This window comes from Geodermatophilus normandii, assembly GCF_003182485.1.
Classification (GTDB): Bacteria; Actinomycetota; Actinomycetes; order Mycobacteriales; family Geodermatophilaceae; genus Geodermatophilus; species Geodermatophilus normandii.
Genome location: NZ_QGTX01000001.1, coordinates 1,982,734 through 2,039,792 on the forward strand (window position 1 = coordinate 1,982,734; position 57,059 = coordinate 2,039,792).

General features: G+C 75.3%; 54 protein-coding genes and 2 pseudogenes (2 of these 56 only partly in view). 38 read left to right on the forward strand and 18 right to left on the reverse strand.

Annotated features, from left to right (window positions below; genetic code table 11):
- A protein-coding gene (locus JD79_RS09870) for a PspC domain-containing protein (protein ID WP_110005366.1) crosses the window boundary here: on the reverse strand, nt 1-323 show its beginning. It extends 562 nt beyond the left edge of the window; the window shows 323 of its 885 coding nt (coding positions 1-323); its start codon is at nt 321-323; the stop codon falls past the left edge of the window.
- A gap of 125 nt (nt 324-448) precedes the next feature.
- Here JD79_RS09870 and JD79_RS09875 point away from each other — a divergent pair, with 125 nt between their 5' ends.
- Both JD79_RS09875 and JD79_RS09880 read left to right on the forward strand, forming a co-directional pair.
- A complete protein-coding gene (locus JD79_RS09875; RefSeq protein WP_245899980.1) occupies nt 449-1,753 on the forward strand; it encodes an ATP-binding protein in 1,305 nt (434 codons plus the stop codon).
- On the forward strand, nt 1,750-2,403 hold the full coding sequence (locus JD79_RS09880; RefSeq protein WP_110005367.1) for a response regulator: 654 nt from the start codon (nt 1,750-1,752) through the stop codon (nt 2,401-2,403). The genes JD79_RS09875 and JD79_RS09880 overlap by 4 nt, the downstream gene beginning before the upstream one ends.
- Here JD79_RS09880 and JD79_RS09885 read toward each other — a convergent pair whose 3' ends face one another.
- The 5 genes from JD79_RS09885 to JD79_RS09905 all read right to left on the reverse strand — a co-directional run bounded on the left by JD79_RS09885 (nt 2,404) and on the right by JD79_RS09905 (nt 6,397).
- Nucleotides 2,404-3,771, reverse strand: coding sequence for an acetamidase/formamidase family protein (locus JD79_RS09885; protein WP_110005368.1), 1,368 nt, complete (start codon nt 3,769-3,771; stop codon nt 2,404-2,406).
- Nucleotides 3,772-3,880: 109 nt separating this feature from the next.
- Entirely contained in the window at nt 3,881-4,615 is a 735-nt protein-coding gene (locus JD79_RS09890; protein WP_110005369.1) for a PIG-L deacetylase family protein, read from the reverse strand.
- Between the two features lie 9 nt (nt 4,616-4,624).
- Complete coding sequence (locus JD79_RS09895; protein ID WP_245899981.1) at nt 4,625-5,521, reverse strand: RNA polymerase sigma-70 factor; 897 nt, start codon at nt 5,519-5,521, stop codon at nt 4,625-4,627.
- A complete protein-coding gene (locus JD79_RS09900; protein WP_110005370.1) occupies nt 5,518-6,090 on the reverse strand; it encodes a carboxymuconolactone decarboxylase family protein in 573 nt (190 codons plus the stop codon). The genes JD79_RS09895 and JD79_RS09900 overlap by 4 nt, the downstream gene beginning before the upstream one ends.
- A gap of 43 nt (nt 6,091-6,133) precedes the next feature.
- Nucleotides 6,134-6,397, reverse strand: a complete 264-nt coding sequence (locus JD79_RS09905; RefSeq protein WP_110005371.1) for a chorismate mutase — start codon at nt 6,395-6,397, stop codon at nt 6,134-6,136.
- Nucleotides 6,398-6,647: 250 nt separating this feature from the next.
- Between JD79_RS09905 and pcrA the strand changes: the two genes are divergently transcribed.
- Nucleotides 6,648-8,945, forward strand: coding sequence for a DNA helicase PcrA (gene pcrA / locus JD79_RS09910; RefSeq protein WP_110005372.1), 2,298 nt, complete (start codon nt 6,648-6,650; stop codon nt 8,943-8,945).
- A 231-nt stretch (nt 8,946-9,176) separates the two neighbouring features.
- On the opposite strand, the gene JD79_RS09915 is transcribed toward pcrA, so the two are convergent.
- A complete protein-coding gene (locus JD79_RS09915) occupies nt 9,177-10,100 on the reverse strand; it encodes a M23 family metallopeptidase (protein WP_110005373.1) in 924 nt (307 codons plus the stop codon).
- A 173-nt stretch (nt 10,101-10,273) separates the two neighbouring features.
- Nucleotides 10,274-11,164, reverse strand: coding sequence for an esterase/lipase family protein (locus tag JD79_RS09920; protein WP_110005374.1), 891 nt, complete (start codon nt 11,162-11,164; stop codon nt 10,274-10,276).
- Between the two features lie 375 nt (nt 11,165-11,539).
- Between JD79_RS09920 and JD79_RS09925 the strand changes: the two genes are divergently transcribed.
- From JD79_RS09925 to JD79_RS09965, 10 genes and pseudogenes are all read left to right on the forward strand, one after another.
- Nucleotides 11,540-12,472 (forward strand): hypothetical protein, encoded by a 933-nt coding sequence (locus tag JD79_RS09925; RefSeq protein ID WP_245899982.1) that lies wholly within the window; start codon nt 11,540-11,542, stop codon nt 12,470-12,472.
- Nucleotides 12,469-12,840 carry a cobalamin B12-binding domain-containing protein gene (locus JD79_RS09930; RefSeq protein ID WP_110005375.1) on the forward strand — a complete coding sequence of 124 codons (372 nt, stop codon included), beginning with the start codon at nt 12,469-12,471 and terminating at the stop codon, nt 12,838-12,840. The genes JD79_RS09925 and JD79_RS09930 overlap by 4 nt, the downstream gene beginning before the upstream one ends.
- A 64-nt stretch (nt 12,841-12,904) precedes the next feature.
- Nucleotides 12,905-14,065 (forward strand): ADP-forming succinate--CoA ligase subunit beta, encoded by a 1,161-nt coding sequence (gene sucC, locus JD79_RS09935; RefSeq protein WP_110005376.1) that lies wholly within the window; start codon nt 12,905-12,907, stop codon nt 14,063-14,065.
- 30 nt (nt 14,066-14,095) lie between these two features.
- Complete coding sequence (gene sucD / locus JD79_RS09940) at nt 14,096-14,974, forward strand: succinate--CoA ligase subunit alpha (protein WP_110005377.1); 879 nt, start codon at nt 14,096-14,098, stop codon at nt 14,972-14,974.
- Between the two features lie 181 nt (nt 14,975-15,155).
- Nucleotides 15,156-16,319, forward strand: coding sequence for a hypothetical protein (locus JD79_RS23025; RefSeq protein WP_110005378.1), 1,164 nt, complete (start codon nt 15,156-15,158; stop codon nt 16,317-16,319).
- 290 nt (nt 16,320-16,609) lie between these two features.
- Nucleotides 16,610-17,128 (forward strand): annotated as a pseudogene (locus JD79_RS24240) (cell division protein PerM); the annotation flags it as partial.
- A 65-nt stretch (nt 17,129-17,193) separates the two neighbouring features.
- On the forward strand, nt 17,194-17,979 hold the full coding sequence (locus JD79_RS24245; RefSeq protein WP_281270293.1) for a cell division protein PerM: 786 nt from the start codon (nt 17,194-17,196) through the stop codon (nt 17,977-17,979).
- Complete coding sequence (gene purN / locus JD79_RS09955; RefSeq protein ID WP_245900328.1) at nt 17,883-18,296, forward strand: phosphoribosylglycinamide formyltransferase; 414 nt, start codon at nt 17,883-17,885, stop codon at nt 18,294-18,296. The genes JD79_RS24245 and purN overlap by 97 nt, the downstream gene beginning before the upstream one ends.
- Entirely contained in the window at nt 18,293-19,843 is a 1,551-nt protein-coding gene (purH, locus tag JD79_RS09960; protein WP_110005379.1) for a bifunctional phosphoribosylaminoimidazolecarboxamide formyltransferase/IMP cyclohydrolase, read from the forward strand. The genes purN and purH overlap by 4 nt, the downstream gene beginning before the upstream one ends.
- Before the next feature lie 12 nt (nt 19,844-19,855).
- The gene (locus JD79_RS09965) at nt 19,856-20,524 is read left to right on the forward strand and encodes a pentapeptide repeat-containing protein (protein WP_110007595.1); all 669 of its coding nucleotides are present in this window, start codon (nt 19,856-19,858) and stop codon (nt 20,522-20,524) included.
- Nucleotide 20,525: 1 nt separating this feature from the next.
- On the opposite strand, the gene JD79_RS09970 is transcribed toward JD79_RS09965, so the two are convergent.
- On the reverse strand, nt 20,526-21,110 hold the full coding sequence (locus tag JD79_RS09970; RefSeq protein ID WP_245899983.1) for a hypothetical protein: 585 nt from the start codon (nt 21,108-21,110) through the stop codon (nt 20,526-20,528).
- A gap of 91 nt (nt 21,111-21,201) precedes the next feature.
- Between JD79_RS09970 and JD79_RS09975 the strand changes: the two genes are divergently transcribed.
- The 5 genes from JD79_RS09975 (at nt 21,202) to JD79_RS09995 (ending at nt 25,725) form a co-directional block, all read left to right on the forward strand.
- Nucleotides 21,202-22,071 (forward strand): bifunctional methylenetetrahydrofolate dehydrogenase/methenyltetrahydrofolate cyclohydrolase, encoded by an 870-nt coding sequence (locus tag JD79_RS09975; RefSeq protein WP_110005380.1) that lies wholly within the window; start codon nt 21,202-21,204, stop codon nt 22,069-22,071.
- Entirely contained in the window at nt 22,071-22,370 is a 300-nt protein-coding gene (locus tag JD79_RS09980) for a DUF3017 domain-containing protein (protein ID WP_110005381.1), read from the forward strand. The genes JD79_RS09975 and JD79_RS09980 overlap by 1 nt, the downstream gene beginning before the upstream one ends.
- A 51-nt stretch (nt 22,371-22,421) precedes the next feature.
- A complete protein-coding gene (gene mdh / locus JD79_RS09985; RefSeq protein WP_110005382.1) occupies nt 22,422-23,375 on the forward strand; it encodes a malate dehydrogenase in 954 nt (317 codons plus the stop codon).
- A 58-nt stretch (nt 23,376-23,433) separates the two neighbouring features.
- Nucleotides 23,434-24,657, forward strand: coding sequence for an NADP-dependent isocitrate dehydrogenase (locus JD79_RS09990; protein ID WP_245899984.1), 1,224 nt, complete (start codon nt 23,434-23,436; stop codon nt 24,655-24,657).
- Between the two features lie 189 nt (nt 24,658-24,846).
- Nucleotides 24,847-25,725 (forward strand): hypothetical protein, encoded by an 879-nt coding sequence (locus JD79_RS09995; RefSeq protein ID WP_110005384.1) that lies wholly within the window; start codon nt 24,847-24,849, stop codon nt 25,723-25,725.
- Between the two features lie 4 nt (nt 25,726-25,729).
- Here the strand turns inward: JD79_RS09995 and JD79_RS23695 are convergent, their stop codons facing one another.
- Complete coding sequence (locus JD79_RS23695) at nt 25,730-26,833, reverse strand: CAP domain-containing protein (RefSeq protein WP_245899985.1); 1,104 nt, start codon at nt 26,831-26,833, stop codon at nt 25,730-25,732.
- Nucleotides 26,834-27,026: 193 nt separating this feature from the next.
- Here JD79_RS23695 and JD79_RS10005 point away from each other — a divergent pair, with 193 nt between their 5' ends.
- Nucleotides 27,027-28,346, forward strand: a complete 1,320-nt coding sequence (locus JD79_RS10005) for a hemolysin family protein (protein ID WP_110005385.1) — start codon at nt 27,027-27,029, stop codon at nt 28,344-28,346.
- 21 nt (nt 28,347-28,367) lie between these two features.
- Here JD79_RS10005 and galE read toward each other — a convergent pair whose 3' ends face one another.
- Entirely contained in the window at nt 28,368-29,324 is a 957-nt protein-coding gene (gene galE, locus JD79_RS10010; protein ID WP_110005386.1) for a UDP-glucose 4-epimerase GalE, read from the reverse strand.
- Between the two features lie 39 nt (nt 29,325-29,363).
- On the opposite strand from galE, the gene hisC reads away from it, so the two are divergent.
- From hisC to JD79_RS10030, 4 genes and pseudogenes are all read left to right on the forward strand, one after another.
- Nucleotides 29,364-30,512: a histidinol-phosphate transaminase gene (hisC, locus tag JD79_RS10015; protein ID WP_110005387.1), complete on the forward strand. Its 1,149-nt coding sequence runs from the start codon at nt 29,364-29,366 to the stop codon at nt 30,510-30,512.
- 15 nt (nt 30,513-30,527) lie between these two features.
- The gene (gene trpS / locus JD79_RS10020) at nt 30,528-31,547 is read left to right on the forward strand and encodes a tryptophan--tRNA ligase (protein ID WP_110005388.1); all 1,020 of its coding nucleotides are present in this window, start codon (nt 30,528-30,530) and stop codon (nt 31,545-31,547) included.
- Entirely contained in the window at nt 31,544-32,116 is a 573-nt protein-coding gene (locus tag JD79_RS10025; protein ID WP_110005389.1) for a 2'-5' RNA ligase family protein, read from the forward strand. Before trpS ends, JD79_RS10025 begins: the two co-directional genes overlap by 4 nt.
- 196 nt (nt 32,117-32,312) lie before the next feature.
- Nucleotides 32,313-32,999, forward strand: a pseudogene (locus JD79_RS10030) (YihY/virulence factor BrkB family protein); the annotation flags it as partial.
- Between the two features lie 34 nt (nt 33,000-33,033).
- Here JD79_RS10030 and JD79_RS10035 read toward each other — a convergent pair.
- Nucleotides 33,034-34,338: a D-alanyl-D-alanine carboxypeptidase family protein gene (locus tag JD79_RS10035; protein WP_110005390.1), complete on the reverse strand. Its 1,305-nt coding sequence runs from the start codon at nt 34,336-34,338 to the stop codon at nt 33,034-33,036.
- 248 nt (nt 34,339-34,586) lie between these two features.
- Here JD79_RS10035 and JD79_RS10040 point away from each other — a divergent pair, with 248 nt between their 5' ends.
- The 10 genes from JD79_RS10040 (at nt 34,587) to JD79_RS10085 (ending at nt 46,249) form a co-directional block, all read left to right on the forward strand.
- Nucleotides 34,587-35,654, forward strand: coding sequence for a BMP family lipoprotein (locus JD79_RS10040; RefSeq protein WP_245899986.1), 1,068 nt, complete (start codon nt 34,587-34,589; stop codon nt 35,652-35,654).
- A gap of 234 nt (nt 35,655-35,888) precedes the next feature.
- Nucleotides 35,889-37,457: an ABC transporter ATP-binding protein gene (locus JD79_RS10045; RefSeq protein WP_110005392.1), complete on the forward strand. Its 1,569-nt coding sequence runs from the start codon at nt 35,889-35,891 to the stop codon at nt 37,455-37,457.
- Nucleotides 37,458-37,474: 17 nt separating this feature from the next.
- Entirely contained in the window at nt 37,475-38,665 is a 1,191-nt protein-coding gene (locus JD79_RS10050; RefSeq protein WP_245899987.1) for an ABC transporter permease, read from the forward strand.
- Nucleotides 38,662-39,939, forward strand: a complete 1,278-nt coding sequence (locus JD79_RS10055; protein WP_110005394.1) for an ABC transporter permease — start codon at nt 38,662-38,664, stop codon at nt 39,937-39,939. Before JD79_RS10050 ends, JD79_RS10055 begins: the two co-directional genes overlap by 4 nt.
- Entirely contained in the window at nt 39,940-40,356 is a 417-nt protein-coding gene (locus JD79_RS10060; RefSeq protein ID WP_110005395.1) for a cytidine deaminase, read from the forward strand.
- Entirely contained in the window at nt 40,356-41,636 is a 1,281-nt protein-coding gene (locus JD79_RS10065) for a thymidine phosphorylase (protein ID WP_110005396.1), read from the forward strand. Before JD79_RS10060 ends, JD79_RS10065 begins: the two co-directional genes overlap by 1 nt.
- 48 nt (nt 41,637-41,684) lie before the next feature.
- A complete protein-coding gene (locus JD79_RS10070) occupies nt 41,685-42,596 on the forward strand; it encodes an ABC transporter ATP-binding protein (RefSeq protein WP_110005397.1) in 912 nt (303 codons plus the stop codon).
- The gene (locus JD79_RS10075) at nt 42,593-43,429 is read left to right on the forward strand and encodes an ABC transporter permease (RefSeq protein WP_110005398.1); all 837 of its coding nucleotides are present in this window, start codon (nt 42,593-42,595) and stop codon (nt 43,427-43,429) included. The genes JD79_RS10070 and JD79_RS10075 overlap by 4 nt, the downstream gene beginning before the upstream one ends.
- 25 nt (nt 43,430-43,454) lie before the next feature.
- Nucleotides 43,455-44,534, forward strand: a complete 1,080-nt coding sequence (locus tag JD79_RS10080; protein ID WP_110005399.1) for an adenosine deaminase — start codon at nt 43,455-43,457, stop codon at nt 44,532-44,534.
- A gap of 233 nt (nt 44,535-44,767) precedes the next feature.
- Nucleotides 44,768-46,249 carry a DEAD/DEAH box helicase gene (locus JD79_RS10085; protein WP_110005400.1) on the forward strand — a complete coding sequence of 494 codons (1,482 nt, stop codon included), beginning with the start codon at nt 44,768-44,770 and terminating at the stop codon, nt 46,247-46,249.
- 159 nt (nt 46,250-46,408) lie between these two features.
- Here the strand turns inward: JD79_RS10085 and JD79_RS10090 are convergent, their stop codons facing one another.
- From JD79_RS10090 to deoC, 4 genes are read right to left on the reverse strand one after another with little or no spacing between them, the layout of a single operon-like run.
- A complete protein-coding gene (locus JD79_RS10090; protein ID WP_110005401.1) occupies nt 46,409-47,962 on the reverse strand; it encodes a hypothetical protein in 1,554 nt (517 codons plus the stop codon).
- Nucleotides 47,963-48,017: 55 nt separating this feature from the next.
- Nucleotides 48,018-48,884: an aldehyde dehydrogenase family protein gene (locus JD79_RS10095; protein ID WP_110005402.1), complete on the reverse strand. Its 867-nt coding sequence runs from the start codon at nt 48,882-48,884 to the stop codon at nt 48,018-48,020.
- Nucleotides 48,884-50,326: an aldehyde dehydrogenase family protein gene (locus JD79_RS10100; RefSeq protein WP_110005403.1), complete on the reverse strand. Its 1,443-nt coding sequence runs from the start codon at nt 50,324-50,326 to the stop codon at nt 48,884-48,886. The genes JD79_RS10095 and JD79_RS10100 overlap by 1 nt, the downstream gene beginning before the upstream one ends.
- A gap of 1 nt (nt 50,327) precedes the next feature.
- Nucleotides 50,328-51,323 (reverse strand): deoxyribose-phosphate aldolase, encoded by a 996-nt coding sequence (deoC, locus tag JD79_RS10105; RefSeq protein ID WP_110005404.1) that lies wholly within the window; start codon nt 51,321-51,323, stop codon nt 50,328-50,330.
- A gap of 79 nt (nt 51,324-51,402) precedes the next feature.
- Here deoC and JD79_RS10110 point away from each other — a divergent pair, with 79 nt between their 5' ends.
- The 5 genes from JD79_RS10110 to JD79_RS10130 all read left to right on the forward strand — a co-directional run bounded on the left by JD79_RS10110 (nt 51,403) and on the right by JD79_RS10130 (nt 55,077).
- Nucleotides 51,403-52,506 (forward strand): calcium:cation antiporter, encoded by a 1,104-nt coding sequence (locus JD79_RS10110; protein ID WP_211307921.1) that lies wholly within the window; start codon nt 51,403-51,405, stop codon nt 52,504-52,506.
- A 31-nt stretch (nt 52,507-52,537) separates the two neighbouring features.
- Nucleotides 52,538-53,161, forward strand: coding sequence for a uracil phosphoribosyltransferase (gene upp, locus JD79_RS10115; RefSeq protein WP_110007598.1), 624 nt, complete (start codon nt 52,538-52,540; stop codon nt 53,159-53,161).
- Between the two features lies 1 nt (nt 53,162).
- A complete protein-coding gene (locus JD79_RS10120; protein ID WP_110005406.1) occupies nt 53,163-54,053 on the forward strand; it encodes a Gfo/Idh/MocA family protein in 891 nt (296 codons plus the stop codon).
- A 115-nt stretch (nt 54,054-54,168) separates the two neighbouring features.
- Nucleotides 54,169-54,669, forward strand: coding sequence for a DUF805 domain-containing protein (locus JD79_RS10125; RefSeq protein ID WP_146220419.1), 501 nt, complete (start codon nt 54,169-54,171; stop codon nt 54,667-54,669).
- 144 nt (nt 54,670-54,813) lie between these two features.
- Nucleotides 54,814-55,077 (forward strand): hypothetical protein, encoded by a 264-nt coding sequence (locus JD79_RS10130; protein ID WP_110005407.1) that lies wholly within the window; start codon nt 54,814-54,816, stop codon nt 55,075-55,077.
- Nucleotides 55,078-55,175: 98 nt separating this feature from the next.
- Here JD79_RS10130 and JD79_RS10135 read toward each other — a convergent pair whose 3' ends face one another.
- Nucleotides 55,176-56,813 carry a phospho-sugar mutase gene (locus JD79_RS10135; RefSeq protein WP_245899988.1) on the reverse strand — a complete coding sequence of 546 codons (1,638 nt, stop codon included), beginning with the start codon at nt 56,811-56,813 and terminating at the stop codon, nt 55,176-55,178.
- Nucleotides 56,810-57,059: the 3' end of a purine-nucleoside phosphorylase gene (locus tag JD79_RS10140; protein ID WP_110005408.1), read on the reverse strand. The gene runs 551 nt beyond the window's last position; 250 of the gene's 801 nt are visible here — the last part of the coding sequence; the start codon falls outside the window, past its right edge — the gene reads right to left on this strand; its stop codon occupies nt 56,810-56,812. Before JD79_RS10140 ends, JD79_RS10135 begins: the two co-directional genes overlap by 4 nt.

A 57,059-nucleotide genomic window follows, 5' to 3' on the forward strand; every position in this document is an offset into this window, starting at 1 on the left:
GCGATGAGCAGGCCCGCGACGGTCAGCCCGGCGACGGGGGAGCGCGGTCCGGCCGGCTCGGCGGGCGTGCCGTCGACGGTGGTGCGGCGCGGGGCCCTCGGCATGAGCAGGAGGAGCAGCACGTAGACGAGGACGCCGGTGCCGCCGGCGAGGGTCAGCGCGACGAAGCCGACACGCCACAGCAGCGGGTCGACGCCGCTGTACTCGGCCAGCCCGCCGGCGACGCCGCCGACCATCCTGTCGCTGCGGCTGCGCCGGAGCGTGGGCCGGACGGGTGGCGGGGGCTCGAGGGACGGTGCGGGGGGAGGGAACGGGGCGGTCATGGCACAGAGCGTCCCCATCCGGCGTCGTCCGCGACATCGGGGAAGGCCCCCATCCGACCCTGGTCCTGCCCGTCCGGGGTCTTCCCGGTACCGGGCGGGGGCGCTGCGGTGCGACGATCGGTGCCGTGACGAGGACGGCGCCCATCCCGGGCGGGACGCCGGCCGGTGCTGCGCCGCCGGCCGGTCCCGTCGTCGTGCCCACGACGGCCCCGGGGCTCCCCGGGGCCGCCCCCGCGGCGCCCCTCGCGTCCACGGGGGCGACGTCGGTGGTGACGGCGGTGCCGGACGGCCGCCCGCCGCTGGTGCGCCCGCGGTCGGGGCGGCTGCTGGCCGGCGTGGCGGCGGGGACGGCGGCGCACCTGCGCACCGACCCGCTCGTCGTCCGCGCGGCGTTCGTCGTCCTCGCGGTGACCGGCATCGGCGTCGTCGCCTACGCGGTGCTGTGGTTCTTCGTGCCGCTGGGCGAGGTCGCCCCCGACGCCACGCGCCGGCCCAGCCGCCGGCAGGCCGTCGGGCTGGCCTTCTTCGGCCTCGGCGCGCTCGTGCTGGTCACCAACCTGGCCACCTGGGGCAACAACGACCTCATCGCCCCGCTGCTGCTGGTCGGCGGTGGGCTCGCCGTCATCTGGCGGCAGCTGGACACCGACAGCACCCTCGCCCGCCCCGGGGTCCGGTGGGTGCTCGCCGGCGGCGCGGTGCTCGCCGCACTCGGCCTGGTGCTGCTGCTGGCCACCACGGGGCAGCTGGCCGCCGCCCGCAACGGCTTCGTCGCCACGATCGTCATCCTGGTCGGCGTCGTGCTGGCCACGGCGCCGTTCTGGCGGCGGCTGCTCGACTCGCGCGAGGCCGAGCGCACCGCGCGCGTCCGCTCGGAGGAGCGGGCCGCGGTCGCCGCGCACCTGCACGACTCGGTGCTGCAGACGCTCGCGCTCATCCAGCGGCACTCCGGTGACCAGCAGGCGGTCGCGCGGCTGGCCCGCAGCCAGGAGCGCGAGCTGCGCAGCTGGCTCTACGAGCCGGCGTCGTCGGCCGGCGGCGGCACCTGGGCGGCACTGGTCTCGCAGATGGTCGCCGAGGTGGAGGGCGACCACGCGCTCACCGTCGACCCGGTCGTCGTCGGCGACGCCCCGGTCGACGACGCGCTGGCCGCCCTCGGCGCGGCCACCCGCGAGGCGCTGCTCAACGCCGCCAAGCACTCCGGCGTGACCTCGGCCGACCTCTACACCGAGGTGGGCGCGCAGTCGGTGTCGGTGTACGTCCGCGACCGCGGCGCCGGGTTCGACCCGGGCACCGTCCCCGCCGACCGCCGCGGCCTGCGCGACTCGGTGACCGGCCGGCTGGCCCGCCTGGGCGGGACGGCGACGGTGCGCTCGGCACCCGGTGAGGGCACCGAGGTCGAGCTGGTGCTGCCGCGCGAGGCGGCCGCGTGAGCACCCGCGTCTTCCTCGTCGACGACCACGCCATGGTCCGCGCCGGCGTCCGCGCCGAGCTCGGCGACTCGGTCACCGTGGTGGGGGAGGCCGCCGACGCCGACGCCGCGATCGCCGGCATCCGCGCCGCCCGTCCCGACGTCGTGCTGCTCGACGTCCACCTGCCCGGCGGCGGGGGACGGGCGGTGCTCGAGGCGCTGCGCGCGGAGCTGCCGGAGGTGCGCTGGCTGGCGCTGTCGGTGTCCGACGCCGCCGAGGACGTCATCGCGGTCATCCGCGCCGGCGCCCGCGGCTACGTCACCAAGACGATCTCCGGGCCGGACCTGCGGTCGGCGGTCCAGCGCGTGGCCGAGGGCGACGTCGTGTTCAGCCCCCGGCTGGCCGGCTTCGTGCTCGACGCCTTCGCCGCGAGCGCGCCGTCCGCGCCGGCCGAGGACCCCGCCACCGACCCCGGCCTGGACCTGCTCAGCGCCCGCGAGCGCGAGGTCATGCAGCTGCTGGCCCGCGGCTACACCTACCGGGAGATCGGCTCGCGGCTGTTCATCTCGGTGAAGACCGTGGAGTCGCACGCGTCGAACGTGCTGCGCAAGCTGCAGCTGTCCAACCGCAACGAGCTCACCCGCTGGGCGGCGACCAACCGCCTGCTGTGATCACCGGCCGAAGTGGTCCTTGTAGATGACGCCGTGCACGCCGACGGTGCGGTCGACGACCTGCGACACCTCGAAGTCCGCCGCCGCCGACAGGTAGGCGTAGGCCACCGTCCGGTCCATCCCGAGGTCGGTCTCGAGGAAGTCCAGCGCGTTGACGACGGCGCGGCGGGCGGCCACGTCGAGGTCGACGAACTGCCCGTCGCGGTAGCCGTCCGGGTCGGACAGGCCGATGGGCACCCAGGCGTCGGGCGTCTCGCCGAACGGGTACCGGAAGGCCACCGACGGCGCGTCGCCGGAGCCCGCGCGGCACACGGTGAGCCGGAAGGTCAGCCGCAGCGACCCCTCCAGCGCGGTGAGCGCCACCTCGCCGTTGCCCATGGACATGTGCGGGTCGCCCACGGAGAACAGCGCCCCGTCGGCCACCACCGGCACGTAGAACGCCGAGCCGACGGTGAGCCGGCGGATGTCGATGTTGCCGCCGCCGACCGTGGGCGGGATCGAGTTGACCAGCGGGTCGTCGAGGACCGGCGCATCCCCGACCGTGGCCACCGCCATCAGGCCCGCGAAGCAGTCGACCGGCCAGGAGACCCGGCTGCCGCCGGCGCCCACGGGCAGCGACGCGTACGCCCGGCCGCCGCGGCCGCGGGCGACCGGGGTGAACACCGAGACGTTGCCGTAGCGGGTGGGGTCCCCGGTGGCGCGGCCGTCGGTGGACACCGGGGGCATGACCTCGGCCTCGGTGATCCCGCCGGCGGGGATGGCCAGCTGCCGGGCGAGCGCGCCCTTGCCGTGCCGGCTGGAGACGACGCCGTAGGGCACCCGCGGCAGCGCCGTCAGCGGCTCGATCTTGAGGACGTCGCCCGGCCGGGCGCCCTCGACGTACACCGGCCCGGTGACCACGTGCGGCCCGTCGGCGTCGAAGTCGCGCTCGTGCCGGGAGTAGGTCGCGGCGACGGCGACGGCGTCGTCGAGCACCTGCTCCCGCGGGACGCCGTGCGCGCCGAACCACGCGACGGGATCCCGGCCCTGGTCCTCGAGGACGCCCTCGTGGCTGACCGTGTCCACGGTGAGCGTGCCGCCGGAGCGGACGCGGGCCACCGGGGCGTCGGTGGTGCGCGGCAGGTAGCCCCAGATGACCTCCTCCGGGCGGGAGGGCAGGTACACCTCGCCGTCGATCGGGCCCTGCCCGGGCTGCAGCACCTCACCCGGCAGCCGGGTCCGCGGGTGCGCCCGCGCCGGCGCCGCCGTCGCGACGCCCGCGCCGAGCAGCGCCCCGGTGGCGAGCGCGGCCCGGACGAAGGAGCGCCGGCCGATGCCGCGCTCGACGAGCTCGGCTGCGGCTGCGGGATCGGGGTGGCTCTGCGTCATCGGGACCTCCGGGTGCCGGGTGGGTGGCAGCCGGTCTACGGACCCGGTGTTGCGGTTCCGCGACGCGCGTGTCGGCCCGGTTACCCGCGCGTGCGCCGGATGCGGAGCGTCACGCGGTGTGCACGACGTGGAAGGCCTCGGCGAGGCGCCCGTCGGGGAGGCCGAAGCGGCGGGCGGTCTGCGCCATCCACCCCGTGACGAAGGCCTCGAGGTCCTCGACGTGGCTCACCTGGGTCACGTGGCTCTTCAGCGCGGCGAACTTCAGCTCGACGACGTCGGTGACGTCGACGGCGTGGTCGGCCCGCGGGCTGGCGCCGAGCCACACCTCGTCCACCGTCCACGCCTCCAGGCCCTCGTCGGCCAGCAGCTCGGGGAAGGCGAACGGGTTGCGGGCGTCGGGGTAGACCGCGCGCAGGGTCGACTCGCCCACGGTCATGTGGTCGGGGTGGCTGGCCCCGACCCGCTCGTACCAGCGCTCCGGTGAGCTGGTCAGCACCCGCTGCGGCCGCACCTGCCGGATGACCCGGCTGATGTCCCGGCGCAGGTCCAGCGTCAGCTCCAGCCGCCCGTCGGGGTAGCCGAGGAAGCGCACGTCGGTGACGCCGACGGCGGCCGCCGCGGCGCGCTGCTCGTCGCGCCGCAGCGGGCCCATCCGCTCCCGCGGCGTCTCGTCGAAGCCGCCGGCGTCGCCGTCGGTGACGATGCAGTAGGTGACCTCGGTGCCGGCCGCCGTCCAGGTCGCCACCGTCCCGGCGCTGCCGAAGTCGACGTCGTCGGGGTGGGCGAGCACGCAGAGGACGCGCTCGACGTGCTCGGCGGGCTCGCGGGGCGCAGGGGCGGTCACCGGCGGAGCCTATGCGGACCCCCCGCCGGTCCCCAGCCCGGAGAGCTTGTCCGGGTTGAGCACGACGAGGACCTGGTGCACCAGCCCGTCGGCCACGCCGAGCGACATCGCGACGAAGGGCCCGGCGTCGGTCCAGGCCGCGACGCCGGGCACGCCGTTGACCTCGGCCAGCTCCAGCCGCAGCCCCGGTAGCGAAGCGCCCTCGCTGCCCACGGCGGCCAGGAAACGGGCCACCTTGTCCGCGCCGGTGATCGGACGCAGTGCCGCCTTGGTCCGCCCACCGCCGTCGGTGACCAGCACCGCGCCCGGCGCCAACGCTGCCAGCAGCGCGTCGAGGTCGCCGCCGACGCACGCCGCCAGGAAGCGCTCGGTCACCTCGCGGTGCGCCTGCCGGTCGGCGTCGAACCGCGGACGGCGCGCCGCCACGTGCTCCCGGGCGCGGTGCCCCAGCTGGCGGACGGCGGCCTCGGACCGCCCGAGCGCACGGGCCACCTCGGAGGCAGGCAGCCCGAACACCTCGCGCAGCACGAACACCGCCCGCTCGGCGGGGGAGAGGCTCTCCAGGACGACGAGCAGCGCCAGGGACACCTGCTCGCCGAGCACCGCCTCCTCGGCCGGGTCGGGCACACCGGCTCCCGCCGTGGTGAGCAGCGGCTCGGGCAGCCAGGGCCCGACGTAGCTCTCGCGGCGGGCGCGGGCGGAGGTCAGCCGGTCGAGTGCCAGCCGGGTGGTCGTCCGGACGAGCCAGGCGCGCGGGTCGGCGACGTCGTCGCGGTCGGCCGCCGACCACCGCAGCCAGGCCTCCTGCACGGCGTCCTCGGCGTCGGCGACGCTGCCCAGCATCTGGTAGGCGACGCCGAACAGCAGCCGCCGGTGCGCGTCGAAGACCGGCAGCAGGTCGGTCACGTGCGGAGCGGGAGCTCGCAGCGGTCGCGGAAGCCCTGGCTGGACAGACCCAGGGCACCGTTCGTGCGCGACCGCGCGTTCTCCACGGACACCATCATCGTGAGCTCGACCAGGGCGGCGTCGTCGAGGTCGCGCCGCAGGCCGGCGACCATCTCGTCGGTCACGCCCATCGGGGTGGTGCTCATCGCCTCGGCGTACTCGACCACCCGCCGCTCCAGCCCGGTGAGGGCGTCGCTGTCCCGCCACGAGGGGACGGCCCGCAGCTTCGCCGGGTCGATGCCCTGGTGCGCGGTGCCGGTCCAGTAGCCGAAGTCCACGCACCAGGAGCAGCCGACGGTCGCCGCCGCGGACATGACGGCGAGGTGCTTCAGCGTGGGGTCGAGCCGGTTCCACCTGCTGAGGGACCGCTCGTGGCGGAACTCGGTCAGGAGGACGCGGGGGTGGTGGCCCATCGCGGCGGCGGGGTCGAGCGTCGAGCCGTAGGTGCGGCGCGAGTACCAGTCGGCGACCCGGGTGAGCAGGGTGCGCGGCGGGTCGAGCGGGATGCGGGCGGCGCGGGTGGACGTCATGCCCCTGGAGACGACGCAGCCGCCCGCGGCGTGACATCCCGGCTCACAGGTGGCCGCGGCCCTGGCGCAGCAGCACCATCCCGAGCGCGGCGCCGTCGGGCCCCAGGGCGTCCTGGAAGCGGGCGATCACCTGCTGCTCCCGGGACAGCGACAGGCGGGTGCCGCCGGCGGTGCGGCGCAGCTCCCCGATCTCCTGGGACACGGCCAGCCGGCGTCGCACGAGGCGGATCAGCTCGGCGTCGCAGACGTCGATCTCCCCGCGCAGCTCGGCGATGCGCTCGTCGGCGGGGGTGCTGGTGGCGCTCATCTCGATCTCCTGGTCGGGACGGGAGCCTCCGTGCCCAGGAACGACAAACGCCCCGGGCTCTCGGGCCCGGGGCGTTCGTTGCGGCGGCTGCTCAGCCAGCGGCGACGGACACCGGGACCCGGTGCCCGTAGGAAAAGACGGAGCTGGTGAGCAGCACGGCGCAGAGTGTGCCACAGCACGCCGGGACCCCTCCACGGACGTCCCGGCGAGGGGCGGTCCTGTCGCTGCGCCGAACTACAGTGGTGTGTCTATGAGCAGCGTGCAGCAGGCCCTCCCTGGAACCGCCGCGCTCCAGCGTTCCGCTCCCGGCTCGGCCGGCCGGGAACTGGACCGCATGCTGGCCGGGCTCAACGGTCCCCAGCGTCAGGCCGTCGTCCACGAGGGCGGCCCGCTGCTCATCGTCGCCGGCGCCGGGTCGGGCAAGACCCGCGTGCTCGCCCACCGCATCGCCTACCTGCTCGGCGCCCGCGGGGTGCAGCCGGGCGAGGTCCTCGCGATCACCTTCACCAACAAGGCGGCCGGCGAGATGAAGGAGCGCGTCGCCCAGCTGGTCGGGCCGCGCGCCCGGGCCATGTGGGTGTCCACCTTCCACTCGATGTGCGTGCGCATCCTGCGCGCCGAGGCGTCGAAGCTGGGCCTGAAGTCGTCGTTCACCATCTACGACCAGGGCGACTCCGTGCGGCTGATGACGATGGTCGCCCGCGACCTCGACCTCGACGCCAAGCGCTACCCGGGCCGCAGCCTCGCGGCGCAGGTGTCGAACCTGAAGAACGAGCTCGTCGACGAGGAGTCGTTCAGCCCCCAGACGGCACCGGAGAAGGTGCTCAAGGAGGCCTACACGCTGTACCAGCGGCGGCTGCGCGAGGCGCACGCGCTGGACTTCGACGACCTGATCATGACGACGGTCAACCTGCTGCAGGCCTTCCCGGACGTCGCCGAGCACTACCGCCGCCGGTTCCGGCACGTGCTGGTCGACGAGTACCAGGACACCAACCACGCGCAGTACGTGCTGGTCCGCGAGCTGGTCGGCACGGGTGAGGGGCCCGTGCCCCCGGCCGAGCTGTGTGTCGTCGGCGACGCCGACCAGTCGATCTACGCCTTCCGCGGCGCCACGATCCGCAACATCGACGAGTTCGAGCGCGACTACCCGCAGGCCACCACGATCCTGCTGGAGCAGAACTACCGCTCCACGCAGCGGATCCTCAAGGCGGCCAACACCGTCATCGCGAAGAACACCGGCCGTCGTCCCAAGAACCTCTGGACCGATGCCGGCGACGGCGAGCTCATCGAGGGCTACGTCGCCGAGAACGAGCACGACGAGGCCGCCTGGGTCGCCGAGCAGATCGACGCGCTGGTCGACGAGGGCGAGGCCAGGCCCGCGGACATCGCGGTCTTCTACCGCACCAACAACGCCTCCCGTGTCTTCGAGGAGGTGTTCATCCGCGTCGGCATGCCCTACAAGGTCGTCGGCGGGGTGCGCTTCTACGAGCGCAAGGAGGTCCGCGACGCGCTGGCCTACCTCAGGGTGGTCGCCAACCCGACCGACGTCGTCAGCCTGCGCCGGGTGATCAACACGCCCAAGCGCGGCATCGGGGACAAGGCCGAGTCCTGCATCGAGCAGTTCGCCGACCGCGAGCGGATCGCCTTCGCCACCGCGCTGCGCCGCTGCCCGGAGATCACCACCCTGGCGCCGCGCTCGCTGAAGGCGCTGCAGGAGTTCGTGGCGCTGCTGGAGGAGTTCGAGCAGCTGGTCGAGACCGGCTCCGGCCCCGCCGCGCTGCTGGAGAGCATCCTCGACCGGACCGGCTACCTCGCCGAGCTCGAGGCCAGCACCGACCCGCAGGACGAGGGCCGCGTCGACAACCTCAACGAGCTCATCTCGGTGGCGGCCGAGTTCGAGGCCGCCAACCCCGGCGGCACGGTGACCGACTTCCTCGAGCAGGTCTCGCTGGTGGCCGATGCCGACCAGATCCCGGTGACCGGCGACGAGGCCGGCGTCGTCACGCTGATGACGCTGCACACCGCCAAGGGCCTGGAGTTCCCGGTCGTGTTCCTCACCGGCCTGGAGGACGGCGTCTTCCCGCACCTGCGCGCCCTGGGCGACCCACGGGAGCTGGAGGAGGAGCGGCGGCTGGCCTACGTCGGCATCACCCGCGCCCAGAAGCGGCTGTTCCTGTCCCGCGCCACGGTGCGCACCAGCTGGGGCCAGCCGGCCTACAACCCGCCCTCGCGGTTCCTCGACGAGCTGCCGTCGGACACCGTGCACTGGGCGCGCACGGACCCGACACCGGCGCCGAGCACCGGGTACGGCTCGGCGCAGTCGCGGGTGGCGGCCACCGGGCTGTCCACCGGCGGGCTGCGCGGCGGCGCGGGCAACCGGCCGGTCATCTCCGTCGAGGTCGGCGACCGGGTCAGCCACGACGCGTTCGGCCTCGGCACGGTGGTCGAGGTCAACGGCGCCGGCGACAAGGCCCAGGCGACGGTCGACTTCGGTTCCGGCGGCACCAAGCGCCTCGTCCTGCGCTACGCCCCGCTCGTCAAGCTCTGACCCGGGGCCGGGCCAGTGCCCGGCGCTCCCGGGGTCGTCCGCGACCCGCTGGAGTCCACCAGCGCGCGAGGAGCGCGAGGAACGCCTCGGTGGTGGCGGTCTCCGGTGCGCCGCGCCTCGGCCACCACGCCCCAGCCGTGTTTGCGGTCCTCCTGCGGTGCCGCACGGCCGCAGGAGCACGGCCGGTGCCGCAGGAGCCCAGCGGGCGCGGCAACGCGACGGGACGTCGGCTCAGACGGTGACGCCGTGGTCGGCGAGCCAGTCCTCGGGGTCGATCGGCCGGCCGGTCATGCCGCCGCGGTGGATCTCATAGTGCAGGTGCGGCCCGGTGGACTGTCCCTCGTTGCCGACCTTGGCGATCTCGTCGCCGGCGTGCACGATCTGCCCGGCCTCGACGTCGTAGTAGCGCATGTGCCCGTAGACGTGCACGTTGCCGTCGGCGTCCTGGACGTAGACGGCGTTGCCGAACCCGGAGGCGCGGCCGGCGCGCAGCACGACGCCGTCGGTGGCCGAGTAGATCGGCGTGCCGAGCGGGGCGGCCAGGTCGATGCCGTAGTGCATCGATCCCCAGCGCATGCAGAAGCAGGTGGTGAGGCGGCCCGTCGTCGGCAGGACGGTCTGCGGCTCGCGGGCGGCCCGGGAGGCGGCCAGCTCCGACAGCCGGACGGCGGCCTCGGCCTGGGTGATGCCCTGCCGGACGCCGGCCTCGTCCAGCTCGCCGGCCAGCCCGAGGTCGGCGGCACCGAGCCCGTAGTCGGCGGCGCTGACCGACGCGGCGGGGGCCGGGGTGCTGCCGGAGAGGGCGGGGACGCCGGCGAGGAGCGCCCCGGCGACGAGGGCGCCCAGCCAGAGCGGCCCGCGGCGGCCGGGGGGACGGCGGACGGTGCGGCGGGCGGTGGACTCCGCGGAGGCGTCGTCGGGGGACCCGCCGGCGGACTCCGCGGGGGGAGCGGCCGGCTCGTCGTCGTCCGCGGGGGAGTCCTCGGCGGCGGGGCGGGGGCCGGCACGGACGGGACCGCGGGCCGGCGGAGCGGCGGCAGTCCCGCGACTCCCAGCGGACCGGCGGAGATGCGGCCGGTCGCCTCGGGCTCGGCCGCTCGGCGGCCGGGGGCCGCGGGCTCGAGGAGCGAGGTCACGCCGACACCCTTCGTCCACGCGCCCGGGACGACCGCACGCAGCGGTCCGTCGGGGGAGCGACGGCGGTGGAGGCGCCCGGTGGACGCCCGCCGGTGGGTACCGGCGCCGTGATCGGACCGTAACGTTCCGTCAGGGCCGACCGTGGGAGGCGACGGTGCGTGTCGCCATGTCTCCTCCCGGTGAGGGGACGGTCAGGCGGCGGAGGCGAACGGTGCGGAGGCGGCGGGCCGCAGGCCGGCCAGCGTCGCGGCGACCTCGTCGACGACACCCCGGTGGAAGGGCAGCGACATGTGCCCCACGCCCCGCACGAGGACGTTGCGGGCCCGCAGGTCGGGGTGGTCGCAGCGGCCGAGCCGGGTGGGGACGACGAGCTGGTCGAGGTTGCTGTAGACGGCGGTCATGGGGGTCGACCAGTCCGGCGCGGGCTCGGCGAGCTCCTGCAGCACCGTCGACCCCGGCCGCAGCTGGCGCACCATCGGCGTCGGGAGCAGGTGGGCCAGCACCGAGCCGCCGTGCGGCGTGCCGAGGGTCACGAGCGACTCGACCCGCCGGCCGCCGCCCTGCCGCTGCACGTAGTACCGGGAGATCAGGCCGCCGAGACTGTGTCCGACCAGGTGGACGCGGTCGTGCCCGGTCTGGGCGCAGATGCGCTCGACGTGCTCGCCGAGGTCGCGGGCGCCCTCGGCGACGTCGCCGAGGAGGGGGCTGTAGTTCCAGGTGCAGACCTGCGCGAAGCCGCGCCGGCGCAGCCCGCGCCGCATGACGGTGAAGATCGACCGGTTGTCGATGAGCCCGTGGACCAGCAGGACGGGGATGCGGGCGGCGAGGGGGTCGGCGGCGAAGAGCGCGCGCACGCTCGGCGGCTGCTCGCCCGGCCGGCAGCGGGGGTCCAGCCGCAGGGGCTCCCTGCGGGCGCCGAGCGGGTAGAGCAGCGTGTGCGCGCCGACCCAGGCCAGCTCGGTGAGGCCGCCGGCGACGGCGCCGGGGGAGATCAGGGACCGCAGCGCCTCCCGTGGCGTTCCCGGGGAGAGCTCGTCGGTGTGCCACCCTGGACGGCACCCGGGGTCGCCGGTCGCGCGCATGGACGTCCTCCCCGTTCGACGGCCGCGGCGGTGTCCCGGGAGCCGGGGCCGTCGAGGCGGAGCGCTTGCGTGGCGCTCCGTTCACAGGACGGTAATGCCCTGGTGTGGCCACCGTCACACGGACGGTGCGGAGATCTCGACGAGATCGAGACCGGAACGCAACACATCCCGACGAAGGGGGGACCCGTGGCCGGCCGTGAGAGCTCAGCCCGCGACGACCGGATCCGCGACGACCGGCCCCGCGCCGCGGCGGGTGCTCGCCGGACGGCGACCTCCGGTGCCCGCAGGACCGGGTCGCCCCGGGCCGGTGACCGGCGGCCGGGTGCCGGTCCGACCGGTGACCGGCGGCCGGCACGCGGCGCGGCCGGCGGGGCCGTGCCGGCCCCCGGTGACGGCCTGGTCGTCGGGGACCCGCCCGGGACCGCCCGCGCCGTCGGCGTCCTGCTGGTGCTCGCCGGCCTCGCTGCGGCGGCCGGGCTCTTCCCGACCTACCTGGTCGTCGGCGGGCAGGAGCTCACCCTGGGGGGTGGCCCCGGTGGTGCGCTGGTCGGCCTCGTCGTCCCGCTGACCGCCGTCGCGGTGGGGGCGGGCCTGGCCGCCGGGCGGGTGCCCCGCCTCGGGCTGGCCTACGCCGGCGTCGGCGGCGCGCTGGCCCTCGGCTCGCTGCTCATCGAGGTCTACCGCGGCAGCAGCTCCACCGTCCGCCCGGGCGTCGAGGTGCTCGCCGGCGAGCGCGTGCTCACCAGCTCCGTCCAGACCGGCGCCGGCTGGTGGCTGCAGGTGGCCGCGCTGGCGCTGACCGTCGTCGCGGGGGCCCTCGCCGCGGCCTCCTGGAACCGCACGGTCATGGAGGACCGCGGCGCGCTGGACCCGGCCCGCCCCGGGCTGGCCGGCGCCGCCGTCGTGCTCGGCGTCCTCACCGTGCTGTGCCTCGCGCTCCCCGCCGCCGACGTCCCCGACCGGCTGGTCGACGACCCGTCCACCGGCCTGGAGGTCGTGGTCGAGCAGCAGGGCCCCCAGGCGCTGCTGGAGCGGCCGGGCCTGGCGCTGCTCGGCGGGCTGCTGCTGGCCGGCGCCGTGCTGCTCGGGTCGGTGCTGGCCCCCTCCCTGCGGCCGCGGCTGGCCGCCGTCGGGGGCTTCCTCGCCGTCGCGGTGACCGTGCTCGCCGCCGGGCTCGGCGGCCTGCGCGACGCCGTCGCCTCCGACGAGCTGGACTGGACCGTCCCCGGTGCCGGCCTGCTCGCCGCCGGCCTGGCCTACGGGCTGCTCACGCTGCTCGCCTGGCGGCTGCGCCGCACCCCCTCGTGACGGCGGCGGAGCGGCTGCGCGTCGTCGTCGCCGGGCCCGACGGCCAGGACGACCCGCGGGCGGTCGCCCTGGCCCGCGCGCTGCGCGACACCGGCGCCGAGGTGGTGCTGACCGGCGAGGTCGCCTCCGCCGGCCGGCTGGCGGCGACCGTCGTCCAGGAGGACGCCGACGCCGTCGGGCTGACCGGGGCGCCGCCGGACCTGCTCGCCGAGGTGCTCGACCGGCTCGCCGCCGCGGGCGTCGACGACGTCACCGCCTTCGTCCTGGGCGCCACCACCGGTCTCCCGGACGGCGTCCGCGGGTTCGCCGACGGCGTCACGCCCGACGACGTCGTCGCCGCGCTGCGCGAGGCCGCCGGGGGGCTGTGAGCCCGGGCACGGGCCCCGGTGCCGGTGCGGCGGCCGGACGGGGCGAGGTTTACGGTCCCTGTTCGTGGATCTCTTCGAGTACCAGGCGCGTGACCTGCTGGCCTCGCACGGCGTGCCCGTGCTCCCCGGCGGCGTGGCCGAGACACCCGACCAGGCCGAGGCGATCGCCCGCGAGATCGGGCAGACCGTCGTCGTCAAGGCGCAGGTCAAGACCGGTGGCCGCGGCAAGGCCGGCGGCGTCAAGCTCGCCGACAACCCGGAGGACGCCCGGGCGCGGGCCCAGGACATCCTCGGCCTCGACATCAAGGGCCACATCACCCACCGCGTGATGGTGGCCCAGGCCAGCGACATCGCCGAGGAGTACTACTTCTCCTACCTCCTCGACCGCTCCAACCGCACCTTCCTGGCGATGGCCAGCGTCGAGGGCGGCATGGAGATCGAGCAGCTCGCCGTCGAGCGCCCCGAGGCACTGGCCCGCATCCCGGTCGACGCCAGCCGGGGTGTCGACGAGGCCAAGGCCGCCGAGATCGTCGACGCCGCGGGCTTCGCCCCCGAGGTCCGCGACCAGGTGATCGCGATCGCCGTGCAGCTGTGGGAGGTCTTCAGCGAGGAGGACGCCACCCTCGTCGAGGTCAACCCGCTGGCCAAGGCGCCCGACGGCACCGTGCTCGCGCTCGACGCCAAGGTGACCCTCGACGAGAACGCCTCCTTCCGGCACGCCGGGCACGCGGCGCTCGAGGACACCGCCGCGGCCGACCCGCTCGAGGCGCGCGCCAAGGAGAAGGACCTCAACTACGTCAAGCTCGAGGGCGAGGTCGGGATCATCGGCAACGGTGCCGGCCTGGTCATGAGCACCCTCGACGTCGTCGCCTACGCGGGCGAGGAGTTCGGCGGGGTCAAGCCGGCCAACTTCCTCGACATCGGCGGCGGCGCCTCGGCCGAGGTCATGGCCAACGGGCTGGACATCATCCTGTCCGACCCGGCCGTGAAGAGCGTGTTCGTCAACGTCTTCGGCGGGATCACCGCCTGCGACGCCGTCGCCAACGGCATCGTCAGCGCCCTGGGCATCCTCGGTGACGAGGCCGCCAAGCCCCTGGTCGTCCGGCTCGACGGCAACAACGTCGAGGAGGGACGGCGCATCCTCGCCGAGGCGAACCACCCGCTGGTGACCGTGGTGGACACGATGGACGGCGCCGCCCGCCGGGCCGCCGAGCTCGCCGCCTGATCGCCCTCACCCCAGACAGGACCTGAAGAGATGTCGATCTTCCTCAACGAGAACAGCAAGGTCATCGTCCAGGGCATGACCGGCTCGGAGGGGCGCAAGCACACCCAGCGCATGCTCGCCTCCGGCACCGCGATCGTCGGCGGCGTGAACCCGAAGAAGGCCGGCGAGAGCGTCGACTTCGACGGCGCCAGCGTGCCGGTGTTCGGCAGCGTGTCCGAGGCCATGAAGGAGACCGGCGCCGACGTCAGCGTCATCTTCGTGCCGCCGGCCGGCGCCAAGGGCGCGGTCATCGAGGCCGTCGACGCCCAGATCGGCCTCGCCGTCGTCATCACCGAGGGCATCCCGGTGCACGACTCGACCTACTTCTGGGCGCACGCCCAGGGTGGCTCGACCCGCATCATCGGCCCGAACTGTCCCGGCCTGATCAGCCCCGGGCGCTCCAACGCGGGCATCATCCCGGCCAACATCACCAAGCAGGGCAGGATCGGCCTGGTCAGCAAGTCCGGCACGCTGACCTACCAGATGATGTACGAGCTCCGGGACATCGGCTTCTCCACCGCGATCGGCATCGGCGGCGACCCGGTCATCGGCACCACGCACATCGATGCCCTCCAGGCGTTCCAGGACGACCCGGAGACCGAGGCCATCGTGATGATCGGCGAGATCGGTGGCGACGCCGAGGAGCGCGCGGCGGACTTCGTCAAGGCCAGCGTCACCAAGCCGGTCGTCGGCTACGTGGCCGGCTTCACCGCGCCCGAGGGCAAGACGATGGGCCACGCCGGCGCCATCGTGTCCGGCTCGGCCGGCACCGCGCAGGCCAAGAAGGAGGCCCTCGAGGCCGCGGGGGTCAGGGTCGGCAAGACGCCGTCGGAGACCGCGCGCCTCATGCGGGAGATCGTCGGCGCGTAGGCCGGCGACGACGTCCTGCTGCCCCGGTCCCCGCCTGCGGGGGCCGGGGCAGCGGTGGTTGCGAGGCGGGTCACGATCTGGCCCGTGCTGGTGAGAGGCGTGCGTGGCGCGGTTGCAGCGCGCCACGGTGGGGGAGAGCATCCGCGACGCCGTACCTGTAGTGACGAGAGGTAGTCGAACGATGACGTCCAGTCAGCCGCCCCAGCAGCCCGGGGTCCCCGGGCAGCCGGGTCCGGGCGGTCAGCCGGGGTACGGGCAGCAGCCCCCCGCGTCTCCGCCGCCGTACGGCGCGCCGCAGGGCCAGCCGCCCCACGGCCAGCCGGCTCCCGGTCAGCAGCCCCACGGTGCGCAGCAGCCGTACGGCCAGCAGCCCCCCTACGGCCAGTCCTCCTCCGGCCAGCCCCCCTACGGCCAGCCCCCCTACGGCCAGCCGCCGTACGGCCAGCAGCCCCCCTACGGCCCGCCCCACGGCGGCCCGTCGCCGTTCGCGCAGGGCTCCCGCGGCTCCGGCGGCGCCGGGTTCGACCTCGAGCGGCTGAAGGTCGCCGACTACGTCGTCGCGGCCGGTGCGGTCGCCTACCTGGTCCTCGCGCTGCTGACCTGGATCGACTTCGACGAGATCTACTTCTCCGACGACTTCAACGTCAGCGGCTTCTCGTTCAGCGGCCTGGTCACGTTCAGCTTCATCCTGCTGCTGGCCGCGGCCGTCTGGGCGCTCCTCCCGGCGGTGACCGAGGTCCGGTTGGGCTTCCCGCGCAGCTGGATCACGGTGGGTCTCGCCGCCCTGGCCCTGCTGCTCACGCTGATCGCCTGGATCCAGACCTTCGAGTGGGAGTTCAGCCTCGTCGGCCTGCTCGCCCTCCTCGTGACCGCGGCCGTCACGGCGTTCGCCCTGCTGCGGCTGCTGCCGGAGATGCGGAGCGAGCCGGCCCTGCCCGGCGCCTTCGCCGGTGCCGCCCAGTGGGCCAACCAGCAGGCGCCGGACTTCGGTGCCCAGGGCGGGCACCCCGGCCGGTACGGGCAGCCCGGCCAGTCGACCGACCCGGGCCAGTACGGCCAGCCGGCCCAGTACGGACAGCCCGCCCCGTACGGGCAGGCCGTCGAGTACGGCCAGGCCGGTCAGTACGGGCAGCCGGGTCAGTTCGGGCAGGCACCCCAGGGCCACGCCGCCCAGGGCCACGCCGCCCAGGGCCACGCCGCCCAGGGCCACGCCGCCCAGAGCCCGGCCCCGCAGGGGTACGGGCAGCCGTACACCCCGTCCCCGGCGACCGACCCCGGTCAGCACCCGTCCGGTCAGCACGGTCAGCCCGGCGGTTCCACCGCCTCGGGGGCCGGCCAGCCCTGACCCCCGCCCCGCGAGGGGCACCCCGTCCCGACGAGGGCCTGCGGCACCCGCCGCCGGCCCTCGTCGGCGTCCGGGGCCGGACGCTCGCCGGGTCCCGGCGCGTGCGGCGGACAGAGGGCGGCCGCGCTTGCGAGAGTGGGGGCGTGGTCTCCCTGCTGGCGCGCCTCCCCCTGCCGGGACAGCGCGGCCCCGGTGCGGGGCGGCCCTGGTACCCGGCCGCCCTCACCGCCGCCGCCACCGCCGCGGTGACGCTGCTCGGGCTGGCCGGCCTGGGCCTGGCGGTCGTCGTGGTGGAGACGCTCGACCCGGCCGGCGGCCTCTCGGCCGGCGGCGCGGCGCGGGCCGGCGGGCAACTGTGGCTGCTCGCGAACGGCGGCGGCCTCGACCTCACCTCCGGGCCGCTGGTCCTCGCGCCGCTGCTGCTCACCCTCGCCGTCGCCTGGGGGCTGTCCCGGGCCGGTCGGGGGGTCGCGCGCCTCGTCGAGCCGGCCGGTGCCCGCGCGGCCGCGGTCGTCGTGGCGGCCGGGGTGTCGGTGCACACGCTCCTCGCCGTGCTGCTGGCGCTCGCCGTCGACGGGCCCGGTGCGCGCACCGACCTGCTCCGCTGTGCCGCCGGGGCCGCCGTCCTCGCCCTGGTCGCCGTGGGCTGGGGCGTGCTGCGGGAGACCGACCTGCCCGACGCCGTGCTCGACCGCCTCCCGGGACCGGTCCGCCCGCTGCTGCCCGCGGTGCTCGCCGGGCTGCTCACCGCGGTCGGGCTGGGCTGCGTGGTGGTCGCCGTCGCGGTCGCCTCCGACACCGCCGGGTACGCCGCCGTCGAGGACGCCCTCGGCGGCTCGGGCGCGGGGGCGCTCGGGCTGCTGGCCCTCGGGCCGTGCTGCTGCCCAACGCCGCCGCGGCGGCGCTGGGGGTGGCCGCCGGGCCGGGGTTCGCGATCGGTGCCGGCACCGTCGTCTCGGTGCACGGGATCAGCCTCGGGCCGGTCCCGGCCCTGCCGCTGCTGGCGGCGCTGCCCGACACCCAGGCGGTGCCGCTGCTGGCCTTCGTCTCGCAGGCGGTCCCGGTGCTGGCCGGCCTGGTGGCCGGGGCGGTCCTGGGCCGCCACCTGGGCGACGACGACGGCGGCTCGGTGGTCGCGGGCCTGTGGGGCGTGCTCGGCGGGCTGCTGCTCGGCGTGGCCGCGGGCGCCGTCGCCGCGATGGCCGGGGGTCCCTGGGCGACGGCGCGCTCGCCGACGTCGGCGCCCCTCCGGTGGCGACCGCCCTGTCGGTGGCGCTGCAGGCCGGCGTCGCCGGCGCGGTCGGGGCGGCCACCGCCCGCTGGCGGTCCCTCGGCTGACGCCGCGCGCCGCGTCGATAGGGTCGCGGTCGTGCCCGGCCCCGACTCCCCACCGCGGGCGCGGGTCGTCGTCCTGCTCTCGGGGACGGGGTCGCTGTGCGCGGCGCTGCTCGAGGCGGCCGACGAGCCGGGCTACCCCGCGCAGGTGGTCGCCGTCGGCGCGGACCGCGAGGCCCCGGCCTCCAGCACGCCCGCCGCCGGGGCCTTCCGACGTTCACCGTCGCGCTGCGCGACTTCCCCGACCGGGCCGCCTGGGACGCCGCGCTGGCCGGCGCGATCGCCGCGCACCGGCCCGACCTGGTGGTGTCCGCGGGGTTCATGAAGATCGTCGGTCCCGCCGTCCTGGCCCGCTACGAGGGCCGGCTGGTCAACACCCACCCCGCCCTGCTGCCGGCCTTCCCGGGCGCGCACGCCGTCCGCGACGCGCTGGCCGCGGGCGTGGACGTCACCGGCAGCACGGTGCACCTCGTCGACGCCGGCGTGGACACCGGGCCGGTGCTCGCCCAGCGGGAGGTGCCGGTGCTGCCCGGTGACGACGAGGACCGCCTGCACGAACGGATCAAGGCCGTGGAGCGCACGCTCCTGGTGGAGACGGTGGCGCGACTCGTCACCGGCACGACGGAGGAGAGCCCCCGATGAGCGACCGCACCCCGATCCGCCGCGCGCTGCTGGGTGTCTACGACAAGGCCGGGATCGAGGACCTCGCCCGCGGGCTGGCCGACGCCGGCGTCGAGCTGGTGAGCACCGGCGCGACGGCCCGGCGGATCGCCGACGCCGGCGTCGCGGTCACCCCGGTCGAGCAGGTCACCGGCTTCCCCGAGTGCCTCGACGGGCGGGTCAAGACCCTGCACCCGGCCGTGCACGCGGGGATCCTCGCCGACCGCCGCAGGCCCGAGCACGCCGCGCAGCTCGAGGACCTCGGCATCGCCGCCTTCGACCTGGTGGTGGTCAACCTCTACCCGTTCACCGAGACGGTGGCCTCGGGCGCGACGCCCGACGAGTGCGTCGAGCAGATCGACATCGGCGGCCCGGCGATGGTGCGCGCCGCGGCGAAGAACCACCCGTCGGTCGCCGTCGTCGTCGACCCGTCCCGCTACGCCGACGTGCTCGCCGCGGTCACCGCCGGCGGCTTCACCCTCGCCGAGCGGCAGCGGCTGGCGGCGGCCGCCTTCCGGCACACCGCGAGCTACGACATCGCCGTCGCCTCCTGGATGGGCAGCGTCCTCGCGCCCGACGAGGAGACGGTGTTCCCGTCCTGGGTCGGCGCGAGCTGGGAGCGGGCCGACGTCCTGCGCTACGGCGAGAACCCGCACCAGCAGGCGGCGCTCTACCGCGGCGGGCAGCGCGGGCTGGCGCACGCCGAGCAGCTGCACGGCAAGCAGATGTCCTACAACAACTACGTCGACACCGACGCCGCCTGGCGGGCCGCGCAGGACCACAACGACCCGTGCGTGGCGATCATCAAGCACGCCAACCCGTGCGGGATCGCCGTCGGCACCGACATCGCCGCCGCCCACCGCAAGGCGCACGCCTGCGACCCGGTCTCGGCCTTCGGCGGCGTGATCGCGGCCAACCGCGAGGTCGACCTCGCCATGGCCGAGCAGGTCGCCGGCGTCTTCACCGAGGTCGTCGTCGCGCCGTCGTTCACCGCCGACGCGGTCGAGGTGCTGACGGCGAAGAAGAACATCCGGCTGCTGCGCCTGCCCGAGGCCGCCCGGCCGTCGGTGGAGATGCGGCCGGTGAGCGGCGGGCTGCTGCTGCAGAGCGCCGATCGCATCGACGCCGCCGGTGACGACCCGACCACCTGGACGCTGGCCTGCGGGGAGCCGCTGGACGCCGCCGGCCTCGACGACCTGGTGTTCGCCTGGCGCAGCGTCCGCGCGGTGCGCAGCAACGCGATCCTGCTCGCGCACGACAAGGCGACCGTCGGTGTGGGGATGGGGCAGGTCAACCGGGTCGACGCCGCCCGCCTCGCCGTGACGCGGGCGGGGGAGCGGGCCGCGGGGTCGGTGGCCGCCTCCGACGCGTTCTTCCCCTTCGCCGACGGCCTGCAGGTGCTGCTCGACGCCGGCGTGCGGGCGGTGGTGCAGCCGGGCGGGTCGGTGCGCGACGAGGAGGTCGTCGCCGCGGCGCGCGCGGCCGGCGTCCCGCTGTACCTCACCGGGACCCGGCACTTCGCCCACTGAGTGAGCAACCCCGTGCCCCCCACCCCTCGCGAGCCCGGCTCGGGCCCCTCCACGGGGTCCCGTCCGCACCTCCGCCCACCCGGGCCGGGGGAGGAGGTCGAGGACGTCGACCTCGCCCGCGTCGACTGGTGGGGCGCCGAGCTCGACGGCGTCACCTTCACCCGCTGCCGCTTCGACGACGCCGACCTCACCGAGGTGGTCACCCGGCGCTGCGTGTTCGACTCCTGCGTCCTCACCGGCGTGCGGATGGGCGGCTCACGGCACTCCGGCAGCGCGTTCCTGTCCTGCCGGTTCGACCGGGCGCGGCTGATCGACGTCGTCTGGGACGGCTGCAAGCTGACCGGCTCGCAGTTCCCCGGCGCCGTGCTGCGGCCGCTGACCAGCACCGACACCGACTGGAGCTGGACGTCGCTGCGCGGCGTGGACCTCTCGGGCAGCGACCTGTCCGGTCAGCGGTTCCGGGAGGCCGACCTGACCGACGCCGACCTGCGGGAGTGCGACCTCACCGGCGCCGACCTCGACCGGGTCCGCATGCAGGGCACGAAGCTGCGCGGCAGCGACCTGCGGGGCGCGGCCACCGAGGCGGTGCCGTGGCGGGCGCTCGAGCTCACCGGCGTCCGGCTCGACCTGGTCCAGGCCGTCCAGGTCGCCATGGCCCACGGCGCCCTCGTCGAGGGCTGACCTACCGGTAGCGGCGACCGGTCAGCAGGGCCTTGAGGGAGCCGAGCACCCCGAGCACGCCGACGGCGCAGGCGAACCAGAACCCGATCCCGAAGGCCGACGGCTGCCAGCCCTCCGCGGCCAGGGGCACGGCCACCGCGGCGACCGCCAGCGCGCTGACCAGCAGGGCGAGCAGGCCGAGGAGGCGGTGCGTCCGGGCGGGCAGCCACAGCAGGATGCCGAGCACGAACAGCACGCCGCCACCGAGGACGACGGCCGGCGGCTGCCACCACCCGGTGTCGAGCAGGCCGCTGAACCCGCCGCCGACCTCGTCGAGGCCCCGGCGGAGCAGGCGCCACCCGTTCTCGCCGTTCCCGGTCACCCAGCGCAACGCCAGGCTGACCGCCGCGGCGATGCCGGCCAGGATGAGCAGCAGCCCGCCCAGCGACTCCGGGCCGCGCACCGCCACCGGCCGGTCCGAGTAGTCCGGCCTCGTCGACGGGGACCCGCCCGGGGCGCCGTAGGCGCCCGTGCCCGCCGCGGACGCACCGGTCACGAGGTCGAGACCGGGCGCTGTCTGACGGGTCGACGGGTCGCGCTCGGTCATCAGCTCTCCTCGGGGGATCGGCCGTGCGGGGCTGCCCGCGAGGGTAGGGCCGCAGGGGTCGGCGCGGGGGCGCCTCCGGCACACTGTCGGGGTGCCCGCGACGATCCTGGACGGCAAGGCGACCGCAGCGACCATCCGCCGGGAGCTCACCGCCCGCGTCGCGGCGCTGACCGCCGCGGGGCACCGGCCGGGCCTGGGCACGCTGCTGGTCGGCGACGACCCCGGCAGCCGCTGGTACGTCAACGCCAAGCACTCCGACTGCGCCCAGGTCGGCATCGCCAGCATCCAGCGCGAGCTCCCGGCCACCGCCACGCTGGCCGACGTGCTCGCCGTCGTCGAGGAGCTCAACGCCGACCCCGCGTGCACCGGCTACATCGTCCAGCTGCCGCTGCCGCGCCAGGTCGACGAGTACGCCGTCCTCGAGGCGATGGACCCGGCCAAGGACGCCGACGGCCTGCACCCGGTCAACCTCGGCCGGCTGGTGCTCGGCGTCGACGGGCCGCTGCCCTGCACCCCGGTCGGGATCGTCGAGCTGCTGCGCCGCTACGACGTCCCGGTCGCCGGCGCCGAGGTCGTCGTCGTCGGCCGCGGGATCACCGTCGGCCGTCCGCTCGGGCTGCTGCTGACCCGCCGCACCGAGAACGCCACGGTGACCCTCTGCCACACCGGCACCCGCGACCTCGCCGCGCACGTCCGCGCCGCCGACGTCGTCGTCGCCGCGGCCGGCGTCCCGGGGCTGATCAGCGCCGACGTCGTCAAGCCGGGGGCCGCGGTCCTCGACGTCGGCGTCAGCCGGGTCGACGGCAAGATCGCCGGTGACGTCGCGAAGGACGTCGTCGACGTGGCCGGGCACGTGGCGCCCAACCCCGGCGGCGTCGGCCCGATGACCCGGGCGATGCTGCTGCAGAACGTGGTCCTGGCCGCCGAGCGGGCCGCGGCGGACGAGGTGCTCTCCGCCTGATGACCCGCCCGCCGCTCTACGTCCGCCGGCCGTTGCTGGCCGGGCTGCTGCGCCAGCTGCCGCTGGCCGCGGTGCTGGTCGCGGTCGCGGTCGGGCTCGGGATGGTCGCCGTCGAGCACTGGCGGCGCGGGCTGCTCGTGGTCGGGCTGGCGCTGGTGGGCGCGGGACTGCTGCGGCTGGTCCTGCCCGTGCGCCGGGTCGGCTTCCTCGCCGTCCGCAGCCGGCCGGTCGACGTCGTCCTCATGGCGGGGGCGGGCGTGGCGCTGTCGGCGCTGACCCTCGTCGTGCCGGGCAGTTGAGCGCACCGGCCCGCGGGCGGCGGACCGGGTGCCGGGTCTAGGTTGACGCCCATGGCAGAGCAGCCCAGGAACGGCAAGGTCACCGTCGTCGGTGCCGGCTTCTACGGCTCCACCACCGCCCTCCGGCTCGCGGAGTACGACGTCTTCGAGACCGTCGTCCTCACCGACATCGTCGAGGGCAAGCCCGAGGGCCTGGCCCTCGACATGAACCAGTCACGCCCGATCGAGGGCTTCGAGACGAGGGTCGTCGGCGTCGGCGGCGGCTCGTACGAGGGCACCGAGGGGTCCGACGTCGTCGTGATCACCGCCGGCCTGCCCCGCAAGCCCGGCATGAGCCGGATGGACCTGATCGAGACCAACGCGGGGATCGTGCGCCAGGTCGCCGAGAACGTCGCGGCCACCTCGCCCGACGCCGTGGTCATCGTGGTGTCCAACCCGCTCGACGAGATGACGGCCCTGGCGCAGATCGCCACCGGCTTCCCGAAGCAGCGGGTGATGGGCCAGGCCGGGATGCTCGACACCGCCCGGTTCAGCAACAACGTCGCCGAGGAGCTCGGCGTCCCGGTGGGCTCGGTGCGGACCCTGACCCTCGGCTCGCACGGCGACACGATGGTGCCGGTGCCCTCGCGCTGCACCGTCGACGGCAAGCCGCTGGCCGACGTGATGGCGGCCGACCGCATCGAGCACCTGGTGCAGCGCACCCGCAACGGCGGGGCCGAGGTGGTCGCGCTGCTCAAGACCGGGTCGGCGTACTACGCGCCGTCGGCGGCCGCGGCCCGCATGGCCCGCGCCGTCATGGAGGACTCCGGCGCCGTCATGCCCGTGTGCGCGTGGGTCGACGGCGAGTACGGCATCTCGGGGGTCTACCTCGGCGTCGAGGCCGAGATCGGACGCCAGGGTGTGCGCCGGGTGGTCGAGGGGGACCTCACCGAGAGCGAACTGGCCGGGCTGCGCGAGGCGGCGGAGGCCGTGCGCGCCAAGCAGGCCGACGTCGCGGAGCTGTAGTCCTCGGCACCGTGACCGACCGACTCCCGGCCCGACGGGCCGGGGCTGCAGAGAGGGAATGTCTGACGTGAGCAAGATCAAGGTCGAGGGCACCGTCGTCGAACTCGACGGCGACGAGATGACCCGGATCATCTGGCAGTTCATCAAGGACCAGCTGATCCTGCCGTACCTCGACGTCAACCTGGAGTACTACGACCTGGGCATCGAGCACCGCGACGCCACCGACGACCAGGTCACCGTCGACTCCGCGAACGCGATCAAGAAGCACGGCGTGGGCGTCAAGTGCGCCACCATCACGCCGGACGAGGCGCGGGTGGAGGAGTTCGGCCTCAAGAAGATGTGGCGCTCGCCGAACGGCACCATCCGCAACATCCTCGGCGGTGTCATCTTCCGCGAGCCGATCATCATGCAGAACGTGCCGCGGCTGGTGCCGGGCTGGACCAAGCCGATCATCGTCGGCCGTCACGCCTTCGGTGACCAGTACCGCGCCACCGACTTCCGCTTCCCCGGCGAGGGCACCCTGACGGTGACCTTCACGCCCAAGGACGGCTCCGCGCCGATCGAGCACGAGGTCTTCCAGGCGCCGGGCGCCGGCGTCGCCCTGGCCATGTACAACCTCGACGACTCCATCCGCGACTTCGCGCGCGCCTCGCTCAACTACGGCCTCGCGCGGAACTACCCGGTGTACCTGTCGACGAAGAACACGATCCTCAAGGCCTACGACGGCCGGTTCAAGGACCTGTTCGCCGAGGTCTTCGAGGCCGAGTTCAAGGACCAGTTCGAGCAGGCCGGCATCACCTACGAGCACCGGCTCATCGACGACATGGTCGCCGCGTCCCTCAAGTGGGAGGGCGGCTACGTCTGGGCGTGCAAGAACTACGACGGCGACGTCCAGTCCGACACCGTGGCGCAGGGCTTCGGCTCGCTGGGCCTCATGACCTCGGTGCTGGCCACCCCGGACGGCCGCACGGTCGAGGCCGAGGCCGCCCACGGCACGGTGACCCGTCACTACCGGCAGCACCAGCAGGGCAAGGAGACGTCGACCAACCCGATCGCGTCCATCTTCGCCTGGACCCGGGGCCTCGCCCACCGCGGCAAGCTCGACGGCACCCCCGAGGTCACCCGGTTCGCCGAGACCCTCGAGAAGGTCTGCATCGACACCGTCGAGGGCGGTCAGATGACCAAGGACCTCGCGCTGCTGATCAGCAAGGACCAGCCGTGGCTGACCACCCAGGACTTCCTGGCGGCCATCGACGGCAACCTGCAGAAGGCCATGGCCTGACGCCGACGTTCCGCTGCGGCCCCCTCGCCCCCGGGTGAGGGGGCCGCTGGCGTCCGGGGCGGTGGTACCGGCGGCGCGACTGCGGGGAACTCGTCGTCCGGCACACGTCGTGGACGACGACTTCCGGGCAGTTGCAGGGGCTGTGGACGGCGCGAGCACGACGGGGCCCGGTCGCGGCAGGCTCGCCCGGTGCCTCCGCCCCGGCGACCTGCCGTCCTCCGCGGTCGCGTCTTCCGTGCCCGGGACGTCCTCGCTGCCGGGCTGCTGAGCCCGTCGGCCCTGCGCAGCAGCGCCTGGCGCCGGCTGTACCGCGGCGTCTACGCCGATGCCGAGCTACCCGACGACCCGGACCTCCGGATCAGCGGCGCGTGCCTGCTCGTGCCTGCCGCGGCCGTGTTCAGCGGCCGGACGGCGGCCCACCTGCACGGCGCGACGGAGCTCGCCGACGCGGCGACGCCGGTGGAGGTGTCGGTGCCTCCCGGCGTGCGCTTCGGGCCGATCGCCGGACTGCGGGTCCGCCGGACGGTGCTCCCGTCCTCCGACGTCACCGTCGCGGGCCGCCGGCCCTGCACCACGGGGACGCGCACGGCCCTCGACATCGCCCGGACCGAGCCGCTGGTGGAGGCGGTGGCGGCACTCGACGTCCTGCTCGCCCGCGGGGTGGTCGACCGTGCGGGGCTCCGTCGGTCGCTCGACGCGATGCCGTCCCCGCGGGGCGCTCGGCGGGCGGCACGGGCGGTCGTGCTGGCCGACCCACGCGCCGAGTCGCTGCCCGAGTCGCGGGTGCGCGTGGTGCTCGCGTGCGCCGGGCTCGACGCCGTTCCCCAGTACACCGTGCGCGACGCCGACGGCGGCTTCGTCGCCCGGGTGGACCTGGCCTTCCCCGAGTACCGCCTGGCCGTGGAGTACGACGGGGTGTGGCACGGGTCGCCGGGTCAGCTGGGGCGTGACCGCCGGCGCCTCAACCGGCTGACCGCCTCGGGCTGGCGGGTCGTGTTCGTGACCGCTGCCGACCTGCGGGACCCCGACGCTCTGGTCGCCCGGGTCACCGCGGCCCTCGGCCGGTGAGGGGTCAGCCGAAGAGCTGGGTCCACCAGGGGCCGTTCGAGCCCTCGGCCACGCCGACGCCGAGCTTCGTCAGCGAGCAGTCGAGGATGTTCGCCCGGTGCCCGGCGCTGTCCATCCAGGCGGCCATGACGGCGGCGGGGTCGGCCCGGCCGCGGGCGATGTTCTCCGCCCGCGCGTAGCCGACGCCGGCCGCGCGCGCCCGGTCGAAGGGGCCGACCCCCTCGGGGGTGGTGTGCGAGAAGTAGCCGCGGTCGCGCATGTCGGCGCTGTGCGCCCGCGCCACCCCCGCCAGCGCGGCGTCGGCGACGACCGGCGCGCACCCGGCCGCGGCGCGCTCCTGGTTGACCAGCGACAGCACCGCGCCCTCCGCCGAGGGGGCCGGGGTGGCGGCCGTGCCGGCCAGCGGCGCGGGAGCGGTCTGCGACGGCGAGGAGCTCGGCGTCTGCGTGGTGGCCCCGGCCGAGGACGCCTCCGCGGCGGACGACGACGCGCTCCCGCCCGCACTCGGCGCCGGAGCGGACGACCCGGGCACCGCCGACGAGGTGCCCGCCGACGACGGCGTGGTCGAGGACCCCGCCGGCGACGGAGCGGAGGAGCCCGCGGACGTGGAGCCCGGCGCGGAGGAGCCCGGCGCGGAGGAGCCCGGGACCGTGGTGCCCGGGACCGCGCTGCTCCCCGGCGCCGTGGTGCCCGACCCGGTACTCCCCGGCCCGGTGCTCCCCGGGGCGGGAGCGCCCGGCTCGGTGGTACCGGGAGCGGTCGTGTCCGGGGCGGTCGTGTCCGGGGCGGTCGTGTCCGGGGCGGTGCCGCCGGGCGTCGTCCCGGGGGCAACCGGGACGCCGTCCACGCCCATCGTCACCACGCCGGTGCGCTCGGCGTCCGCCCGGACGTCGTCCGCGGTCGAGGTCGACGAGGACTCGGCGGTCGCGAGTGAGCCCCGCCCGGCCGCCATCAGCGGGACCAGGAGGGCGGTGCCCCCGACGGCCAGGACGACCAGCAGGACGGGCAGCAGGCGGCGGACGCGGCCCCGGCGCAGGGGGCGGGAGAGCAGCCGGATGCCGCCCGTGAGGCGGGCGGACGGCGGCGGGGAAGACCGACGGTGGCGCACGAGGGGACGTCCTCACGGACTCGACAACAACGGAGCGTGACTTCGTCGAGACTAGCCGTAGCCAGAGTTCGCTCGCGAGGGTGACGTGAGCGACGTCACAAAAGACACCGGCGACTGCCCGGGGTCGGGCGCGGCGAGCGGGCCGGGCAGCATGGAGGCGCCCACCACCCCCGGAGCGAGGAGCACGCCGCCGGTGAGCGACGTCTGGCTCGACATCGTCATGGTCGTCGTCTTCGTGCTGGTCGGCGGGGTCTTCGCCGGTGCCGAGATCGCGCTGGTGTCCCTCCGCGAGGCCCAGGTCCGGGTGCTGTCGGAGCGCGGCGGCCGTGGGCGCGCCCTGGCCCGCCTGCTCGGCGACCCCAACCGGTTCCTCGCCGCGGTGCAGGTCGGCGTCACGCTGGCCGGCTTCCTGTCCGCCGCGTTCGGCGCGAGCACGCTGGCCGAGCCGTTCAGCGACTGGCTGGTCGGCCGGGGCCTGGGGGAGGGGGTCGCCGACCCGCTGGCCCTCGTCCTGGTCACCGTCGCGATCAGCTACCTGTCGCTGGTCGTGGGGGAGCTGACCCCCAAGCGGCTCGCCCTGCAGCGCGCCGAGGGCTTCTCCCTGCTCGTCGCCCGGCCGCTGGACACCATCGCGCGGCTGTCCCGCCCGGTGATCTGGCTGCTGTCGGCGTCCACCAACGTGCTGGTGCGCCTGCTCGGCGGCGACCCGAGGGCCGGCGGCGAGGCGATCAGCCAGGAGGAGCTGCGCGACCTGGTCGCCGCCCACGAGTCGCTGAGCACCGACGAGCGCCGGCTCATCGACGAGGTGTTCCGCGCCGGCGACCGCGAGGTGCGGGAGGTCATGACGCCGCGCACCGAGGTCGAGTTCCTCGACGCGTCGACGACGGTCAGCCGCGCGGGCCGCCAGCTCGCGGAGTCCGGCCACTCCCGCTACCCGGTCACCGGGCGCGACCAGGACGACGTCGTCGGGTTCGTCCACGTGCGGGACCTGCTGCTGCCCACCCACCCCGCGGGCCGCGCGGCGACCGTCGGCGACCTGGCCCGCGAGGTGAAGCGGCTGCCCGGCACCGCGGGCGTCCTCACCGCGCTGTCGGAGATGCGCCGGGAGAACCAGCACCTGGCGGTCGTCGTCGACGAGTACGGCGGCACCGACGGCATCGTGACGCTCGAGGACCTCATCGAGGAGGTCATCGGCGAGATCTACGACGAGTACGACGAGGACGTCACCCCCGAGGGCGCCGAGGAGCCCGGCGGGCCGCACGAGGTCGACGGGCTGCTCAACCTCGACGACTTCGCCCAGGTGACCGGCCTGCGGCTGCCCGAGGGTCCGTACGAGACGGTCGCCGGCTACGTGCTCGCCGAGCTCGGCCGACTGCCGGTGGTCGGCGACGCCGTGGTGGCCGAGGGGCGCACGCTCACCGTCCTCGAGCTCGACGGCCGGCGGATCGCCCGGCTCTCGGTCACCCCGGCTCCCGACCCGGCGCCGGCCGGGGAGGACGCCCCGGCCGGCTGAGCGTCACCCGCGGGACGCCGGTCAGCCCCGCTTCTGCGCGACCTCCCACGCGTCGCGCACGATCCCGGCCATGTCGGTGTGCCGCGGGCTCCAGCCGAGATCGGCACGGATCCGGTCGCTGGAGGCCACCAGCTGCGCCGGGTCGCCGGCCCGCCGCTCGCCGACCTGCACCGGCACCGGGTGGCCGGTCACCTCGCGGACGGCGTCGACGACCTGCTGCACCGAGAACCCGGTGCCGTTGCCCAGGTTGTAGATGCGGTGCTCACCGGGCTCCGGCGCCGTCAGCGCGAGCAGGTGCGCGTCGGCGAGGTCGGAGACGTGGATGTAGTCGCGGATGCAGGTGCCGTCCGGCGTCGGGTAGTCCTCGCCGTAGACCGTCATCGCCTCGCGCGTACCGGCCGCCACCTGCAGGGCGATCGGGATGAGGTGGGTCTCGGTCGTGTGCCGCTCGCCCAGGCCGTACGCGGCGCCGGCCACGTTGAAGTAGCGCAGGCTCACCGCGGCGAAGTCGTACGCCGTGGCGTACGAGGTCAGCATCGCGTCGACGGCGAGCTTCGTGGCGCCGTAGGTGTTGGTCGGCTTCGTCTGCGCGTCCTCGCGGATCGGCACCTGCTCCGGCTCGCCGTAGGTGGCGGCGGTGGAGGAGAAGACGATCCGCCGGCAGTCGACCGCCCGCATGGCCTCCAGCAGCGCCAGCGACCCGCCGACGTTGTGCTCCCAGTAGATCTCCGGCTTGACCTGCGACTCGCCCACCAGGCTCTTCGCCGCGAAGTGCAGCACCGCCTCGGGCCGCACCTCGGCCAGCACCGGCGCCGACCCCTGCAGCGTGGCCTGGACGAACCGGGCGCCCTCGGGCACCGCGTCGGCGTGCCCGGTCGACAGGTCGTCGAGCACGGTGACCTCGTGGCCGCCCTCGAGGAGGGCGGCGGTGACTACGCTGCCGATGTAGCCGGCCCCACCGGCGACGAGTACGCGCATGGGGCCACCCTAGGAGCAGTCGCCCGGGAGGACCTGTCCGTGGTCAGCGCACGTCCGGCGGTGCAGGCGCTGCCGGCCTACCGGCCGGGCCGCAACCCCGCCGACCTCGCCCGCGAGCTCGGGGTCGAGCGGGCCGTGAAGCTGGCCAGCAACGAGGTGCCGTTCCCGCCGCTGCCGGCCGTCGTCCGGGCGCTGTCGGCGACGGCCGGGCAGACCCACCGCTACCCCGACAACGGCGCCGCCGTCCTCACCGCCGCGCTGGCCGAGCGCTACGGCGTCGACCCGGCGCAGGTGGTCCCGGGGTGCGGCGCGGTCATGCTCTGCCAGCAACTGGCCCAGTCCTTCAACGACCCCGGGACGGCGATCGCCTTCGCCTGGCGCTCGTTCGAGATGTACCCGCTGCTCGCACAGGTGGCCGGCGCCCGCAGCCTGCAGGTGCCACTGGTGCCGTCGCTCCCCGGCGGCAGCCCCGACACCCACGACCTCGACGCCCTGGCCGCCGCGGTCGACGACGCCACCCGGCTGCTGTTCGTCTGCAACCCGAACAACCCCACGTCGACGGCGGTGCGCCGGGCGGAGCTGGAGCGCTTCCTCGACCGGGTGCCCGAGACCGTGCTCGTCGTGCTCGACGAGGCCTACCGCGAGTTCGTCACCGACCCCGACGTCCCCGACGGCCTGGAGCTCATGCGCGGGCGGCCGAACGTCGCGGTGCTGCGGACGTTCTCCAAGGCGTGGGGGCTGGCCGGCCTGCGGGTGGGTTACCTGGTGGCGGAGGACCCCGCGGTCGCCGACGCCGTCCGCCGCACCCACGTGCCGTTCAGCGTCTCGGTGCTCGCCCAGGCCGCCGCGGTCGCCGCCCTGGCCAGCGAGGAGGAGGTCGGCCGCCGGGTGGCCGCCGTCGTCGCCGAGCGCGACCGGCTCACCGCGGCGCTGCGCGGGCGCGGCCTGGAGGTGCCCGACAGCCAGGCCAACTTCGTGTGGCTGCCGCTGGGCGAGCCGACCGCCGGCGTCGCGGCGGCGCTGGAGGCCCGCGGCGTCATCACCCGGCCCTTCGCCGGCGAGGGCATCCGGGTCACCGTCGGCACGCCCGAGGAGGACGACGTCTTCCTCGCCGCGCTCGACGAGGTCGTCCCCGGCGCGTCCGGCACGACGGACCACGACGTGCGCCCCGGCGCGCCGGTCGGCTAGCCCGCGGCTGGTTTGATGGCCGTCGTGCCTCTTCCCCGTGTCCTCTCCGGCATCCAGCCGACGGCGGGCTCCTTCCACCTCGGCAACTACCTCGGTGCGCTGCGGCAGTGGGTCGCCCTGCAGGACACCGCCGAGGCGTTCTACTGCGTCGTCGACCAGCACGCGATCACGATGGACTGGGACCCGGAGGAGCTGCGCCGGAACACCCTCGTCTCGGCGGCCCAGCTGCTGGCCCTCGGGGTGGACCCGCAGCGCAGCTCGCTGTTCGTGCAGAGCCACGTCCCCGAGCACGTCCAGCTGTCCTGGGTGCTCGAGTGCCTCGCCCGCTTCGGGGAGGCCAGCCGCATGACGCAGTTCAAGGACAAGAGCCAGCGCGAGGGCGCCGGCGGGTCGTCGGTGGGGCTGTTCACCTACCCGGTGCTGCAGGCCGCCGACATCCTCGTCTACCAGGCCGACGAGGTGCCGGTGGGCGAGGACCAGCGCCAGCACCTCGAGCTCACCCGCGACCTCGCCACCCGGTTCAACGGCCGCTTCGGCGACACGTTCACCGTCCCCGCCGCCCGGATCCCGCAGGGCGCGGCGAAGATCCTCGACCTGCAGTCGCCCGAGAAGAAGATGAGCAAGAGCCTGCCGCCGGCCGGCTGCGTGTTCCTGCTCGACGACCCCAGGGTGACGGCGAAGAAGATCCGCTCGGCGGTCACCGACACCGGCCGCGAGGTGGTGGCCGACCCGGTGGGGAAGCCGGGCGTCACCAACCTGCTGGCCATCCACAGCGCGCTGTCGGGACGGTCGGTGACCGAGCTCGAGGAGCACTTCGCCGGTCGCGGTTACGGCGACCTCAAGAAGGAGCTCGCCGAGGTCGTCCTCGAGTTCGTCACCCCGGTCCGCGCGCGCACGCAGGAGCTGCTCGACGACCGCGCCGAGCTCGAGCGGCTGCTGGCGTCCGGCGCCGCGCGCGCCCGCGAGGTCGCCGGGCAGACCGTCCGCACGGCCTACGAGCGGGTCGGCTTCCTCCCACCGGTGACGGTCCCGTGAACGACGACACCTTCGTCCCCCGCAGCCGGACGGCGCCGCCGCAGACCTCCGTCGTCGGGGTCCTGGTGCCGGTGCCCGAGCCGTGGGCGCAGCTGCTGGTCGACTGGCGGTCGAAGGTGGGCGACCCGCAGGCCACCCTGGTGCCGCCGCACGTCACGCTCCTGCCGCCCACCGAGGTGCCCTGCGCCGACCGGGCCGGCATCACCGAGCACCTGACCCGGGTCGCCGCCAGCCACCCGCCCTTCGACATGCACCTGTCGGGCACCGGCACGTTCATGCCGGTCTCCGACGTCGTCTTCGTCGCCGTCGCGCGGGGGATCGGCAACTGCGAGCTGCTGGCCACCGACGTCCGGTCCGGCCCGCTGGCCCGCACCCTGTCCTTCCCGTACCACCCGCACGTGACCGTGGCCCACGACGTGCCGCGCGACATGCTCGAGCTGGCCTACACCGGCCTGGGCGACCTGTCCGCCGAGTTCCGGGTCACCTCCTTCACCGAGTTCGAGCAGACGCCCGCCGGCACCTGGGCGGTCGCCCGCGAGTACCCGCTCACGGGGCCGCCGCACCGCTGACTTCGCGCGGTACGCACCCGCAGGGACCAGACTCGGAGCGGTGGGTGCACCGAGGGACGTCCGCACGGCGTGGACCCGCATCGCCGGTGTCGGCACCCGGGTCACCGCCGTCGTGGACGCCCGGCGCCGCCGGTGGCCGTGGTTCGACCACCTGGCGCGGGCCGGGGGCCGCTACACGCGCACGCAGGGCGACCTCATGGCCGCCGGGGTCACGTACTTCGTCTTCCTCGGGCTCTTCCCCGTGCTGCTGCTCGTCGCCTCGGTCATCGCGCTGGTCCTCTCCGGTGACGCGCTGCTGCAGAAGGAGCTCTACACGGCCATCCGCGAGACGTTCCCCGGCTCGACGGGCCGGCAGATCGTCGAGGAGCTGCGCTCGACGGTCGGCGCGGCCGGCCTCACCGGCCTGATCGGTGCCGCCGGCTTCCTCTACGCCGGGCTGCGCGCGATGGACAAGCTCCGCATCGGCATGGAGCGCACGTGGAAGGGGACCGTCGACGAGCCGGAGTTCTGGAAGGACAACCTCGCCGACGTCGTCGCGCTGGTCGCCCTCGGCGCCGCCGGCCTGGCCAGCATCGGGCTGACCGGGTTCGCCACCCAGGCGACCGCGGGGGTGCTGACGGTCTTCGGCGTCCAGGACGCGCCCGGCTGGGCGGTCCTCAGCAACGTGCTCGGCATCGTGGTGGCCTTCGCCGGCGACGTCGTCGTCTTCCTGTGGCTGCTGCGGGTGGTGCCCTCGATCTCCCACCCGCTGCGCAGGCTGCTGCCCGGCGCCCTGTTCGGCGCGGCCGGCTTCGAGGTGATGAAGCTGCTGGGCAGCCTCTACCTGTCGCTCATCTCCGGCAGCGTGACCTCGTCCGCGTTCGGCGGCGCCGTCGGCATCCTGGTGTGGATCAACCTGGTCATCCGCTTCGCCTTCTTCACCGCCGCGTGGACGGCGACCCTCCCGGCCCTGCAGCCGGCGGTCCCCGCCGCCCCGGAGGAGGAGCCCCCGGTGCCGGCCGCGTCCGGCGCCGCCCCGGCCGCATCGCCCGCCGCCGGCCGATGAGGGTCGCGGCCACCACCGCGACCGCCGCCGCGCCGAGCGCGACCGCCCCGAGGACCGGCGGGCCGCCCGAGGCCGGGGAGGACGGCGCGGGCGGCCCGGCGGCCACGTCGGCGGGACCGGCGGGGGAGGGGACGGCGCTCGGCGTCGCGGGCGTCACGTCGGCGGCGGAGGCGACCAGCGTGCCCACCCCGCCCAGCGACGGGGGGACGCCGAAGCCCCAGTCGAGCAGCAGCGCGGCCTGGTCGGCGGCGCGCAGCGGCACGTTCTCGGTGGCCATGACGCTGACGACGAGCCGCCGGCCCCCGCGCTCGGCGGCCGCGACGAAGGTGTGCCGGGCGGCGTCGGTGAACCCCGTCTTGCCGCCCAGGACACCGGGGTAGCCGGCCAGCGGGTTCTGGTTCTGGATCTGGAAGCCGGTGGAGCGGCCCTCGACACCGGGCATCTCCGCGGTCGGCGTGGCCAGGATCCCCGCGGTCAGCGGATCGGCGGCCAGCGCGCGGAAGAACAGCGCGAGGTCGTAGGGCGAGGAGGACTGCCCGGCGACGTCGAGACCCGACGGCGTCCCCGCGACCGTGTCGAAGGCGCCCATCTCCAGCGCGGTGGCGTTCATCGCCTGCACCGTGGCCTGCGTGCCGCCGAAGGCCCGGGCGAGCGCGTTCGCGGCGTCGTTGCCCGACTGCAGCACCAGCGCCTGGAACAGCAGCGACACCGGATACCGGCCGCCGGTGACCATCCCGACCCGGCTGCCCTCCATCTGCTCGTCCTCGGCGGTGCCCTCGACGACCAGCGCGGGGTCGAGGCGGTGGGCCAGGGTGAGCAGCGTCAGCGTCTTGAGCGTGCTGGCCGGGTAGTAGCGGCCGTGCGGGTCGCGGGCGGCCAGCACGTCGCCGGTGCCGGCGTCGGCCACCAGCCAGCCGGCCGCGACGACCCCGTCGGGCACCGGCGGGGCGCCGTCGACGACGACCGTGCCCCGGGTGTCCAGGCCCTCGCCCCCCACGGTCACCCCACCGGGTCCGGAGCCCTGCGGCGGACCGCCGGGCAGCGGGGCGGTCGGGGTCGGGGCGGCGAGGTCGACCGTCGGCCGCGCGGGGTCGGGGGCAGCCACCGCCGGGCCGCCCCCCAGGAGGACGGCCAGCGCGGCCAGGACGGCCGCGAGCGCACCCCGTCGTCGCCGCACGCGGGGACGCTAGCCCCGGCGGCACCACCGGCGGCGACCGGAGGCAGTGGCGGGGGCCACGGATCCGGGGCCGCTTCACAACGATCCCGTCTCGGTCCGCCGCAGGCATGGCGGCCTGCCCGGAGGGCGCGGTTAGCGTGCCGGGGTCGTCCACGTCCGGGCGGGCGCCTCCGGGCGGCCGCGACCAGGACCCACGGGAGCGCCCTCCGTGTCCGTGCGGGGCAGCTCCCTCCAGAGAGGAGATCGTCTTGCGCCGAGCGCGGAAGATGAAGGCCGCAGCGCTGCTGCTGGCCGGCAGCATGGCCCTCGCGGCCTGCGCCAGTGACGAGCCCGCCGCCGGCGGCGGCGGGGGCGAGGGTGGCGGCACCGCCACCGAGGAGCTGCGCGTCGGCCTCGCCTACGACACCGGCGGCCGCGGTGACCGGTCGTTCAACGACTCGGCCTACGCCGGTGCGTCGGCGGCCGTCGAGGCCCTCGACGGCGAGCTGCAGGAGCTCAGCCCCAACGACGACGCCTCCAACCGCGCCGAGCTGCTCACCCAGCTGGCCGAGCAGGGCTTCAACCCGGTCATCGCCGTCGGCTTCAACTACGACGACGTCATCGCCGAGGTCGCGCCGCAGTTCCCCGACACCACGTTCGCGCAGGTCGACGGGTCCAACGAGGACGGCGCCAAGGGCGACAACGTCACCGGGCTGGTCTTCGCCGAGGAGCAGGGGTCGTTCCTGGCCGGCGTCGCCGCCGCGCTGAAGAGCGAGAGCGCCCACATCGGCTTCGTCGGCGGCGTGGAGAGCCCGCTGATCGAGAAGTTCGAGGCCGGCTTCGTGGCCGGTGCGCAGGCGGTCAACCCGCAGATCGTCATCGACCGCCAGTACATCTCGCCGGCCGGTGACTTCAGCGGCTTCAACGACCCGGCCCGCGGCCAGATCGTCGCCCAGGGCATGTACGACGCCGGGGCCGACATCGTCTACCACGCGGCCGGTGGCTCGGGCATCGGCGTCTTCCAGGCCGCCGCGAGCGCCGGCAAGCGGGCCATCGGCGTCGACTCCGACCAGTACCAGACGGTCGACGACCCGGCGCTGCAGGCCGTGATCATGACCTCGATGCTCAAGCGGGTCGACAACGCGGTGGAGGCCTTCATCAACGAGTTCTCCGAGGGCACCGTGGAGGGTGCCGCCGACGTCCGCTACGACCTGGAGGGCGAGGGCGTGGGCCTGTCCACGTCGGGCGGCTACATCGACGACATCCAGCAGGACATCGACGGATACGCGCAGCAGATCATCGACGGCACCATCACGGTCCCGACGACGATCGAGTGACCCTCGTGCGGGTCTCCCCGCACGACTGATCCACCCTGCGACGCGGGCCCGGGCGGCAGACGCCCGGGCCCGCGCTGCACCGGTGCCGCCCCAGGCGCGGACGGAGCCCGGCGGGTAGGGCACCATACGCACGGCCCCCGGGCCCGGAGCCCGGCGCAGCGGCGGATCCCGCGCGCCGGCGCCGTCCGAAGTGACCTCCCGCCCACCGGCGGGCCACAGCGAGGAGATGCCGGCATGGCACCAGCGGACTCGCCAGCAGACAGTCCGGCGGCGGGCGACGTCCCCCTCGCCGTCGAGCTGCGCGGGATCACCAAGCGCTTCCCCGGCGTGGTGGCGAACCGGGACATCGAACTGCGGGTCCGTCGTGGCGAGGTGCACGCCATCGTGGGCGAGAACGGCGCCGGCAAGTCGACGCTGATGAAGACGCTCTACGGCGAGCACCGCCCCGACGAGGGCCAGGTCCTCGTCGACGGCCGCGAGGTCGCCTTCCGCAGCCCGGCCGACGCCATCGCGGCGGGCATCGGCATGGTCCACCAGCACTTCATGCTGGCCGACAACTTCACCGTCCTGGAGAACGTCGTCCTCGGCAGCGAGCCCACCCGGCGCGGCCGGCTGGACCTCGCCGAGGCGCGCCGTCGGATCACCGACATCTCCGACCGCTACTCCCTCGGACTGCGGCCCGACGCGCTGGTCGAGGACCTCGGCGTCGGGGACCGGCAGCGGGTCGAGATCGCCAAGGTCCTCTACCGCAACGCGCGGACGCTGATCCTCGACGAGCCGACCGCCGTGCTCGTGCCGCAGGAGGTCGACGAGCTGTTCGCCAACCTCGCCGAGCTCAAGCGCGAGGGCCTGACGGTCATCTTCATCTCGCACAAGCTCGACGAGGTGCGCCGTGTCGCCGACTCGATCACGGTCATCCGGCGCGGCACCACGGTCGGCACGGCCGACCCGAGGACGACGACGGCCAAGCAGCTGGCCGAGCTGATGGTCGGCGCCGAGCTGCCGACCCCGGAGACCCGCGAGTCCACCGTCCGCGCCACGCCCGTGCTGCAGCTGGCCGGCGTCACGGTCACCGACGTGGGGCGGCGCCCCGTGGTGGACGACGTGACGCTCACCGTGCGGGAGGGCGAGGTCGTCGGCATCGCCGGTGTCGAGGGCAACGGCCAGGCCGAGCTCGTCGACGCGATCATGGGGCTGCGCCCGCTGGCTGCCGGGTCGGTCGTCCTCGGGACCGAGGACGTCACCGGGTGGAGCACCCGCGCCCGCCGGGAGGCCGGTGTCGGCTTCATCCCCGAGGACCGGCACCGCCAGGGCATGCTGCTGGACGCGCCGCTCTGGGAGAACCGCATCCTCGGCCACCAGACCCGCCCGCCGGCCGTGAAGGGCCCGTTCATCGACCGCCGCGGCGCCCGGGCCGACACCGCGCGGATCATGCGGGAGTACGACGTCCGCGCCCCCGGTCCGGACACGCTCGCCGTCGCCCTCTCCGGCGGCAACCAGCAGAAGCTCATCGTCGGACGCGAGATGAGCGCTTCACCGCGGCTGCTGATCGCCGCCCACCCGACCCGCGGCGTCGACGTCGGCGCCCAGTCGGTGATCTGGGAGCTGCTCAAGGACGCGCGCGCGGAGGGACTCGGGATCGTGCTCATCTCCGCCGACCTCGACGAGCTCATCGGCCTGTCGGACACGCTGCACGTCATGCTCCGCGGGCGGCTGGTGGCCACCCTCGACCCGCGGCGGGTGACCCCCGAGGAACTCGGCGGGCACATGACCGGCGCGCGGACGACGGCGGGTGCGGCGTGAACGGCGTCCTCCGTCGGGTGGGGCTCTCCCTGCTGGGCCCGGTGCTCGCCGTCCTGGTGGCCCTGGTCATCTCCGCGGTGGTCATCGCCCTCATCGGCCAGGACCCGTTCGAGGCGTTCGGGGTGATGGTCGACCTCGGCACCACCCCGTCGCAGCAGGTGCAGTCGATCGTCGTGATCCTCAACCGGGCGGTGCCGCTGTTCCTCGCCGGCCTCGCCGTCGCGGTCGCGTTCCGGATGGGCCTGTTCAACATCGGCGTCGAGGGTCAGTACCGGCTGGCCACCATCCTGGCCGCCGCGGTCGGCGCAGCCGTCGTGCTGCCCGGCCCGCTGCACGTGCTGCTCGTCGTGGTCGTCGCGATGGTGGTCGGGGCGCTGTGGGCCGGCATCGTCGGCGTGCTCAAGGTGACCCGCGGCGTCAGCGAGGTCATCAGCTCGATCATGCTGAACTTCATCGCGCTGGGCCTGGCGTCGTTCCTGCTGACCGGCCCGCTGCGGGGCAGCCCGCCGGGCGCCTCCATCATCACGACCGCGGAGATCCCCGAGTCCGGCCGCTTCCCGAGCCTCAACGGGCTGCTCACCGGGCTGGGCCTGGCCGCGCCGCGCAGCGGTCTCTACGGCTTCCTGCTGGTCGCGATCGTGGTCGGGGTCGTGGTCGCCGTGCTGATCAAGCGGACCCGCTTCGGGTTCGACCTGCGCGCCACCGGCCTGTCGCCCTCCGCGGCCACCGCCAGCGGCGTCGACGCCCGGCGCATGGTCGTGAAGACCATGCTGATCTCCGGCGCGATCGCCGGCCTGATCGGCCTGCCCGACCTGCTCGGGTCGCAGTACGACTACGGCACCGAGTTCACCGCCGGCCTCGGCTTCCTCGGCATCGCCGTCGCCCTGCTGGGCCGCAGCACGCCGGTGGGGATCGCGCTGGCCGCGCTGCTGTTCGCCTTCCTCGACCGGGCGGCCCTGCCCCTGCAGTTCGCCGACATCCCGTCCTCGGTCGTCACGATCATCCAGGGCACGATCGTGCTCGCCGTCGTGATCGCGAACGAGATCGCCCGGCGGCTGGCACTGCGCTCGGCCGAGCGGGCCGGCGCCTCGGCCGGTCCGGGGCCGGACGGCGGCGGGGACGGCGCAGCGTCACCGCCTCCCGGCCCGGACGGCGGGCAGCAGGTCCGCACCGGTGTGCCCGGGGACCAGCAGGGAGCACGAGCATGAGCACGACGGCGCCGACCCGTACCGGTCAGCCCAGCCGCGGCCCGCTGACCGACCTGCTGACCGGCGGCGGCCGGGCCCGGCGGGTGCTGTGGGTGCTCGTCGGCCTGTGGGTGCTGTTCTCGCTGGTCCGGGTCGTCTCGGGCGAGCAGGAGCTCACCTCGTCCTCGACGCTCCGGGCCGCGCTGCTGCTCGCCGTCCCCATCGGACTGGCGGCGCTGGGCGGGCTGTGGTCGGAGCGCGCGGGCGTGGTGAACATCGGCCTCGAGGGGATGATGATCCTCGGCACCTGGGGCGCGGGCTGGGCCGGCTACCAGTGGGGCTGGGCCGGCGCGGTCATCGGTGGCGTGGTCTTCGGCGCGGCCGGCGGTCTGCTGCACGCGATCGCCACGGTGACGTTCGGCGTCGACCACGTGGTCTCCGGCGTCGCGATCAACATCCTCGCCGAGGGCGTGGTCCGCTTCCTCTCCGAGCTGCTGTTCAACGAGGACACCGGCGGCGGCCCGACGCAGTCGCCGTCCCTGGGCAGCGACCCGCCGTCCTTCTCGCTGCCGGTGCTGTCCTCGGGACCGGACCTGCTCGGTGACCTGGAACGGCAGCACTGGTTCCTCGTCAGTGACCTGGCCGGGCTGCTGCGCGGGCTGACCAGCGGCGTGGGGCTGCTCACCCTGCTCGCCGTGCTGCTGGTCCCGGTCTCCTACCTGCTGCTGTGGCGGACGGCCTTCGGCCTGCGGCTGCGCTCGTGCGGCGAGAACCCGGCGGCCGCGGACTCCCTGGGCGTGCCGGTCTACCGGCTGAAGTACCTCGCCGTGGTCGTCTCCGGCGCGCTCGCCGGTCTCGGCGGCGTCTTCCTGGTGTTCGTCGCGGGCATCTACCGGGAGGGTCAGACCGGCGGCCGCGGGTTCATCGGCCTGGCCGCCCTGATCTTCGGCAACTGGCGTCCCGGCGGCCTGGCGGCCGGGGCGGGCCTGTTCGGGTTCGCCGACGCCCTGCAACTGCGCAGCCAGACCGCGGTGGTGGCGCTGCTGCTGCTCATCGCCGTCCTCCTCGCCGTCCTGGCGGTCGTGCAGGCCCGGCGCGGGAGGTGGCTGGTCGCCGGGATCGCCGGGGTCTTCGCCGCCGCCTCGCTGGTCGGGTTCCTGACCATCGACCGGCTGCCCGAGGGGATCGTCTTCTTCACCCCGCACCTGACCACGCTGCTGGTGCTGTCGCTGGCGTCCCAACGGCTGCGGATGCCCAAGGCCGACGGGCTCGTCTACCGGAGAGGAGAGCACTAGATGGCGGACGTCGACTGGGACGCGCTGCGCGGCGCGGCCCGGGAGGCCATGACGCACGCCTACGCGCCGTACTCGCGGTTCCCCGTGGGCGTGGCCGGGCTGGTCGACGACGGCCGGGTGGTCACCGGCTGCAACGTCGAGAACGCCAGCTACGGCCTGGGCCTGTGCGCCGAGTGCGGGATGGTCAGCGACCTGGCCCGCACCGGCGGCGGCCGGCTGGTCGCGGTGGCCTGCGTCGGCGGCGACGGGCAGCCGCTGATGCCGTGCGGCCGCTGCCGCCAGCTGCTGTGGGAGCACGGCGGCGCCGAGATGCTCATCGAGACGGTGTCGCTGGGCATCGTGCCGATGCGCGAGGTGCTGCCCGACGCCTTCGGCCCCGACGACCTGGTCGCCGCGGCGGAGCGGGGGCAGGGCTGATGGCCGCGTTCGACGCCATCGACGTGCTGCGCGCCAAGCGCGACGGCGACCGGCTCACCGACGAGCAGATCCGCTGGGTGATCGGCGCCTACACCGACGGCACGATCCCCGACGAGCAGATGAGCGCGCTGCTCATGGCCGTGTTCTTCCGGGGCATGTCCGCCGGCGAGCTCTCGGTGTGGACGCAGGCGATGATCGACTCCGGCGAGCGGAAGGACCTCTCCCCGCTGGGCCGGCCGACCGCCGACAAGCACTCCACCGGCGGCGTCGGCGACAAGACCACCCTGCCGCTCGCGCCGCTGGTCGCCGCCTGCGGCGTCGCGGTGCCGCAGCTGTCGGGCCGGGGCCTGGGCCACACCGGCGGCACGCTGGACAAGCTCGAGGCCATCCCCGGCTGGCGGGCCGACGTGCACGAGGAGGCCTACCTGCGGCAGCTGGCCGAGGTCGGCGCGGTGATCTGCGCGGCCGGCCACGACCTCGCGCCGGCGGACAAGAAGCTCTACGCGCTGCGCGACGTCACCGCGACGGTCGAGTCGATCCCGTTGATCGCCAGCTCGATCATGAGCAAGAAGATCGCCGAGGGCGCCGACGCGCTGGTGCTCGACGTCAAGACCGGGTCCGGGGCGTTCATGAAGGACCCCGAGTCCTCCCGGGAGCTGGCCCGCACGATGGTCGGCCTCGGTGGGGCGGCCGGCGTCAACACGGTGGCGCTGGTGACCGCGATGGACCGCCCGCTCGGCCGCGCCGCCGGCAACGCCGTCGAGGTGGCCGAGTCGGTGGAGGTGCTCGCCGGGGGCGGCCCGGCCGACGTCGTCGAGCTCACGCTGGCCCTGGCCCGGGAGATGCTCACCGGCGCCGGGCGCCCCGACGTCGACCCCGCCGACGCGCTGCGCGACGGCCGGGCGATGGACGTCTGGCGCCGGATGATCACCGCGCAGGGCGGGGACCCGGACGCGCCGCTGCCGCGGCCGGCCGAGCGGCACGTGGTGACCGCCCCCGCCACCGGCACGCTGACCCGCCTGGACGCCTACGCCCTCGGCGTCGCCGCCTGGCGGCTCGGCGCCGGCCGGGCCCGCAAGGAGGACCCGGTCTCGGCCGCGGCCGGCGTCACCTGGACGGCGACCGTGGGGGAGCAGGTGACCGAGGGGCAGCCCCTGCTGGAGCTGCACACCGACGACGCCGCCCGCATCCCGCGGGCGCTGGAGGCGCTGGAGGGCGCGGTCGGCATCGACACCGGTGACGAGCCGCTGCCGCTGCTGCTGGACCGCATCTCGGCCTGAGGGAGGCGGTCGGCGCCGCTCCGCAACCGGGGAGCACACTGGACCCTCGTGCAGCAGGACTCCCTCCTCCCCACCACTCGCGGGCTCGCGGCGGTACCCGGGAGGGAGCCGGACCCGGACGCGGCCATCTCCGTCCGGGGGCTGGTGAAGCGCTACGGCGCCGCGACCGCCGTCGACGGCCTGGACCTCGACATCCGGCGCGGCGAGATCTTCGCGCTGCTCGGCCCCAACGGCGCCGGCAAGACGACGACGGTGGAGATCTGCGAGGGCTTCCGCGACCGGGACGGCGGCGAGGTCCGCGTGCTGGGCACCGACCCGGCCACCGGCGGGCGCCGCTGGAAGGCGCAGCTGGGGATCGTCCTGCAGTCCGGCGCCGGCGACAGCCAGCTGACCTGCCGCGAGCTGCTGCGCGCCCAGGCGTCCTACTTCCCCGACCCGCGCGACCCCGACGAGGTGCTCGAGCTGGTCGGCCTGACGGAGAAGGCGCGGTCGCGGGGCCGGTCGCTCTCGGGCGGCCAGCGCCGCCGGCTCGACGTGGCGCTGGGCATCGTCGGCCGCCCGACGCTGCTGTTCCTCGACGAGCCGACCACCGGCTTCGACCCCGAGGCCCGGCGGCAGTTCTGGTCGCTGATCCGCTCGCTGCGCGACCTCGGCACCACGATGCTGCTGACCACCCACTACCTCGACGAGGCCGAGGCGCTGGCCGACCGCGTGGGCGTCATCGCCCGCGGCCGGCTGGCGGAGGTCGCCGTCCCCGCGGAGCTGGGCGGGCGGGGCCGGGCACCGGCGGTGGTCACCTGGAGCGAGGACGGCGTGCGGCGCTCCGAGGCCACCGCGACCCCGACGGCGTTCGTCCGCGACCTGGCCACCCGGTTCCCCGGCGAGGTGCCCGACCTGGCGGTGGCCCGGCCGACCCTCGAGGACGTGTACCTGCAGATGATCGGGGAGGACCGCGCGTGAGCGCCGCCACGACAGGGACGACGACGGGGGACCGGACCGCGCTGCCCTCGCTGTCCGCCGTCTACCGATCCCGCGCCGGGGTGGAGCTCAAGGAGTTCTTCCGGCAGCGCGAGTCGGTGGTCTTCACCCTGGTCTTCCCCGTGCTCCTGCTCGTCGTGTTCGGGGCGGTGCTCGACTACGACCTCGGCAGCGGCGTCACCTTCACCCAGTACTTCGTCGCCGGGGTGATCGCCGCGGGCATCCTCGGCGCGAGCCTGCAGAACATGGCGATCTCCATCGCCACCGAGCGCGCCGACGGCACGCTGAAGTCGCTCTACGGCACGCCGATGCCGCGCAGCGCCTACTTCGTCGGCAAGGTCGTGCAGGTCCTCGCCGTCACCGTGCTGATCATCGCGATCCTGCTGCTCGTCGGCGTCGTCTTCTACGACGTGGACCTGCCCTCCGGGGCCGACTGGCCGACCTTCGCCTGGGTCACCGCACTCGGCGCCGCGGCGTGCACGCTGCTGGGCATCGCCGTGTCGAGCCTGGCGCGCAACGGCCGGTCGGCGTCGGCCACCGTCACGCCGATCGCGCTGGTGCTGCAGTTCATCTCCGGCGTCTTCTTCCAGTTCAGCCAGGTGCCGGTCTGGATGCAGACGGTCGCCTCGTTCTTCCCGCTCAAGTGGATGGCGCAGGGGCTGCGCTCGGTGTTCCTGCCCGACGCGCTCGCCGCCCAGGAGCCCGCGGGCACCTGGGAGCTCGGCCGGGTGGCCCTGGTGCTGGGCGCCTGGTGCCTGGCCGGCCTGGTGCTGTGCGTCCTGACCTTCCGCTGGCAGGAGCGCGGCACGCGGTGAGGAGGCGGCTGTATACCGTCTCGGGGTGCCTGCACCGCTGACTGCCGACTCGATCCGCCGCGCTCCCAAGGTCCTCCTGCACGACCACCTCGACGGCGGGCTGCGGCCGCAGACGGTGCTCGAGCTCGCCGACGAGACCGGTTACCGCGACCTGCCGGCCGGCGACGCCGCGAAGCTGGGCACCTGGTTCCAGGAGGCCGCCGACTCCGGCTCGCTGGTGCGCTACCTGGAGACGTTCGCGCACACGGTCGGCGTGATGCAGCGGCCCGAGGCCGTGCGCCGGGTGGCCCGCGAGTGCGCGCTCGACCTCGCCGCCGACGGCGTCGTCTACGCCGAGGTCCGCATGGCCCCCGAGCTGCTCACCGCCGGGGGGACGCCGATCGAGGAGGCCGTGGAGGCCATCCTCGACGGGTTCGCCGCCGGGAGCGCCGACGCCGCGGCGGCGGGCACGCCGATCCGCGTCGGCTCGCTGCTGTGCGCGATGCGCCAGGACGACCGCTGGGAGGAGGTCGCCGGCCTCGTCGTCCGGTACCGCGACGCCGGCGTCGTCGGGTTCGACCTGGCCGGGCCCGAGCTCGGCTTCCCGCCCGACCGGCTCCCGGGTGCCATCGCGCTGCTCGACCGGGCCGGCGCGCACCGCACCGTCCACGCGGGGGAGGCCGCCGGCATCGACAGCATCCGCGCCGCCCTCGACGGGGCCCGCGCGGAGCGGCTCGGCCACGGCGTCCGCATCGCCGACGAGGTGCCCGAGGGCGGCCCGCTCGGCCCGGTGGCGCAGCGGGTCCTCGACGAGGGCGTGCCGCTGGAGGTGGCGCCGTCGTCGAACGTGCAGACCGGCGCCTACCCCTCCCTCGCCGAGCACCCGGTCGCCCGGCTGCACGCGCTCGGCTTCGCCGTCACGGTGAACACCGACAACCGGCTGATGAGCGGCGTGTCGGTGACCAGCGAGCTCGCCGACGTCGCCGCCGTCCACGGCTGGGGCTGGGACGACGTCCAGACGGTGACCGAGCGGGCGCTGGCCGCGGCCTTCCTCGGCGACGCCGAGCGCACCCGCCTGCTCACCGAGGTCGTCCGGCCGGGGTTCGAGGCCCTGCGCGCGGGGTGATCACGGCCACCGCGGGAGCCGGAATGGCGGCGTGAGCTGCGCTGCTACCGTGGAGGTGCCGGCACTCGCCGGACATCCTCCCGGACGGTCCGTCCGGGCATGAGCGCATCCGTGCAGGCCGACCGCCCCGTCCGGGCCGGTGGCCGCCGTGAGGACGCCGAGCCCTGTCGCAGGGGTGGCGCCCGCCCACCACCACGGGACGCGCCCGAGCTGTATCGGAGTCCCACACCCGCATGTCCTTGATCGACCCCGTCGACGTCGTCGACACCCAGCTCGACACCCAGATCGACCCCGAGAACACCCCCGCGCCGGCTCCCGAGCCGACCGGTCCCACCTTCGCCCGGCTGGGCCTGCCCCAGCCGCTCGTCACCGCCCTCGAGCGGCGCGACATCCGGGCTCCCTTCGCCATCCAGACCTCCGTCCTGCCCGACGCGCTCGCCGGGCGGGACGTGCTGGGCAAGGCCGCCACCGGCTCCGGCAAGACGCTGGCGTTCGGGCTGCCGATGCTGGCCCGCCTGGGCCTCACCGCCCGCCGCGGCCCGCGCGCCCCGCGCGCGCTGGTCCTCGTGCCCACGCGCGAGCTGGCGCAGCAGGTGTCGGACAACCTGGCCCCGCTCGGCCAGGCCATCGGCGTCCAGTTCGCCACCGTCTACGGCGGCGCCTCGATGTACCGCCAGATCACCCAGCTGCGCCGCGGCGTCGACGTCGTCGTCGCCACCCCCGGCCGGCTGCAGGACCTGATCAGCCAGGGCGAGGCCACCCTCGCCGAGGTCGAGATCAGCGTCATCGACGAGGCCGACTTCATGTCCGACCTCGGCTTCCTCCCCGTCGTGCAGGAGCTGCTCGACCAGACCCGTCCCGACGCCCAGCGGCTGCTGTTCTCGGCCACGCTGGACGGCGAGGTCGACAGCCTGGTCCGCCGCTACCTCAAGGACCCGGCGCGGCACGAGGTCAAGCGCGCCGGCGACGACGCCCCGCCGGCCGAGCACCTCGCCTACACCGTCGCCTTCCGCGACAAGGTGCCGGTGACCCAGGAGCTGGCCGCGCGCCCGGGCCGCACGATCGTCTTCGCCCGCACCCAGCTCGGCGTCGACCGGCTGACGGAGAACCTGCAGGCCGTCGGCATCAAGGCCGAGGCGATCCACGGCGGGCTGCCGCAGTCGGCCCGGCGGCGGGCGCTCGAGGCGTTCACGGACGCCCGCAGCCCCGTGCTCGTCGCCACCGACGTCGCCGCACGCGGCATCCACGTCGACGACGTCTCGCTGGTCCTGCACTACGACCCGCCGGCCGACCACAAGACCTACCTGCACCGCTCGGGCCGCACCGCCCGCGCCGGCGCCGCCGGTGTCGTGGTCTCGCTGCTGCTGCCCGACCAGGTCGGTCAGGCCAAGCGGCGGTTCCGGCAGGCGAAGGTCGACCCGCGCGTCGACCGCATCCGGCCCGGCGACGCCCCGATCACCGACCTGGTGGCCAGCGGCGTGCCGGTCGAGCCGGTCGAGCGGCCGGCCCGCGAGTCGCGCCGTCCGCACGGCGGCCCCGGCGGCCGGCGTCCGCGCCGCGACGGCGACCGTCCCCGCCGCCCCTACGGCGAGGGCGACCGCGGTCGCCGGGACGACCGCCCGCGTCGTCCCTCCGGTGAGCGCGACCGCTACCGCGGTCCCGGTGAGGGCTCCCGCGGCGGGCGGTCCGACCGTCCCGCGCCCGCGCGCGACTGAGGAAGGACCCCGTCCTCCCCACCCTTCGCACGCTCAGGGCGGGATCCGGGACGGGACCGACGGCACAGCGGCCGGCCCCCGGGACTCCCGGGGGCCGGCCGCTGTGCCGTGCGGGGTCCGCTCGTGCTCTGCCTCCACCCCGTGGGCAGAGCACGGGCGTCAGGAGCGGAAGACCAGCGCCCCGCTGACCTGCGCGACGACCTCGTCCCACGCGGCCCGCAGCGGGGCGGCGTCCTCGGCGCGCAGCGTGGCCCCGGGCTCCCGCTCGGCGCGCGCCACGGCGCGGCCCAGCGGCTCCGTGGGCGCCAGCAGCTCGTCGACACGGGTCAGCCCCGCGTACTCGGCGACGTCGCGCACGCCCTCGACCGGCTGGGCGAACGCCCGGTGGTCGACCAGGCCCGCGGCGCCGTCGGCGACCTCCGCGAGCACCTCCGACAGCTCGGTGAGGTCGTAGCGGTCCTGCTCGGCCGGCAGCGGCATCGTGTCGGTGTCGGCGACCTCCGGCCAGGACGCGATCTCGGTGAGGTCGTGCTGCTCGTCGCCGGCGCAGAACCGGGCGAGGTCGGCGGGGGTGTCGAACAGGTAGACCTCCCCGTCCCGGCCGAGGAAGCGGGCGACGTCGTCGACGTAGCAGCGCAGGGTGACACCGGCGCCCTCGGGGACCACCAGCTCGACCGGCAGGATGCCGACGGCCTCCCAGAACTCCGCGGCCGCGGCCACGGCGGCGGGGGTCGCGGTGATGCGGCTGCCGCCGCGGATGGTGCTCACCCCGGCGGTCGCCGCCTCCTCCGGCGCGGCCGCCGTGGAGCCGGCGGCCGGCCGGTCGCCCGAGCCGTCGGAGCCGCGCGCGACGGTGGCCTCCGCACCGCGGGTCGTGGCGCCGCGGGTCGTGGCGCCGCCGGTCGTGGCGCCGCCGGCGACGGGCGCCGCGTCGGCGTCCTCGTCGGGGACGTCGTCGTCCTCCACGTCCTCGTCGCTCGCCGACGGGTAGGCCTCGAGGGTGGTGGTGCCGGCGCCGGTCCAGTCCAGGTGCGCCGACAGCTCCTCGATGACGTCCTCCCAGAGGTCGTCCAGCGCGCCGCCGACGCCGATCCACGCGTCCTCGCCGGAGCGCCCGACGAAGGCCTCCACCCCGAGGCCGAGCGACCCGATCTCGGGCCGGGCCACGAGCTCGGCCAGCGCGGGGAACTCGGTCTCGTCGTCGTCGGCCAGGTCCTCGTCGGCGTCCTCGTCGGTGTCGGCGTCGGTGTCGGCGTCGGTGTCGGCGCCCGCGTCCCGGGACGAGCGGGCCGGGGTCACGCCGTCCTCGTCCTCGACGCCGGCGGTGTCCAGGCACTCGGCCAGCCGGCTGACGATGTCGATGGTGGCCGCGAGCTCCTCGACGGCCCACCGGTCGGGGTTCTCGGCGGCGATGTCGTAGACGCCGTCGAGGTCGTAGCGGTGGTCGTCGTCGGGCGTCAGGTCCTCCGCGCCGAGCCCGGTCACGACCGGCCAGACCGGGTGGTCGGCGAGGTCGTGGTCGGTGCTGGTACGGCAGAAGGAGGCGAGCGCGGCGGGGGTGGGGAAGAGGTGCACCGTGGCGGTCTCCCCCTCGGAGGTGCCGAGGAAGGCCTGCCACTCCTCGCCGTCCTCCTCCCACGGCGGTGCCCACAGGGTGTACCCCGTGCGGTCGTCGACGGTGAGCGCGATGGGGACGATGCTGGGCCTGGGCACGGCCCCATCCTGCCCGGTCCGCCTGGGAGCGCACCCCCAGGCGGCCGGACGGTGCTCAGACGCCCTTGGGGTGCCAGACGGTCTTCGTCTCCAGGAACCGCGTCATCCGCCCGGTGCCCGGGTCGGCGGTCCAGTCCGGCTCCTCCGCCGGCGGGCGCAGCACCCGCTTGATGCTGCCGGCCGCCAGCCGCTCGAGCTCCAGGGCCCGCCCGGCGGGGGCGCCGGTGAGGTCGACGGCGTCGACGTCGTCGTGCTCGGCCAGCCACGGGCCGATCTCGCCGGCGTCGCCGGTGAGCAGGTTGACCACGCCGCCGGGGACGTCGCTGGTGGCCAGCACCTCGCCGAGGGTGACCGCCGGCAGCGGCCGCTCCCGCGACGTCACCACGACCGCGGTGTTGCCGCCGGCGAGCACCGGCGCGAGCACGCTGACCAGGCCGAGCAGCGACGAGCGCTGCGGCGCCAGGACCGCGACGACACCGGTCGGCTCGGGCAGCGAGAAGTCGAAGAACGGCCCCGCGACGGGGTTGGCGCTGCCGAGCACGGAGGCCAGCTTGTCGGTCCACCCGGCGTACCAGACCCAGCGGTCGACGGCGGCGTCGACGGCGGCCCGCGCCCGGCCGGCCGACAGGCCCTCGCCCGCGGCCACCTCCTCGCAGAACTGCGCGTGCCGGCCCTCCATGACCTCCGCGACCCGGTAGAGCACCTGCCCGCGGTTGTAAGCCGTGGCCCGCGACCACTTCCCGAAGGCGCCGCGCGCGGCGACGACGGCGTCACGGGCGTCCTTGCGGGAGGCGTGCGCCGCGTTGGCGAGGAAGGTCCCCCGGGCGTCGGTGACCTCGTAGGTGCGACCGGACTCCGACCGCGGGAAGGCCCCGTTCACGTACAGCTTGTAGGTCTTGCGGACGGCCAGCCGGTCCGACATCAGGAGCTCTCCTTCAGGTAGGCGGCCAGGCCGTGCCGGCCGCCCTCCCGGCCGTAGCCGGACTGCTTGTAGCCGCCGAAGGGCGACGTCGGGTCGAACTGGTTGAACGTGTTGGCCCACACGACGCCGGCGCGCAGCCGGTCGGCGATCGCGAGGATCCGCGAGCCCTTCTCGGTCCAGATCCCGGCCGAGAGCCCGTAGGTGGTGTTGTTGGCCTTGGCCACCGCCTCGTCGGGGGTGCGGAAGGTCAGCACCGACAGCACCGGGCCGAACACCTCGTCGCGGGCGATGCGGTGGGCGGGGGAGACGTCGGTGAACACCGTGGGCGGGAACCAGAAGCCGCGGTCGGGCAGCTCGCAGGCCGGCTGCCACCGGTGCGCTCCCTCGGCCTCCCCGATGTCGGAGAGCTCCCGGATGCGGGCCAGCTGCTCGGCGGAGTTGATCGCGCCGATGTCGGTGTTCTTGTCCAGCGGGTCGCCCACCCGCAGCGTGCCGATCCGCCGCTGCAGCGAGGCGATGACCTCGTCGTGCACCGACTCCTGCACCAGCAGCCGGGAGCCCGCGCAGCACACGTGACCCTGGTTGAAGAAGATGCCGCGCACGATGCCCTCGACGGCCTGGTCGATCGGGGCGTCGTCGAAGACGATGTTGGCCGCCTTGCCGCCCAGCTCCAGGGTCAGCACCTTGCGGGTCCCGGCGACGGCGCGGGCGATCGAGCGGCCCACCTCGGTCGAGCCGGTGAAGGCGACCTTGTCGACGTCGGGGTGCTCGACCACGGCCCGGCCGGTGTCACCGGCGCCGGTGACGATGTTGACCACCCCGGGCGGCAGGTCGGCCTGGCGGCACACCTCGGCGAACAGCAGCGCGCTCAGCGGGGTGGTCTCGGCCGGCTTGAGGACGACGGTGTTGCCGGTGGCCAGCGCCGGCGCCACCTTCCACGCCAGCATCAGCAGCGGGAAGTTCCACGGGATGACCTGCCCGGCCACCCCGTGCGGGCGCGGGTCGGGGCCCAGGCCCGCGTACCCGAGCTTGTCGGCCCAGCCCGCGTGGTAGAAGAAGTGCGCCGCGGCCAGGGGGACGTCGACGTCGCGGGACTCGCGGATCGGCTTGCCGTTGTCCAGCGACTCCAGGACGGCGAACTCGCGGGCCCGCTCCTGCAGGATCCGCGCGATCCGGAACAGGTACTTGCCGCGGTCGGCGGGGCGCATCGGCCCCCACACGCGGGTGGACGCGCGGCGGGCGGCCCGCACGGCGCGGTCGACGTCGGCCTCGGTGCCCACCGCGATCTCGCTGAGCACCTCCTCGGTGGCCGGGTTGACCGTCTTCATCGGCTCCCCGGAGCCGTCGACGAACTCGCCGTCGACGAACAGGCCGTAGGACGGCGCGACGTCGACGATCGACCGCGACTCGGGGGCGGGGGCGTACTCGAAGAGCTGTGACACGTCAGTCCACCGATACGTGGTCGGGGCCGGAGTAGTGGCCGGTGCGCAGCTTCTGCCGCTGCAGGAGCAGGTCGTTGAGGAGGCTGGAGGCGCCGAAGCGGAACCAGTCGGGGGAGAGCCAGTCGGGGCCGACGGTCTCGTTGACCACCACCAGGTGCTTGACCGCGTCCTTGGTGGTGCGGATGCCGCCGGCCGGCTTGACGCCGACCTGGCGGCCGGTGGCGGCGCGGAAGTCGCGGACCGCCTCGAGCATCACCAGGCAGACCGGCAGCGTGGCGGCGGGGGACACCTTGCCGGTGGAGGTCTTGATGAAGTCCGCGCCGGCCAGCATCGCCAGCCAGGAGGCGCGGCGGGCGTTGTCGTAGGTCACCAGCTCGCCGGTCTCGAGGATCACCTTGAGGTGCGCGGCCCCGCACGCCTCCTTCACCGCGACGATCTCCTCGAACACCTCGAGGTAGCGGCCGGAGAGGAAGGCGCCGCGGTCGATGACCATGTCGATCTCGTCGGCGCCGTTGCCCACGGCGTCGCGGACGTCGGCGAGCTTGACCTCCCGGCTGGCCCGGCCGCTGGGGAAGGCCGTGGCGACGGCGGCGACGTGGATGCCGGAGCCCTCGAGCGCCTCCACCGCGACGCCGGCGAGGTCGCCGTACACGCAGACGGCGGCGACCGCGGGGGCGGTGGGGTCGGTCGGGTCGGGACGGCGGGCCTTGGCGGCCAGCGAGCGGACCTTGCCGGGGGTGTCGGCGCCCTCGAGCGTGGTCAGGTCGACCATCGAGATGGCGGTGTCGATCGCCCAGGCCTTGGCCGTGGTCTTGATCGAGCGGGTGCCGAGGGTGGCGGCGCGCTGCTCGGCGCCCACCTGGTCGACACCGGGCAGGCCGTGGAGGAAGGCGCGGAGGGCGGCGTCCGAGCGGGTCACGTCGTCGAACGGCGCTCCGGACCCGGGGGCGGGCCGGGTCCCGGCCTCGAGGGTCCCGGGGTCGAGCACGTGGGTCATGCCGCCATCCTCCCAGTGCGATCGGCCACTCCGGGACCACGGTCGACCGGGGGTCCCCCCGCCCGTGGGAGCGTGGGGCGTGGGCACGACGACGAGACCGCCCCGGCTGAGCTGGACCACCGTCGCGCCGGTGCTGGCGCTCGTCGTGCTCGCCCTCTCCTGGGGCCGCGACCCCGGGCCGGTGCTCGTCGTCGTGGTGGCCGCCGCGCTCGTGGGCGCGGTGCTGGCCGCCGTCCACCACGCCGAGGTGGTCGCCCACCGGGTGGGTGAGCCGTTCGGGTCGCTGGTGCTCGCCGTCGCCGTCACCGTCATCGAGGTCGGGCTGATCGTGACGCTGATGGTCTCCGGCGGGGACGAGGCCGCCTCCCTGGCCCGGGACACCGTCTTCGCGGCGGTGATGATCACCTGCAACGGCATCCTGGGCCTGTCGCTGCTGCTCGGGGCGCTGCGGCACGACGTCGTCGAGTTCAACCGGGAGGGCGCCGGCGCGGCGCTGGCCACCGTCCTCACCCTCGCGGTGATGTGCCTGGTGCTGCCCACCTTCACCACCAGCCGGCCGGGGCCGGAGTTCTCCACGGCGCAGCTGACCTTCGCCGCCCTGGCCTCGCTGGTGCTCTACGCCGCCTTCGTGGTCACCCAGACGATCCGGCACCGGGACTTCTTCCTGCCGGTGAGCCCGGGCGGAGCCGTGCTCGAGGACGAGGACGCGCACGCCGACCCCCCGTCGTCGCGGGCGGCGCTGACCAGCCTCGGCCTGCTGGTGGTGGCGCTGGTCGCCGTCGTCGGGCTGGCGAAGGTGGAGTCGCCGGCCATCGAGGACGGCGTGGCCGCCATCGGGTTCCCGCAGTCGTTCGTGGGCGTGGTGATCGCCCTGCTGGTGCTCGCGCCGGAGACGCTCGCGGCCGCCAACGCCGCCCGGCGCGACCGGCTGCAGACCAGCCTCAACCTCGCGCTCGGCTCGGCGATGGCCAGCATCGGGCTGACCATCCCGGCGATCGCGGTGGCCACGATCTGGCTGGAGGGGCCGCTGCTGCTCGGCCTGGGCTCCACCCAGATGGTGCTGCTCGCCGTCACCGTCGTCGTCGCGGTGCTCACCGTCGTGCCCGGCCGGGCGACCCGGCTGCAGGGCGTCGTCCACCTGGTCCTGCTGGCCGGCTTCCTCTTCCTCGCCGTCGCGCCCTGAGCGGGGGAGTCCGACCGATACGGTGTCGCGCGTGCAGTTGACCGTCGTGGACCACCCGCTCGCCCGTGCCCGCCTGTCGCGCATGCGCGACGAGCGCACCGACAACGCCGCCTTCCGCGCGGCGCTGCGCGAGCTGACCCAGATGCTGGTCTACGAGGCCACCCGCGACCTCGAGATCGCCGAGGAGCCCATCACCACCCCGGTGACGACGACGACCGGCTACCGGCTGGCCGCGCCACCGCTGATCGTCCCGGTGCTGCGGGCGGGCCTGGGCATGGCCGACACGGCGCACGGGATGCTGCCGGAGTCGCAGATGGGCTTCGTCGGCCTGGCGCGCAACGAGGAGACGTTCCAGCCCGAGGCGTACATGGCCTCGCTGCCGGAGTCGCTGGTCGGCCGGCACGTGTTCGTCCTCGACCCGATGCTGGCCACCGGCGGCTCGCTGGTGCACTGCTGCACGCTGCTCACCGACCGCGGCGCCACCGAGATCACCGTGCTCTGCACGCTGGCCGCGCCGGTCGGCCTGGAGCGCCTGGAGCAGAGCGGGCTGCCGCTGCGGGTCTTCACCGCCAGCGTCGACCAGGGCCTCAACGACAAGGCCTACATCGTCCCCGGCCTCGGTGACGCCGGCGACCGCCAGTTCGGCGCGGTCTGACGTGCGCTTCGCCGTCCTGGGCACCGGTCACTGGGCCCGCACGGTGCACGCCGCGGCCATCGCCGCGCACCCGACGGCCGAGCTGGCCGGGATCTGGGGCCGCGACGCCGCGAAGGCCGCCGAGGCCGGCGCGGCGTTCGACGTCCCCGGCACCGACGACCTCGCCGCGCTGCTCGAGCAGGTCGACGCGGTGTCGATCGCCGTCCCGCCCGACGTCCAGGTGCCCCTCGCCGAGCAGGCGGCCGCCGCCGGCCGCCACCTGCTGCTGGAGAAGCCGATCGGGCTCACCGTCGCCGAGGCCGACCGGGTGGTGGGCGCGGTGCGGTCCGCGGGCGTCGCCTCGGTCGTGTTCTTCACCTTCCGGTTCCAGACCGCGACGACGACCTGGCTGGCGCAGGCGGGCCGGACCCGGCTGGCCGGCGGCGCCGCCTCGTGGCTGTCCGCGCTGGCCGGCAGCCCCTTCGACTCGGCCTGGCGCCGGCAGCACGGGGCGCTGTGGGACATCGGCCCGCACGCCCTGTCGCTGCTGGTCCCGGCCCTGGGCCCGGTGGTCTCGGTGCAGGCGGGCGCGGGGGCCGGCGACACCGTGCACCTGGTGCTCCAGCACGCCACCCCCGGCGTCGCCTCCACCGTCACGCTGTCGCACACCGTGGCGCCGCTGGCCACGGGCATCGAGTTCACCGTGCACGGGGACGCCGGCCGGCTGGTGCTGCTCCCCGACACCGAGAGCCCGGTCGCGTCGCTGTCCGCGGCGGTCGACGAGCTCGGCGCCGCGGCGCTCACCGGCGGCGCCCACCCCTGCGACGTCGGCTTCGGGCGCGAGGTCGTCGTCGTGCTGGCGACCGCCGAGCGGGCCCTGGCCTCGGGCTGCCGGGAGTCCGTCCCCGCCTGAGCCCGTCCGCAGGTCGGCCGCCAGTTCCGCACAACCGCCGTCCAAGGCCGCCCCGCCAGTCTCGGTCCCGACGTCCTGGAGCCCCGACCGCGGGCCGGACACGGGAGAGAACGACATGAGCGAGTACTCGTACCTCGGCTACGGCAACGGGAACGGCCACGGCGGCCGCACCGCGCCGGGTCCGGCGATGGAGGGCAGCTGGTACGTCCGCCGCGGCCGGATCGACCGGCGCACCTACTGGCTGCACTACGCGCTGCCGCTGTGGGCGGCCAGCGTGGCGGCGATCTGGGCCGACCTCGCGCTGGGCACGGCCTTCTACCGGACGTCCTACGAGTCCTACGGCTACTACTCCTACAGCACCGGGACGAGCTTCGCGGGCGGGCTGTTCACCCTGCTGGTCACGTTCGCGCTGTTCGCGCCGTCGATCAGCGCGGCGGTGACCCGGCTGCACGACACCGGTCGCTCGGGCTGGTTCCTGCTGTGGGGCCTGGTCCCGATCGCGGGTCCGATCGTCCTGTTCGTGGTGGTCGGCTGCCTCCCCGGCGAGCCCGGCCGCAACCAGTACGACGGCGCCGCGTACCCGGGCCGGCGGGAGCCGCAGCTCGCGACCTGGTGACACCGGTCGACCGGACGGGCCAGCCCGGAGGGGTGCGGATCACCTCCTCCCGGCTGGCCCACCGGCGTCCGGTGGCCGACCTGGTCCCCGCTCGGCACGCGGGGCGACGTCGCAGGTGAGGGGCCCGTCCGGCACACTCCCGGCGTGATCGTCGCGCTGGTCGGGGCCGTCGTCCTGGCGCCCGTGGTCGTGATGGCCGACCTCCGGCGCTGGCGGCCGCTGCCGCTGCTGCTGTGGGTGCTCGCTACCGCCCTCGTCGTCACCTGGGTCCGGACCCTGGAGGAGGGCGAGGGGCAGGGCGTCCTCGCCGGGATCGGCTGGCTGGTCGCCGCCGGGGTCGCCGCCGGGCTGTCGGTGGCCGTCGCCCGCCGCGGCGTGCCGAAGCGGAGACCACGGCACGGGCGCTGACCCTCAGCAGCCGAGCGCGGCGACCACCGGCACCTCCGACGGCGGCAGCGCCGGCAGCCGCGGCCCGGAGACGTCGAGGACCGGCGCGCCGGCGTCCCCTACAGCCCCAGCGCGTGCGCCATCTCGCCGCGCAGCTGGTCGAGCTCGTCCTCGCCGCGGCCGCGGGCGGCGATCACCCCCGCGTCGTCGTGCACGGGGACGACCGTCTCCAGGTAGGCCTTGAGCTTGGGCTCGGTGCCGCTGGGCCGCACCACCACCCGGACGCCGTCGCCGAGCAGCCGGACGGCGTCGACCGGCGGGTCCTCGGTCAGCAGGTCGGTGGCGGTGACCGGGCGGCCGAGCAGCCGCGACGGCGGGTCGGCGCGCAGCCGCGCCATCGCCTCGGAGATGAGCGTGAGGTCCTCGACCCGCGCCGACAGCTGGCCGGTGGCGAACAGACCGTGCTCGCGCGCGAGCTCGTCGAGCCGGTCGACCGGCGTGCGGCCGGTGGCCTTCAGCTCGGCGGTGAGCAGGGCGACGGCGAGGGCTGCGGAGATGCCGTCCTTGTCGCGGGCCACCTCGGGGGTGACCGCGTACCCCAGCGCCTCCTCGTAGCCGAACACCAGCGGCTCGTCGTCGGTGCCGGCCCGGATGATCCACTTGAAGCCGGTGGGCGTCTCGGCGAACCGCACGCCGTGCGCCTGGGTGAGCGCGTGCAGCAGCGAGCCGCTGACCAGCGAGGACGCGTAGGTCCCCCGCACGCCGCGGCGCAGCAGCCAGTCGGCGAGCAGCGCGCCGACCTCGTCGCCGGTGAGCTGCCGCCCGTCGCAGACGACCGAGCAGCGGTCCGCGTCGGGGTCCTCGGCGATGGCGACGTCGGCGCCCGTGCGCCCGGCCAGCGCCAGCAGCAGGTCGACCGCGCCGGGCTCCTCCGGGTTCGGGAAGGCGACCGTCGGGAACGCCGGGTCGGGCGCGTCCTGCTCGGGCACGCTGACCGGCGGGGCGAACCCGGCGGCGGCGAACACCGCCCGGGTGGTGTCCGCGCCGACGCCGTGCATCGCGGTGTAGGCGACGGTCACGGCGGCGCGGTCGGCGGCCGGGACCCGGTCCGGCTGCAGCGCCCGCACGACGGCGGCCACGTAGCCGGCCGCGACGTCGTCGCCGAGGGTGGTCCAGTCGTCGGAGGTGGGGACCTCCCGCGCGGGGCCGACGGCGGCGATCGCGGCCTCGATCTCGCGGTCGGCCGGCGGCACGAGCTGGGCGCCGTCGCCGAGGTAGACCTTGTAGCCGTTGTCCTGCGGCGGGTTGTGGCTGGCGGTGACCATCACGCCGGCCACGCAGCCGAGCGACCGCACGGCCGAGGACAGCACCGGCGTGGGCAGCGGCCGCGGCAGCACCTGCACGGCGAAGCCGGCGGCGGCCAGCACCGCCGCGGTGACGCGCGCGAACTCGTCGGAGCGCCGCCGGGCGTCGAACCCGACGACGACGCCCCCGCCGCCGGAGCCGGCGGTGGTCAGCCACGTGCCGAGGCCCGCGGCGGCCCGGGTGACGACGGCGGCGTTCATGCCGGCCGGCCCGGCCCGCAGCGGCCCGCGCAGCCCGGCGGTGCCGAAGGTCAGCGGCCCGGCGAAGCGGCGCTCGAGCTCGGCGGTGTCGCCGGCCGCGACCAGCGCCTCGATCTCGGCGCGGTCGCCGGGGTGCGGGTCGTCGGCGGCCCAGGCGCGGGCGGTGTCGAGGAGGGCGTCGGGCAGGCTCACGGCAGCCGGCCGATGAACTCGACGAGGAACTGCCCCAGCCGCCCGGCCGCGGCCTTCCCCGCGGCGAGCACCTCCTCGTGGTCGAGCTTCTCGCCGGTGATGCCGGCCGCGGCGTTGGTGACCATCGACAGGCCCAGCACCTCGATGCCGGCGGCGCGGGCGGCGATCGCCTCGAGCGCGGTGGACATGCCCACGAGGTCGGCGCCGAGGGTGCGCAGCATGCGGATCTCGGCCGGGGTCTCGTAG

Bases quoted from the DNA above. Each gene is read 5' to 3' on its own strand.
- JD79_RS09885 (WP_110005368.1), bottom strand. From the start codon at position 3,771: ATGACGCAGAGCCACCCCGATCCCGCAGCCGCAGCCGAGCTCGTCGAG.
- JD79_RS09900 (WP_110005370.1), bottom strand. From the start codon at position 6,090: ATGACGTCCACCCGCGCCGCCCGCATCCCGCTCGACCCGCCGCGCACC.
- JD79_RS09905 (WP_110005371.1), bottom strand. From the start codon at position 6,397: ATGAGCGCCACCAGCACCCCCGCCGACGAGCGCATCGCCGAGCTGCGC.
- pcrA (WP_110005372.1), top strand. From the start codon at position 6,648: ATGAGCAGCGTGCAGCAGGCCCTCCCTGGAACCGCCGCGCTCCAGCGT.
- JD79_RS09920 (WP_110005374.1), bottom strand. From the start codon at position 11,164: ATGCGCGCGACCGGCGACCCCGGGTGCCGTCCAGGGTGGCACACCGAC.
- sucD (WP_110005377.1), top strand. From the start codon at position 14,096: ATGTCGATCTTCCTCAACGAGAACAGCAAGGTCATCGTCCAGGGCATG.
- JD79_RS23025 (WP_110005378.1), top strand. From the start codon at position 15,156: ATGACGTCCAGTCAGCCGCCCCAGCAGCCCGGGGTCCCCGGGCAGCCG.
- purH (WP_110005379.1), top strand. From the start codon at position 18,293: ATGAGCGACCGCACCCCGATCCGCCGCGCGCTGCTGGGTGTCTACGAC.
- JD79_RS09970 (WP_245899983.1), bottom strand. From the start codon at position 21,110: ATGACCGAGCGCGACCCGTCGACCCGTCAGACAGCGCCCGGTCTCGAC.
- JD79_RS09980 (WP_110005381.1), top strand. From the start codon at position 22,071: ATGACCCGCCCGCCGCTCTACGTCCGCCGGCCGTTGCTGGCCGGGCTG.
- mdh (WP_110005382.1), top strand. From the start codon at position 22,422: ATGGCAGAGCAGCCCAGGAACGGCAAGGTCACCGTCGTCGGTGCCGGC.
- JD79_RS09990 (WP_245899984.1), top strand. From the start codon at position 23,434: ATGTCTGACGTGAGCAAGATCAAGGTCGAGGGCACCGTCGTCGAACTC.
- galE (WP_110005386.1), bottom strand. From the start codon at position 29,324: ATGCGCGTACTCGTCGCCGGTGGGGCCGGCTACATCGGCAGCGTAGTC.
- trpS (WP_110005388.1), top strand. From the start codon at position 30,528: ATGGCCGTCGTGCCTCTTCCCCGTGTCCTCTCCGGCATCCAGCCGACG.
- JD79_RS10045 (WP_110005392.1), top strand. From the start codon at position 35,889: ATGGCACCAGCGGACTCGCCAGCAGACAGTCCGGCGGCGGGCGACGTC.
- JD79_RS10055 (WP_110005394.1), top strand. From the start codon at position 38,662: ATGAGCACGACGGCGCCGACCCGTACCGGTCAGCCCAGCCGCGGCCCG.
- JD79_RS10060 (WP_110005395.1), top strand. From the start codon at position 39,940: ATGGCGGACGTCGACTGGGACGCGCTGCGCGGCGCGGCCCGGGAGGCC.
- JD79_RS10065 (WP_110005396.1), top strand. From the start codon at position 40,356: ATGGCCGCGTTCGACGCCATCGACGTGCTGCGCGCCAAGCGCGACGGC.
- JD79_RS10085 (WP_110005400.1), top strand. From the start codon at position 44,768: ATGTCCTTGATCGACCCCGTCGACGTCGTCGACACCCAGCTCGACACC.
- JD79_RS10095 (WP_110005402.1), bottom strand. From the start codon at position 48,884: ATGTCGGACCGGCTGGCCGTCCGCAAGACCTACAAGCTGTACGTGAAC.
- deoC (WP_110005404.1), bottom strand. From the start codon at position 51,323: ATGACCCACGTGCTCGACCCCGGGACCCTCGAGGCCGGGACCCGGCCC.
- JD79_RS10125 (WP_146220419.1), top strand. From the start codon at position 54,169: ATGAGCGAGTACTCGTACCTCGGCTACGGCAACGGGAACGGCCACGGC.